This is a genomic window from Pseudomonas sp. LjRoot71 (genome assembly GCF_964253255.1).
Classification (GTDB): Bacteria; Pseudomonadota; Gammaproteobacteria; order Pseudomonadales; family Pseudomonadaceae; genus Aquipseudomonas.
Genome location: NZ_CAXURA020000001.1, coordinates 1,199,091 through 1,255,367 on the forward strand (window position 1 = coordinate 1,199,091; position 56,277 = coordinate 1,255,367).

57 protein-coding genes (2 of these 57 running past the window's edge) are annotated in these 56,277 nt (G+C 61.2%); 28 read left to right on the forward strand and 29 right to left on the reverse strand.

From position 1 onward, the window contains the following. Together ampC and ACSQ17_RS05660 are read left to right on the forward strand one after the other, a co-directional pair. Positions 1-357, forward strand: partial view of a class C beta-lactamase gene (gene ampC, locus ACSQ17_RS05655; RefSeq protein WP_436067932.1) — the 3' end only. Its footprint begins 804 nt before the window's first position; 357 of the gene's 1,161 nt are visible here — the last part of the coding sequence; its start codon lies off the left edge, out of view; its stop codon occupies positions 355-357. A gap of 13 nt (positions 358-370) precedes the next feature. After that, the gene (locus ACSQ17_RS05660) at positions 371-1,195 is read left to right on the forward strand and encodes a class I SAM-dependent methyltransferase (RefSeq protein WP_436067933.1); all 825 of its coding nucleotides are present in this window, start codon (positions 371-373) and stop codon (positions 1,193-1,195) included. A gap of 100 nt (positions 1,196-1,295) precedes the next feature. Here the strand turns inward: ACSQ17_RS05660 and ACSQ17_RS05665 are convergent, their stop codons facing one another. Further along, positions 1,296-2,429, reverse strand: coding sequence for an aminotransferase class V-fold PLP-dependent enzyme (locus ACSQ17_RS05665; protein WP_436067934.1), 1,134 nt, complete (start codon positions 2,427-2,429; stop codon positions 1,296-1,298). A 112-nt stretch (positions 2,430-2,541) separates the two neighbouring features. On the opposite strand from ACSQ17_RS05665, the gene ACSQ17_RS05670 reads away from it, so the two are divergent. The 4 genes from ACSQ17_RS05670 to ACSQ17_RS05685 all read left to right on the forward strand — a co-directional run bounded on the left by ACSQ17_RS05670 (position 2,542) and on the right by ACSQ17_RS05685 (position 5,786). After that, on the forward strand, positions 2,542-3,786 hold the full coding sequence (locus ACSQ17_RS05670) for a TIGR03862 family flavoprotein (protein ID WP_436067935.1): 1,245 nt from the start codon (positions 2,542-2,544) through the stop codon (positions 3,784-3,786). 87 nt (positions 3,787-3,873) lie between these two features. Beyond that, positions 3,874-4,875 (forward strand): response regulator, encoded by a 1,002-nt coding sequence (locus tag ACSQ17_RS05675; protein ID WP_436067936.1) that lies wholly within the window; start codon positions 3,874-3,876, stop codon positions 4,873-4,875. A 13-nt stretch (positions 4,876-4,888) separates the two neighbouring features. Beyond that, entirely contained in the window at positions 4,889-5,344 is a 456-nt protein-coding gene (locus tag ACSQ17_RS05680; protein ID WP_436067937.1) for a PAS domain-containing protein, read from the forward strand. Positions 5,345-5,423: 79 nt separating this feature from the next. Next, positions 5,424-5,786 (forward strand): VOC family protein, encoded by a 363-nt coding sequence (locus ACSQ17_RS05685; RefSeq protein WP_436067938.1) that lies wholly within the window; start codon positions 5,424-5,426, stop codon positions 5,784-5,786. Positions 5,787-5,860: 74 nt separating this feature from the next. Here the strand turns inward: ACSQ17_RS05685 and ACSQ17_RS05690 are convergent, their stop codons facing one another. The 4 genes from ACSQ17_RS05690 to ACSQ17_RS05705 form a co-directional block, all read right to left on the reverse strand. After that, positions 5,861-7,192 carry a DEAD/DEAH box helicase gene (locus tag ACSQ17_RS05690; RefSeq protein ID WP_436067939.1) on the reverse strand — a complete coding sequence of 444 codons (1,332 nt, stop codon included), beginning with the start codon at positions 7,190-7,192 and terminating at the stop codon, positions 5,861-5,863. Positions 7,193-7,395: 203 nt separating this feature from the next. After that, on the reverse strand, positions 7,396-8,490 hold the full coding sequence (zapE, locus tag ACSQ17_RS05695; protein ID WP_436067940.1) for a cell division protein ZapE: 1,095 nt from the start codon (positions 8,488-8,490) through the stop codon (positions 7,396-7,398). A gap of 115 nt (positions 8,491-8,605) precedes the next feature. Then, positions 8,606-9,952, reverse strand: a complete 1,347-nt coding sequence (locus ACSQ17_RS05700) for a tryptophan--tRNA ligase (protein WP_436067941.1) — start codon at positions 9,950-9,952, stop codon at positions 8,606-8,608. Positions 9,953-10,081: 129 nt separating this feature from the next. Continuing rightward, positions 10,082-10,711: an alpha/beta hydrolase gene (locus tag ACSQ17_RS05705; RefSeq protein WP_436067942.1), complete on the reverse strand. Its 630-nt coding sequence runs from the start codon at positions 10,709-10,711 to the stop codon at positions 10,082-10,084. A 147-nt stretch (positions 10,712-10,858) separates the two neighbouring features. Here ACSQ17_RS05705 and ACSQ17_RS05710 point away from each other — a divergent pair, with 147 nt between their 5' ends. Further along, entirely contained in the window at positions 10,859-11,296 is a 438-nt protein-coding gene (locus tag ACSQ17_RS05710) for a YhcB family protein (RefSeq protein WP_436067943.1), read from the forward strand. Between the two features lie 175 nt (positions 11,297-11,471). Here ACSQ17_RS05710 and cysN read toward each other — a convergent pair whose 3' ends face one another. The 3 genes from cysN to ACSQ17_RS05725 all read right to left on the reverse strand — a co-directional run bounded on the left by cysN (position 11,472) and on the right by ACSQ17_RS05725 (position 15,190). Then, positions 11,472-13,370: a sulfate adenylyltransferase subunit CysN gene (cysN, locus tag ACSQ17_RS05715; protein WP_436067944.1), complete on the reverse strand. Its 1,899-nt coding sequence runs from the start codon at positions 13,368-13,370 to the stop codon at positions 11,472-11,474. Between the two features lies 1 nt (position 13,371). Then, the gene (gene cysD, locus ACSQ17_RS05720) at positions 13,372-14,289 is read right to left on the reverse strand and encodes a sulfate adenylyltransferase subunit CysD (protein ID WP_436067945.1); all 918 of its coding nucleotides are present in this window, start codon (positions 14,287-14,289) and stop codon (positions 13,372-13,374) included. Positions 14,290-14,431: 142 nt separating this feature from the next. Further along, a complete protein-coding gene (locus ACSQ17_RS05725; protein WP_436067946.1) occupies positions 14,432-15,190 on the reverse strand; it encodes a Nif3-like dinuclear metal center hexameric protein in 759 nt (252 codons plus the stop codon). Positions 15,191-15,301: 111 nt separating this feature from the next. Between ACSQ17_RS05725 and algW the strand changes: the two genes are divergently transcribed. The 3 genes from algW (at position 15,302) to ACSQ17_RS05740 (ending at position 19,371) form a co-directional block, all read left to right on the forward strand. Continuing rightward, entirely contained in the window at positions 15,302-16,444 is a 1,143-nt protein-coding gene (gene algW, locus ACSQ17_RS05730) for a Do family serine endopeptidase AlgW (RefSeq protein WP_436067947.1), read from the forward strand. Positions 16,445-16,540: 96 nt separating this feature from the next. After that, on the forward strand, positions 16,541-18,625 hold the full coding sequence (locus ACSQ17_RS05735) for a TonB-dependent siderophore receptor (RefSeq protein ID WP_436067948.1): 2,085 nt from the start codon (positions 16,541-16,543) through the stop codon (positions 18,623-18,625). Between the two features lie 17 nt (positions 18,626-18,642). Next, on the forward strand, positions 18,643-19,371 hold the full coding sequence (locus ACSQ17_RS05740) for a DUF4198 domain-containing protein (RefSeq protein WP_436067949.1): 729 nt from the start codon (positions 18,643-18,645) through the stop codon (positions 19,369-19,371). Positions 19,372-19,436: 65 nt separating this feature from the next. Here ACSQ17_RS05740 and hisC read toward each other — a convergent pair whose 3' ends face one another. The 10 genes from hisC to ACSQ17_RS05790 form a co-directional block, all read right to left on the reverse strand. Then, on the reverse strand, positions 19,437-20,489 hold the full coding sequence (hisC, locus tag ACSQ17_RS05745) for a histidinol-phosphate transaminase (protein ID WP_436067950.1): 1,053 nt from the start codon (positions 20,487-20,489) through the stop codon (positions 19,437-19,439). Positions 20,490-20,567: 78 nt separating this feature from the next. Then, complete coding sequence (hisD, locus tag ACSQ17_RS05750; RefSeq protein WP_436067951.1) at positions 20,568-21,878, reverse strand: histidinol dehydrogenase; 1,311 nt, start codon at positions 21,876-21,878, stop codon at positions 20,568-20,570. A gap of 124 nt (positions 21,879-22,002) precedes the next feature. Next, positions 22,003-22,638 (reverse strand): ATP phosphoribosyltransferase, encoded by a 636-nt coding sequence (gene hisG / locus ACSQ17_RS05755; protein ID WP_422910244.1) that lies wholly within the window; start codon positions 22,636-22,638, stop codon positions 22,003-22,005. Between the two features lie 4 nt (positions 22,639-22,642). Then, positions 22,643-23,908: a UDP-N-acetylglucosamine 1-carboxyvinyltransferase gene (gene murA, locus ACSQ17_RS05760; RefSeq protein WP_436067952.1), complete on the reverse strand. Its 1,266-nt coding sequence runs from the start codon at positions 23,906-23,908 to the stop codon at positions 22,643-22,645. 12 nt (positions 23,909-23,920) lie between these two features. Continuing rightward, positions 23,921-24,160: a BolA family protein gene (locus ACSQ17_RS05765; protein WP_090255487.1), complete on the reverse strand. Its 240-nt coding sequence runs from the start codon at positions 24,158-24,160 to the stop codon at positions 23,921-23,923. A 121-nt stretch (positions 24,161-24,281) separates the two neighbouring features. Continuing rightward, on the reverse strand, positions 24,282-24,590 hold the full coding sequence (locus ACSQ17_RS05770; protein WP_436067953.1) for an STAS domain-containing protein: 309 nt from the start codon (positions 24,588-24,590) through the stop codon (positions 24,282-24,284). Next, positions 24,587-25,219, reverse strand: a complete 633-nt coding sequence (locus tag ACSQ17_RS05775) for an MlaC/ttg2D family ABC transporter substrate-binding protein (protein WP_436067954.1) — start codon at positions 25,217-25,219, stop codon at positions 24,587-24,589. Before ACSQ17_RS05775 ends, ACSQ17_RS05770 begins: the two co-directional genes overlap by 4 nt. A gap of 12 nt (positions 25,220-25,231) precedes the next feature. Beyond that, entirely contained in the window at positions 25,232-25,705 is a 474-nt protein-coding gene (mlaD, locus tag ACSQ17_RS05780) for an outer membrane lipid asymmetry maintenance protein MlaD (protein ID WP_436067955.1), read from the reverse strand. Beyond that, positions 25,705-26,502: a lipid asymmetry maintenance ABC transporter permease subunit MlaE gene (mlaE, locus tag ACSQ17_RS05785; RefSeq protein ID WP_436067956.1), complete on the reverse strand. Its 798-nt coding sequence runs from the start codon at positions 26,500-26,502 to the stop codon at positions 25,705-25,707. The genes mlaD and mlaE overlap by 1 nt, the downstream gene beginning before the upstream one ends. Further along, entirely contained in the window at positions 26,502-27,311 is an 810-nt protein-coding gene (locus tag ACSQ17_RS05790) for an ATP-binding cassette domain-containing protein (RefSeq protein ID WP_436067957.1), read from the reverse strand. Before ACSQ17_RS05790 ends, mlaE begins: the two co-directional genes overlap by 1 nt. Positions 27,312-27,557: 246 nt before the next feature. Here ACSQ17_RS05790 and ACSQ17_RS05795 point away from each other — a divergent pair, with 246 nt between their 5' ends. The 10 genes from ACSQ17_RS05795 to ACSQ17_RS05840 all read left to right on the forward strand — a co-directional run bounded on the left by ACSQ17_RS05795 (position 27,558) and on the right by ACSQ17_RS05840 (position 34,676). Further along, positions 27,558-28,532 carry a KpsF/GutQ family sugar-phosphate isomerase gene (locus tag ACSQ17_RS05795; RefSeq protein ID WP_436067958.1) on the forward strand — a complete coding sequence of 325 codons (975 nt, stop codon included), beginning with the start codon at positions 27,558-27,560 and terminating at the stop codon, positions 28,530-28,532. Then, a complete protein-coding gene (locus tag ACSQ17_RS05800; protein ID WP_436067959.1) occupies positions 28,532-29,053 on the forward strand; it encodes a KdsC family phosphatase in 522 nt (173 codons plus the stop codon). Before ACSQ17_RS05795 ends, ACSQ17_RS05800 begins: the two co-directional genes overlap by 1 nt. A gap of 7 nt (positions 29,054-29,060) precedes the next feature. Next, the gene (gene lptC / locus ACSQ17_RS05805) at positions 29,061-29,630 is read left to right on the forward strand and encodes an LPS export ABC transporter periplasmic protein LptC (protein WP_436067960.1); all 570 of its coding nucleotides are present in this window, start codon (positions 29,061-29,063) and stop codon (positions 29,628-29,630) included. Beyond that, on the forward strand, positions 29,617-30,159 hold the full coding sequence (gene lptA, locus ACSQ17_RS05810) for a lipopolysaccharide transport periplasmic protein LptA (RefSeq protein WP_436067961.1): 543 nt from the start codon (positions 29,617-29,619) through the stop codon (positions 30,157-30,159). Before lptC ends, lptA begins: the two co-directional genes overlap by 14 nt. A 2-nt stretch (positions 30,160-30,161) precedes the next feature. Then, complete coding sequence (gene lptB, locus ACSQ17_RS05815; RefSeq protein ID WP_436067962.1) at positions 30,162-30,887, forward strand: LPS export ABC transporter ATP-binding protein; 726 nt, start codon at positions 30,162-30,164, stop codon at positions 30,885-30,887. A 138-nt stretch (positions 30,888-31,025) separates the two neighbouring features. Further along, entirely contained in the window at positions 31,026-32,540 is a 1,515-nt protein-coding gene (locus ACSQ17_RS05820) for an RNA polymerase factor sigma-54 (RefSeq protein WP_436067963.1), read from the forward strand. A 193-nt stretch (positions 32,541-32,733) separates the two neighbouring features. After that, the gene (gene hpf, locus ACSQ17_RS05825; RefSeq protein ID WP_436067964.1) at positions 32,734-33,042 is read left to right on the forward strand and encodes a ribosome hibernation-promoting factor, HPF/YfiA family; all 309 of its coding nucleotides are present in this window, start codon (positions 32,734-32,736) and stop codon (positions 33,040-33,042) included. A gap of 15 nt (positions 33,043-33,057) precedes the next feature. Beyond that, positions 33,058-33,531, forward strand: a complete 474-nt coding sequence (gene ptsN / locus ACSQ17_RS05830; protein ID WP_233685883.1) for a PTS IIA-like nitrogen regulatory protein PtsN — start codon at positions 33,058-33,060, stop codon at positions 33,529-33,531. A 2-nt stretch (positions 33,532-33,533) separates the two neighbouring features. Beyond that, positions 33,534-34,391, forward strand: a complete 858-nt coding sequence (rapZ, locus tag ACSQ17_RS05835) for an RNase adapter RapZ (protein WP_436067965.1) — start codon at positions 33,534-33,536, stop codon at positions 34,389-34,391. A gap of 12 nt (positions 34,392-34,403) precedes the next feature. Beyond that, positions 34,404-34,676, forward strand: a complete 273-nt coding sequence (locus tag ACSQ17_RS05840) for an HPr family phosphocarrier protein (RefSeq protein ID WP_436067966.1) — start codon at positions 34,404-34,406, stop codon at positions 34,674-34,676. 63 nt (positions 34,677-34,739) lie between these two features. Here ACSQ17_RS05840 and pmbA read toward each other — a convergent pair whose 3' ends face one another. Further along, positions 34,740-36,086, reverse strand: a complete 1,347-nt coding sequence (gene pmbA, locus ACSQ17_RS05845) for a metalloprotease PmbA (RefSeq protein ID WP_436067967.1) — start codon at positions 36,084-36,086, stop codon at positions 34,740-34,742. A 104-nt stretch (positions 36,087-36,190) separates the two neighbouring features. Here pmbA and yjgA point away from each other — a divergent pair, with 104 nt between their 5' ends. Then, positions 36,191-36,709, forward strand: a complete 519-nt coding sequence (gene yjgA / locus ACSQ17_RS05850) for a ribosome biogenesis factor YjgA (RefSeq protein WP_436067968.1) — start codon at positions 36,191-36,193, stop codon at positions 36,707-36,709. A gap of 48 nt (positions 36,710-36,757) precedes the next feature. Here the strand turns inward: yjgA and tldD are convergent, their stop codons facing one another. The 8 genes from tldD to mreB form a co-directional block, all read right to left on the reverse strand. Beyond that, complete coding sequence (gene tldD, locus ACSQ17_RS05855; protein ID WP_436067969.1) at positions 36,758-38,215, reverse strand: metalloprotease TldD; 1,458 nt, start codon at positions 38,213-38,215, stop codon at positions 36,758-36,760. Positions 38,216-38,231: 16 nt separating this feature from the next. Then, a complete protein-coding gene (locus tag ACSQ17_RS05860) occupies positions 38,232-39,086 on the reverse strand; it encodes a carbon-nitrogen hydrolase family protein (protein ID WP_436067970.1) in 855 nt (284 codons plus the stop codon). Positions 39,087-39,171: 85 nt separating this feature from the next. Then, positions 39,172-43,005: a YhdP family protein gene (locus tag ACSQ17_RS05865; protein WP_436067971.1), complete on the reverse strand. Its 3,834-nt coding sequence runs from the start codon at positions 43,003-43,005 to the stop codon at positions 39,172-39,174. A gap of 22 nt (positions 43,006-43,027) precedes the next feature. Continuing rightward, a complete protein-coding gene (rng, locus tag ACSQ17_RS05870; protein WP_233685891.1) occupies positions 43,028-44,485 on the reverse strand; it encodes a ribonuclease G in 1,458 nt (485 codons plus the stop codon). A 58-nt stretch (positions 44,486-44,543) separates the two neighbouring features. Further along, positions 44,544-45,143, reverse strand: a complete 600-nt coding sequence (locus ACSQ17_RS05875) for a Maf family protein (protein WP_436067972.1) — start codon at positions 45,141-45,143, stop codon at positions 44,544-44,546. Positions 45,144-45,187: 44 nt separating this feature from the next. Then, positions 45,188-45,673, reverse strand: a complete 486-nt coding sequence (gene mreD, locus ACSQ17_RS05880; RefSeq protein WP_436067973.1) for a rod shape-determining protein MreD — start codon at positions 45,671-45,673, stop codon at positions 45,188-45,190. Next, the gene (gene mreC, locus ACSQ17_RS05885; protein ID WP_436070434.1) at positions 45,673-46,584 is read right to left on the reverse strand and encodes a rod shape-determining protein MreC; all 912 of its coding nucleotides are present in this window, start codon (positions 46,582-46,584) and stop codon (positions 45,673-45,675) included. The genes mreD and mreC overlap by 1 nt, the downstream gene beginning before the upstream one ends. A 136-nt stretch (positions 46,585-46,720) precedes the next feature. Beyond that, positions 46,721-47,758 (reverse strand): rod shape-determining protein MreB, encoded by a 1,038-nt coding sequence (gene mreB / locus ACSQ17_RS05890; RefSeq protein ID WP_090255536.1) that lies wholly within the window; start codon positions 47,756-47,758, stop codon positions 46,721-46,723. A gap of 239 nt (positions 47,759-47,997) precedes the next feature. Here mreB and gatC point away from each other — a divergent pair, with 239 nt between their 5' ends. The 6 genes from gatC (at position 47,998) to pcaC (ending at position 53,252) form a co-directional block, all read left to right on the forward strand. Further along, positions 47,998-48,285 (forward strand): Asp-tRNA(Asn)/Glu-tRNA(Gln) amidotransferase subunit GatC, encoded by a 288-nt coding sequence (gene gatC / locus ACSQ17_RS05895; RefSeq protein ID WP_436067974.1) that lies wholly within the window; start codon positions 47,998-48,000, stop codon positions 48,283-48,285. Positions 48,286-48,301: 16 nt separating this feature from the next. After that, positions 48,302-49,753, forward strand: coding sequence for an Asp-tRNA(Asn)/Glu-tRNA(Gln) amidotransferase subunit GatA (gene gatA, locus ACSQ17_RS05900; RefSeq protein ID WP_436067975.1), 1,452 nt, complete (start codon positions 48,302-48,304; stop codon positions 49,751-49,753). An 11-nt stretch (positions 49,754-49,764) separates the two neighbouring features. Further along, the gene (gene gatB, locus ACSQ17_RS05905; RefSeq protein WP_436067976.1) at positions 49,765-51,213 is read left to right on the forward strand and encodes an Asp-tRNA(Asn)/Glu-tRNA(Gln) amidotransferase subunit GatB; all 1,449 of its coding nucleotides are present in this window, start codon (positions 49,765-49,767) and stop codon (positions 51,211-51,213) included. Positions 51,214-51,286: 73 nt separating this feature from the next. After that, positions 51,287-51,661 carry a septal ring lytic transglycosylase RlpA family protein gene (locus tag ACSQ17_RS05910; protein WP_436067977.1) on the forward strand — a complete coding sequence of 125 codons (375 nt, stop codon included), beginning with the start codon at positions 51,287-51,289 and terminating at the stop codon, positions 51,659-51,661. A 100-nt stretch (positions 51,662-51,761) separates the two neighbouring features. Continuing rightward, positions 51,762-52,859: a calcium/sodium antiporter gene (locus tag ACSQ17_RS05915; RefSeq protein ID WP_436067978.1), complete on the forward strand. Its 1,098-nt coding sequence runs from the start codon at positions 51,762-51,764 to the stop codon at positions 52,857-52,859. A gap of 3 nt (positions 52,860-52,862) precedes the next feature. Next, positions 52,863-53,252 (forward strand): 4-carboxymuconolactone decarboxylase, encoded by a 390-nt coding sequence (gene pcaC / locus ACSQ17_RS05920; RefSeq protein WP_436067979.1) that lies wholly within the window; start codon positions 52,863-52,865, stop codon positions 53,250-53,252. Positions 53,253-53,370: 118 nt separating this feature from the next. Here pcaC and ACSQ17_RS05925 read toward each other — a convergent pair whose 3' ends face one another. Beyond that, entirely contained in the window at positions 53,371-54,312 is a 942-nt protein-coding gene (locus ACSQ17_RS05925) for an AEC family transporter (RefSeq protein ID WP_436067980.1), read from the reverse strand. A gap of 347 nt (positions 54,313-54,659) precedes the next feature. Between ACSQ17_RS05925 and ACSQ17_RS05930 the strand changes: the two genes are divergently transcribed. Continuing rightward, positions 54,660-55,967, forward strand: coding sequence for a CitMHS family transporter (locus tag ACSQ17_RS05930; RefSeq protein ID WP_436067981.1), 1,308 nt, complete (start codon positions 54,660-54,662; stop codon positions 55,965-55,967). A gap of 65 nt (positions 55,968-56,032) precedes the next feature. On the opposite strand, the gene ACSQ17_RS05935 is transcribed toward ACSQ17_RS05930, so the two are convergent. Further along, positions 56,033-56,277 carry the 3' end of a response regulator transcription factor gene (locus ACSQ17_RS05935; RefSeq protein ID WP_436067982.1) on the reverse strand. 316 nt of this gene lie beyond the right edge of the window, so the window shows 245 of its 561 coding nt (coding positions 317-561); its start codon lies off the right edge, out of view; it ends in the stop codon at positions 56,033-56,035.

The window sequence follows — 56,277 nt, forward strand, 5'->3', positions numbered from 1 at the left end:
CGTGCTATCACCATCACCCAAACCGGCTATTACCGCGTCGGCGAGATGACCCAGGGCCTCGGCTGGGAGCGCTACCCTTACCCGATCAACCTGGAACGCCTGCAAGCGGGCAATGCTCCGGCTATGGTTCTGGAGGCGCAACGGGTCACGCGCCTGCTGCCGCCCGAATACGATGCGCAGAACAGCCTATTCAATAAAACCGGCTCAACCGGTGGTTTTGGTGCCTACGCCGTGTTTGTCCCCAGTCAGAACCTCGGCCTGGTGATGCTGGCCAACAAGAACTACCCCAACGCAGCCCGAATCGAGGCGGCTTACGCCATAGCGAGCGCGCTGACTAAGCCCTCCCCCACCCACTGAATGGAATTCCGTCATGGATGACTCGTTTGCCCTGAACCAAGCCAACTGGAACGAGCGCGCCGCCTTGCATGCGGCGTCGCCCGATTACCAGGTTCAGCTGTTTATCGCCTCGCCCGCGCATTTATCCGAAGTCGTACGCTTTGATCTGCCGCGCCTCGGCGATATCGGCGGCCTGCGTGCGGTGCACCTGCAATGCCATATCGGCACCGATACCCTGTCGCTGGCCCGTCTGGGTGCGCAGATAAGCGGGTTGGACTTCTCATCCGCCTCACTGGAACAGGCTCGCAAGCTGGCAAATGCCTGTGGCGAACACATCACGTTTGTCGAAGCCTCGGTCTACGACGCAGCCAAGGTGCTCGGCGTTGAATCGTATGATCTGGTGTACACCGGCATTGGCGCGTTGAACTGGCTACCGCAGATCGATGAGTGGGCGCGCAATGTCGCAGCTCTGCTGAAACCCGGCGGCCGCCTGTTTCTGCGCGAAGCCCATCCAGTGCTGATGGCGCTCGACGAGGACTGCGAGGGCGCCCTGCAGATTGCCCACCCTTATTTCGAACACCGCCAACCCACCGTCTGGGATAGCGAGTACACCTATGTCGAAACCAACACCCGGTTGAACGCCAGCATCACCCACGAATGGAACCACGGCCTTGGCGAAATCATCACCGCGCTGCTGCACCACGGCATGCGCCTGACGGCTCTGGAGGAACACACCAGCATCCCCTGGGAAGCCCTGCCGGACCAGATGAGCCTGGGTGAAGATGGCGAATGGCGGCTAAACAACCAGCCGGAAAGACTGCCGCTGAGCTATACGCTGCAGGCGGTCAAGATCGGCTAAAACCGTAGGATGGCGTTGAGCGCAGCGATACCCATCGGCCGGTATCGCAACGCCTAGGGAGCGGTGGGTATCGCGATGCTCAACCCATCCTACGCACCAACTACCCCGCCAATACCTTTTCCAGCGCTTGCTCCAGGGTCGCCACGGTGCGTTCGATATTGCCCAGCTTGTCCAGGCCGAACAGGCCCAGACGGAAAGTCTGGAAGTCCGCCGGTTCATCGCACTGCAACGGCACACCGGCAGCGATCTGCAGGCCCTGGGCGGCGAATTTGCTGCCGTTCTTGATGCTCGCATCGGTGGTGTAGCACACCACCACGCCGGGGGCTTCGAAGCCTTCGGCGGCGACGCTTTTAAAGCCTTTGCTGGCCAGTAAGGCGCGTACGCGATCACCGAGTTCCTGCTGCTGCTCGCGCACCTTAGCGAAACCAATGGCTTCGGCCTCGTGCATGGCATCGCGAAAGCGCGCCAGGGCGTCGCTGGGCATGGTGGCGTGGTAGGCATGGCCGCCCTGCTCGTAGGCCTGCATGATCTGCAACCACTTCTTCAGGTCGCAGGCGAAGCTGGTGCTTTGCGTGGCTTCGACGCGGGCCTGGGCAGCTTCGCTGAGCATCACCAGGGCGCAGCACGGCGAGGCGCTCCAGCCTTTTTGCGGCGCGCTGATCAGCACATCGATGCCGCAGGCCTGCATGTCCACCCAGAGAGTGCCAGAGGCGATGCAGTCGAGCACAAACAGGCCGCCCACCGCATGCACGGCATCCGCCACGGCACGCAGGTAACCATTCGACAGAATCATCCCCGAGGAAGTTTCCACATGCGGGGCAAACACCACCTGTGGTTTTTCCAAGGCAATTACCGCCAGCACATCAGCCAGACGTGGCGGGGCATACGCCGCCTGATTGCCCTGGGAGACAGGCCGCGCCTTGAGCACAATCGATTCAGAGGGAATCTGACCCATCTCGAAAATCTGCGTCCAGCGGTAGCTGAACCAGCCATTACGCAGCACCAGGCATTTCTGCCCGGTGGCCAGCTGACGCGCCACCGCTTCCATGCCATAGGTGCCACTACCGGGCACGATGGCCACGGCGTGGGCGTTGTAGACCTGTTTCAGGGTGCTGGAGATATCCTTCATCACGCCCTGGAACGACTGCGACATATGGTTGAGAGAGCGGTCGGTGTAGACCACCGAATATTCGATCAGGCCGTCGGGGTCGATGCTGGGGTAGAGGTCAGACATAAGGGGCTCCAGTCAGAAATTCACCTCACGACCCTGCCCGAAGCCGGGGCAAATGACAAGGCGGACGCCGCCTCGGTTAGAATGCGCGGCCACACCCCACGCCGAAACCGCCATGAACAGTGCCCCGTCCAAGCCCGCTCCACGCGTTGCCATTATCGGCGGCGGCCCCGCCGGGCTGATGGCGGCCGAAGTGCTGGCCCAGGGCGGTGTGCAGGTCGATCTTTACGACGGCATGCCTTCGGTGGGGCGCAAGTTCCTCCTGGCTGGGGTCGGTGGGATGAATATCACCCATTCCGAAGCCAAGCCGGCGTTTGTCGCGCGTTATGGCGTGCGCCAGGCAGAAGTGACCGACTTGCTGCAAGATTTCGATGCCGACGCCCTGCGCGCCTGGATTCATGGCCTGGGTATCGAAACCTTTGTCGGCACCTCAGGCAGGGTCTTCCCCACCGATATGAAAGCCGCACCGCTGCTGCGCGCCTGGCTCAAGCGCCTGCGCGAGCTGGGTGTGCACATCCACACCCGCCATCGCTGGTTGGGCTGGAATAGCGAAGGTGCGCTGCGGATTACCTCGCCAGCCAGCGAACAGGCCGTGACTGCCGACGCCACCCTGCTGGCCCTGGGTGGCGCTAGCTGGGCGCGGTTAGGTTCGGATGGTGCCTGGGTCAGCCTGTTGCGAGACCGTGGCGTGACTGTCGCGCCCTTGCAGCCCAGCAACTGCGGCTTTGATGTCAGCGCCTGGAGCCCGTTTCTGCGGGAAAAATTCGCCGGCGCGCCACTGAAGAATGTCAGCCTCAGCCTGCCCGGAGTAACACCGCGCCAGGGCGAATGTGTGCTCACCGCCAGCGGCCTCGAAGGCAGCCTGGTCTACGCCCTGTCGGCCGCTATTCGCGAAGCGATCAACCAGCATGGCAGCGCCAGCGTGCACCTCGATCTGCTGCCGCAAACGCCGCTGGCCAAGCTGCAAACGGCCCTGAGCAAACCGCGCGGCTCGCAGTCCATGGCCAAACACCTGCATCGCCAAGCCGGGATCGACGGGGTCAAAGCCGCCTTGCTGCGCGAACTGGCCAGCGCTGCAACCTTCAATGATCCGACGCTGCTGGCCAGCGCAATCAAGGCCCTGCCAATCACTCTGGTGCGGCCACGGCCCCTGGATGAAGCCATCAGCACCGCCGGTGGTGTGCCATTCGAACAGCTGGACAGGCAACTGATGCTCAAGGCGCTGCCCGGCACCTTCTGCGCCGGGGAAATGCTCGACTGGGAAGCGCCGACTGGCGGCTATCTGCTCACCGCCTGCTTTGCCAGCGGCCGTCGTGCCGCCCAGGGCATACTCAACTGGCTGCAACGCTCCGTCGAATAAGAACGCCGCGGACAATCGCTAGCGGCTATGCTTGAAGAAAACCGCCCGAGAGCGGTGTTCTTCCACGCGCACAGGTACCCTCCCGCCGTGATTCCACTAGTGGTCTGTGACGACTCGAATATGGCGCGCAAGCAGTTGATCCGCGCCCTGCCGCCCGAATGGCCAGTAACCATCAGCCAGGCTACCAATGGTCAGGAAGCCCTGGCCGCCCTGCGCCAGGGCCTCGGCCAGGTGATGCTGCTGGACCTGACCATGCCGGTGCTCGATGGCTATGAAACCCTCGCCGCCATGCGCGCCGAAGGGCTGGCCTGCAAGGTGGTGGTGGTCTCCGGCGACGTTCAGGACGAAGCCGTGCGCCGGGTCAAGGAACTCGGCGCACTGGCCTTTATCAAGAAACCCGCCGATCCCGATACGCTGCGCAGCACCCTGCTCGAACTCGGCCTGTTCGACCCAAAGGCCACCCCTACCGCCCTCGCCCAGGCCGCCGTACTGGATGAGCTGAAGGTCAACTTCCGCGATGCCCTGCGCGAGGTGACCAACGTCGCCATGGGCCGTGCTGCCGCGCTATTGGCCAAGGTGCTGAACGTATTTGTCCAGCTGCCGGTGCCGCAGGTGAATATCTTCGAGGTCAGCGAACTGCATATGACCCTTACCGATGCCATGCGTGGTGAACGCCTGAGCGCGGTGTGCCAGGGCTTTATTGGTGACGGCATCGCCGGCGAGGCGTTGCTGCTGTTCCATGATTCGGAAGTCGCCGGTATGGCAAAACTGCTGGGGTGGCAGCCCAAGGACGACACACAGACCTCGGAAATGCTGCTGGACCTGGCCAGCATTCTGACCGGCGCCTGCCTGGCCGGGATTGCCGAGCAGATTGACGTACGTTTTTCTCAGGGCCACCCGCAGCTGCTCGGCCAGCATTCGTCCATCGAACGGCTGATCCACCTCAACCAGCGGCGCTGGCGCAAGACCCTGGCCATTGAGGTGAGCTACAGCCTGGAAGCCCACAGCATCCACTTCGACCTGTTGCTGCTGTTCACCGAAGACTCAATCAAGCGCCTGACCAACAAGCTCAACTACCTGATGAACTAGGCGGAACCTGCTCATGCCCGCACAGATAGATATCAAAGAGGTTCACTGGCTGCTCGATATCGTGCAGTGCATCGATGTCGGGGTGATCGTGCTCGACCGCCAATACCGGGTTGAGGTGTGGAACAGCTTTATGGAAAACCATTCCGGCCTGGGCCCGGACGAGGTGCACGGCAAAACCCTGTTCAGCCTGTTCAGTGAAATCGACGAGGCCTGGCTGCGGCGCAAGGTCGATACCGTCGTGGCACTGGGCACCCGCGCTTTCAGCCTGTGGGAGCAGCACCCCTACCTGATGCATTTCAAGAACTACCAGCCGATCACCGGCCAGGAAGACTTCATGTATCAGAACGTCACCCTGCTGCCACTGGGCGGCGCCGGCGATGCGGTGGAACATATCTGCGTGGTGATCTACGACATGACGGCCGCCGCCACCCACAAGAAGCAACTGGAAGCGGCGCAGCCCAGCCGTTAATCTCTGCTCGCCAGGCTCCGCCAGAGAGCCGGCACAACCGTAATAGCCTGTCCGACATCACTCGCGCAGGAACCATCCGATGTTGCACAGCATTGAACTGAAAACCTTCGTACCGGCCCGCGACTTCGCCCTGAGCCAGGCGTTCTATCAAGCCCTGGGCTTCAAGCCGGGCTGGGTCGGCGATGGCCTGGCCTATTTCAGCCACGGCGAGCGCTGTGCCTTTTTGCTGCAGGACTTCTACGTCAAGGAGCAGGCGGAGAACTTCGTCATGCACCTGCTGGTGGAAGACGTCGACGCCTGGTGGCAGAAGGTCGTGGATGAGCGGATTGGCGAGCGCTTTGGCGTACGCCTGGTGCCGCCGCAGGATCAGCCATGGGGCATGCGCGATTTCGTGGTTATCGACCCCAGCGGCGTGCTCTGGCGCATTGCGCAGAACATTTAGCCAGTTGCAACAGGTAGGGTGCGCCGTGCGCACCGCCACCAACGTGACACACGACCAGGTGCGCGCAGCGCACCCTACTTCTTGCCGCCCTTGGGCTTACCGCCAAAACTCGGCACCTTGCGCACCGCCTTGACTGCCGGAGCGGCTGGCTCGTCGGCCTCCATCCAGCGCCCCAGGCTGCCGCCTTTGCCGCCGCCAACCACTTTGGGCTTCTTCGGTTTCTTCGGCTTTTTCACCACCTGACCACCGGGCAGGGTCTGCGGTACGCGGTGGTCGGGGATAAAGTCCGGCTCGTCGATACGTTGCAGCACCTGCTGGGTCAGGGTTTCGATGGCCGAGAGCAGCTGCACTTCGTCAGCACAAACCAGTGATACCGCCTGGCCGGTGGTGCCAGCGCGGCCGGTACGACCAATGCGGTGTACATAATCTTCGGCAACGATGGGCAGATCGAAGTTGACCACCAGCGGCATATCGTCGATATCCAGGCCACGAGCCGCCACATCAGTGGCCACCAGCACCTTGACCTCGCCGTCCTTGAAACGCTGCAAGGCCCGCTGACGGGTGGCCTGGGGTTTGTCGCCGTGGATCGAATCGGCGCTGATGCCATGGCGCTGCAGCTCGGCTTCCAGCTCATCCACCCCCTTGCGGGTTTTCACAAACACCAGGGCCTGGTTCCAGCGCTTGCTTTGGTACAGATGCAGAAACAGCTCGCCCTTGCGCTTCTTGTCCACCGGAATCAGCCACTGCTTAACCGACTTGGCGGCGGCGTTGCGCGGGCTGACCTCAATGCTCAGCGGGTCGTTGAGCATCTGTCCGGCCATGGCGCGAATGGCGTCGGAGAACGTCGCGGAAAACAGCAGGGTCTGACGTTTTTTCGGCAGCGCAGCGAATACACTTTCCAGCTCGTTGGCAAAGCCCAGGTCGAGCATGCGGTCGGCTTCATCCAGCACCAGGGTCTGCACCTGATTGAATTTCACCGCGTTCTGCCGGTACAGGTCGAGCAAACGGCCCGGCGTGGCTACCAGCACGTCCACGCCTTTGCGCAGCTTCATCATCTGCGGGTTGATGCTGACCCCGCCATACACCGCATAACTGCGCAGCGGCAGGTGCTGACCGTAGGTGATAAAGCTCTGCAGCACCTGCTCGGCCAGCTCGCGGGTCGGCACCAGCACCAGCGCACGCACCGAATTACTGGCTACCTGCGGCCCTTCCATCATCAACCGTTGCAACACCGGCAAGGCAAAGCCAGCGGTCTTGCCGGTACCGGTCTGTGCGGCGGCCATCAAATCGCGCCCCTTGAGGACCGGCACAATGGCCTGAGCCTGCACGGCGGTGGGGGTTTTGTAGTCGAGGCTGTCGAGGGTGCGCAGCAGAGGCTCGATCAAACCAAGAGAGGCAAACGTCATAGGGCTAACCGCAGAAATAAGTCGATGGCACAGAGTTTATCCTGCTTGTACCTGAAACACGCCGGATCAAAACTTGCTGGCGATCTTGCGAGCTAGAGACATGCAAGGCAAAAACAGGCGAGGAAGCGGAGTGTACTGGTGTACATGAGCATTCCGAGCCTGTTTTTAACGCAGCAGGGCCGACGCGCAGCTGATCGTGGTTCTCAGGGCTTGTGCGGCCGTGCGAGAAACTCATGCGACTGCATCTCCAGCAGGCGACTCAGCGTGCGTTGGAATTCGAAGGTCAGGCGGCCACCGGTGTAGAGGTCTTTCAACTCCACCTCGGCGGAGATGATCAGCTTGACGTTACGGTCGTAGAACTCGTCCACCAGGTTGATAAAACGCCGGGCCATGTCGTCCTTGGCGGTGCTCATCTGCTCGACGTTGGCCAGCAGCACGGCGTGGAAGATCTTGCCCAGTTCGATGTAGTCGTTCTGGCTGCGCGGGCCATCACACAGCTCGCGAAAATCAAACCAGGCCACGTCGTCACCGACCTTGCGCGCCACAATGGCGCGGTTCTCGATCATCAGCGCCTCGTTTTCCTGCACCACGCAGTGCTCGGGCAGCAGGCTGACAAAGCTCTTCTGCAGGCTTTCCTCGGCGGCATCACCCAGTGGCCAGTGGAACAGCTCGGCCTGCTCGAGCGCGCGCAGGCGGTAATCGATGCCGCTGTCGACGTTGACGATCTCGGTGTGCTGCTTGAGCAGGGCGATGGCAGGCAGGAAGCGCGCGCGCTGCAGGCCGTCCTTGTACAGACCGTCCGGCACGATATTGGAGGTGGCAACCAGGCTCACACCGTTCTTGAACAGCTCTTCGAGCAATGTTGCCAGGATCATCGCGTCGGTAATGTCGCTGACAAAGAACTCGTCGAAGCAGATCACCCGCGCCTCGTCGGCGAAACGCTTGCCGATAATGGTCAGCGGATTTTTCTCGCCCTTGAGGGTGCGCATTTCTTCATGCACGCGCTTCATAAAGCGGTGGAAGTGCGTACGCATCTTCTTCTCGAACGGCAGCGCGTCAAAGAAGGTGTCGACCAGGTAGGTTTTACCGCGACCGACGCCGCCCCAGAAATACAGGCCCTTGACCGGCCCCTGGGGCTTTTTGCCAAACAGCTTGCCAAATACACCGGCGCTGCCCTTGTCGGCGGCGATCAGCTCGTCATACAGACGCTGCAGATGACGCACCGCCGTTTCCTGGGCAGCGTCATGGAAGAAATCAGGGCGTTTAAGGTCAGCCTGGTAGCGTTCTAGGGGCGTCATAAATTCGTTAGCCGGGCAAGTAAAACGGGGGCGTCACTTTAGCGACGCCCCCGTTGATTGGCAATCGGCCAGCACGGCTGGCCAGCGGAAATCCGATTAATGCACCGCCCGGCCTTTACTCTGCCGGTGCCAGCGCCTCACGCAGGCGCTGAATCGCCGCCTGGCAGGCATTGCTGTCGGCGAAGGCAGGGCTTTGCGCCACGCACTCATCGTCCAACCAGACGCCAAAACCGCCGTCCTGCTCGCGCACATCCAGTGTTTCACCGGACTGCAGACGCTTGTTGACCATACCCGCGGCCTTGCCATCAGCAAAGGACTTGGACAGCAACAACTGCTCGCCAGCGGCATCCAGCAGGCGGAAACGGAAGCTGTCGTCGTCATCGCGAAAGCTGACAAAGCGTGCGCTCTTGCCGGCTTTCTTCTTCTCGCCAGCCGTGCTGATAGCCTCGCTGCGGAACGAGCGCAGGCCCACGGCCTCACGCAGCTCACCGAGAAACGGCGTAGTGATCTTGCGCGCCTTGGCCGCACCAGCCAGCAGAATATCTTCCAGATCAGCCGGTTTGCTGATCAGCGCGTGATAACGCTCGCGGGCTTCGCCCAACTCGGCTTCCAGCAGGTTGCACAACGCGTGCTTGGCTTCGCCCCAGGCCATGCCGCCTTCCAGCGCAGCGCGGAAATCCGCCTGCTGGGTCGGTGCGGCAAAGGCCTGGTAGAGGGTGAACAGGTGCGAGCTGTCCGGGTCTTTCGGCTCGCCCGGCAGTTTGGAATCGGTCACCACACGTGCAACGGCATCCTTGAGCTGCTTGGCACTGCCGAACAACGGGATGGTGTTGTCGTAGCTCTTACTCATCTTGCGCCCATCGAGGCCCGGCAAGGTCGCTACATCTTCCTCAATCACCGCTTCAGGCAGGGTGAACAGTTCCTTGCCCTTGCCGAACAGGTGGTTGAAGCGCTGGCCGATATCGCGGGCCATTTCCACGTGCTGGATCTGGTCGCGGCCGACCGGCACCTTGTGCGCGTTGAACATCAGGATGTCCGCCGCCATCAGCACCGGGTAACTGAACAGGCCCATGGTGATGCCCGCATCAGGGTCTTCGCCTTGCTCAACGTTCTTGTCCACCGAGGCCTTGTAGGCGTGGGCGCGGTTGAGCAGACCCTTGCCGGCGACACAGGTGAGCAGCCAGCACAGCTCGGGAATTTCGGGGATATCCGACTGGCGGTAGAAGGTTGCTTTGTCGGTATCCAGACCTAGCGCGAGCCAGGTGGCGGCGATTTCCAGACGGGAACGCTGGATACGCGCTGGCTCATCGCACTTGATCAGCGCGTGGTAATCAGCCAGGAAGTAAAACGAATCCGCATCGGCGGCGCGGCTGGCGACAATGGCCGGGCGAATCGCGCCGGCATAGTTGCCCAGGTGCGGAGTGCCGGTGGTGGTGATGCCGGTAAGGATACGAGTGGTCATGTTCAGATTCGCTTTGTTTGAACCATCTTGATGATCTCGCGAGCCCGAGCCATCAAATGTCGGATTGATCGGGTAGGGTGCGCCATGCGCACCAGCGTTCATGGTGCGCATGGCGCACCCTACGCAGACTCAAAGACGCGGCAGAAGGAGTTCCTTTAGATCAGTAAGCTTGCCGTGAAAAAAGTGGCCGCATTCTGCCACTTTCAGCAGCTCATGGGCACGCCCGAGTGCCGCCGACCACTGGTACACCACCTGCGGGTCGATCACTTCGTCATCTTCGGGCTGAATCAGGATCAGCGGACAATGGCTGGCCGGTGGCGTTTCTTCGGTCAAGCGATGCACCGCCGGGGCCACCATAAATAGCTTATCGAGCGTCACGCCTTGGGCTTCCAGGCGCGCGCCCAAGGCGGCAGCCACAAAACCACCGAAGGAAAAACCCAACAGGGTCAGCGGTAACTCGGGGTGCTGCGCACGCAACCAGTTGGCCACGGCCTCGGCGTCATCCACCTCACCGCTGCCCATATCGTGGCTACCCGCGCTGGCACCCACGCCCCGGTAATTGAAACGCAACGTAGCCAGGCCACAGTCACGGGCCGTGCGTTGCAGGGTGGAAACCACCTTATTGAGCATGGTGCCGCCCTGCACCGGGTTTGGGTGACAGATCAGCGCCACGCCACGGGCGTCGGGGGTATCCAGCCACAGGGCTTCAAGTTGGCCGCAGGGGCCGGCAATCATCAGAGGGGTTTCGCGGGTGAGCAACAGGGAACTCCGTGACCTCGCAGTGGGTCGACTCGTCTAGCTGACAGCCTGCGCCATACACACCACCGCAAACCTTTCGGCATTGCGGTATACAGCACAGGTTCGAGCCGTTAACGTAAAGCAAAGCCGTTTAGAGAGGAAGGACTCGTGGAACAGACGCTCACCGCCTGGTTGCTACCCGCCATTACCCTGGTAGCTGGCATTGCCATTGGCTTCCTGATTGCTCGCCTGGCACCCAATGCAGCCCCCAGCCGCACCCAGCGCCAACTGGACGAAATGCAGGAGCGCTTCGACGCTTACCAAAGTGAAGTGGTCAGCCACTTCAACACCACCGCCAGCATGGTGAAGAAACTCACCCAGAGCTATCAGGATGTGCAGGAGCACCTGTCCGACGGCGCCAACCGCCTGGCCCTCGACGAGCTGACTCGCCAACGTCTATTGGCCACCCTGCACGCCGAAGATGCCAGCGAAAAACGCGAACGCCTGACGCCACCGAAGAACAACGAAATGCCCAAGGATTACGCGCCGAAAAGCGCCGATGTGCCGGGTATGCTCGATGAAAGCTACGGGTTGAAGAACAAGTAATAATTGCACGCTCCCAAAAGCCTCGGCCTAAACAGCCGAGGCTTTTTTATTGGAACCGGGATTGTAGAAGCGGCGGGGACGCCTAGTTCTTGCCCGCGAAACAGCCATCGCGGGCAAGGACCTGCTACCAATAAAAAGCCCCGCACTAGGCGGGGCTTTTTATTGAGCGGTGGCGTTAGATCGCGCCGCGCTCGCGCAGCAATGCCAACACCTGCTTGACGCCCTCTTCCACCGACACCGACTGAGTATCGATCACCAGATCGGCATTCAGCGGGATGTCGTACGGGAAAGACTCACCTGGAATGTTGTCACCACCGGCGGCGTACAGACCCTGCGGGTCACGCTCGGCGCAGACCTGCGGAGACGCCTGCACATACACGGTGATCAGGCGCTCGGCACCGATCAGCGCCTTGGCCTGTTCGCGGCCTTCAGCATCCGGCGCGACGAAGGCAGCCAGGGTCAGCAGACCGGCTTCGTTGAACTGACGCGCCACGTGAGCAGCACGCCGCCAGTTTTCGGTGCGCCCGGCGCGATCCTGCGGCAGCCCCTTGTTCAGGTCATGGCGCAGGTTCTGGCCATCGAGCACATAGACCGCGCGACCAGAGTCGAACAGCTTGCGCTCCACGGCGTAGGCCAGGGTGCTTTTGCCAGCGCCGGACAAGCCACTGAACAGCACAGTAGCCGGCTGCTGGCCGAAGCGCACGGCACGCTCTTCGGTGGACACATGGGCCAGTTCGCCGTGGTGGCTGCCACCACCAGCACCAACCAGATCGGCGATGATCATGCCGGCACCCACGGTGCCATTGGTCAGACGGTCGATGACAATAAACGAGCCGGTAGTGCGGTTGTGCGCATAGCCGTCCAGCGCAATCGGCGCATCCAGGGCGATACGCACCTGGCCGATTTCATTGAGCTGCAGGCTGCTCGCCGCACCGTGCTCCAGGGTGTTCACATCGACCCGGTGGGTGATGCTGGCAATCGAGCCCGGCACATAGCTGGTGGCGCGTTTGATGTCGTATTTCTTACCCGGCAGCATTGGCTCTTCAGCCATCCACACCAGCATGGCGTCGAAGCTGTCGACCACCTGCGGACGGTTGTCGGCATGCACCAGCATGTCGCCACGGGAGACGTCGATTTCGTCTTCCAGGGTGATGGTGATCGCCTGACCCGGACCGGCCTGCTCCAGCTCACCTTCGAACGTGACGATGGATTTGACCTTGCTGCCCTTGCCCGACGGCAGCGCAATGATTTCGTCGCCCTTGCGCACGATGCCGCTGGCCAGGGTACCGGCGAAACCCCGGAAGTTCAGGTTCGGGCGGTTGACGTACTGCACCGGGAAACGCAGGTCGTTGAAGTTGCGGTCGCCGGCGACTTCCACGGTTTCGAGAATTTCCATCAGCGACTGGCCGGTGTACCAAGGCGATTGCTCGCTCTTGTTCACCACGTTGTCGCCTTTCAGCGCCGACATCGGCACGAAATGCAGGGAAGTTGGCTTCAGCGAGATGCCTTCGGCGAACTTCAGATAGTCAGCCTTGATCTGCTCGAATACGCCTTGATCGAAGCCCTTGAGGTCCATCTTGTTGATGGCAACGACGATGTGCTTGATGCCCAACAGGCTGGCGATAAAGCTGTGGCGCTTGGTCTGGGTCTGCACACCGTAGCGCGCGTCGATCAGGATGATCGCCAGGTCGCAGGTGGAGGCGCCAGTGGCCATGTTGCGCGTGTACTGCTCATGACCGGGGGTGTCGGCGATGATGAACTTGCGCTTGGAGGTCGAGAAATAGCGGTAGGCCACGTCGATGGTGATGCCCTGCTCACGCTCGGCCTGCAGGCCGTCGACCAGCAGTGCCAGGTCGATGTCATCGCCAGTGGTGCCGACTTTCTTCGAGTCCTTGCTGATGGCTTCCAGATGGTCTTCGTAGATCATCTTCGAGTCGTGCAGCAGGCGGCCGATCAGGGTGCTCTTGCCGTCGTCGACGTTGCCGCAGGTAAGGAAGCGCAGCAGCTCTTTACGCTCGTGCTGGGCCAGGTAAGCGAGGATGTCTTCGCTGATCAGATCGGATTGGTGCGACATATTAAAAGTACCCCTGACGTTTTTTCTCTTCCATGGAACCGGCAGCATCGTGATCGATGACGCGGCCCTGGCGCTCGGAAGTACGGGTCAGGAGCATTTCCTGGATGATGTCAGTGAGGCTGGTGGCCGTGGACTCCACCGCGCCGGTCAGCGGGTAGCAGCCGAGGGTACGGAAACGCACCATTTTTTTGGTGATACGGGCTTTCTCTTCGTCCGAGAGGTGCTCGAGGATGCGATCGTCGTCGATCATGATCAGCGTGCCGTTTTTCTCGATGACTTCACGCTCGGCAGCGAAATACAGCGGCACGATCGGGATCTGTTCCAGATAGATGTACTGCCAGATGTCCAGCTCGGTCCAGTTGGACAGCGGGAACACACGGATCGACTCGCCCTTCTTGACCTTGCCGTTGTACACGTTCCACAGCTCGGGACGCTGGTTCTTCGGATCCCAGCGGTGCTTGCTGTCGCGGAACGAATAGACACGCTCCTTGGCGCGGGACTTCTCTTCGTCGCGGCGTGCACCGCCGAAGGCGGCATCGAAGCCGTACTTGTCCAGCGCTTGCTTGAGGCCCTCGGTCTTCATCACGTCGGTGTGCTTGGCACTGCCGTAGGTGAAGGGGTTCATGTCCTGCGCCACGCCATCGGGGTTGATGTGGGTGATCAGGTCCAGACCGTACTCGTTGACCATCTTTTCGCGGAAGGCGTACATCTCCTGAAACTTCCAGCGCGTATCGACGTGCATCACCGGGAACGGCAGCTTGCCCGGAAAGAACGCCTTGCGTGCCAGGTGCAGCATCACGGCGGAGTCTTTACCGATGGAATAGAGCATTACCGGGTTGTCGAATTCGGCGGCCACTTCACGAATGATGTGGATACTTTCCGCCTCCAGCTGTTTCAGGTGGGTCAGTTTATCGAGCATGGCTACTCACGGATTACGATGTGTTTGGGCCGGCGGGCCGTGGACGAGGGCGCACTCTAGCACAGCACCCTCTTCTATTCAGGAGGCCACTTAGATCGAAACGATCTAGCGTTATACCAGCAGGAAAGGCCGCAATTACGGCCTAGATCGGGTTAGGGCAATCGATAAACAGATGCTCAATGGCAAAGCGCCGCGCCAGGTAATCACCCAGCGCCTGCACGCCATAACGCTCGGTGGCGTGATGGCCGGCGGCGATAAAGCTGATGCCATTTTCGCGGGCACTGTGGAAGGTCTGCTCGGACGCTTCGCCGGTCAGGTACAGGTCGACGCCCGTGGCAATCGCCTGATCGATATAACCCTGACCGCCGCCAGTGCACCAACCGATTCGGCGAATCATCGCCTCGCCTTCGACCAGCAGCGGCTCACGACCGAGCACCTGATGCACATGGCGGGCGAAATCACGCGGGCTCATGGCCTCAGCCAGTGAGCCAATCAGGCCAACGGTGCGTGGGTTTTCCGGCTCCAGCGGGCCTTCCACGGTAATGCCCAGCTGCGCGGCCAGTTGCACGTTGTTGCCCACCTCGGCGTGCACATCCAGTGGCAGGTGATAAGCCAGCAGGCTGATGTCGTTGGCCAGCAGGGTTTGCAGGCGGCGACGCTTCATCCCGGTGATGCAGGGGTTTTCGCCCTTCCAGAAATAACCGTGGTGCACCAGCAGCACATCGGCGTCGGCTTCTACAGCGGCCTCGATCAACGCCTGGCTGGCGGTCACACCACTGACAATACGCCGCACCTGCGGCCGCCCCTCGACCTGCAGGCCATTGGGGCAGTAATCACTGATTCGCGCCGCGTTGAGGTAGCGGTCGGCTTCTTCCACCAGGGTCGCCAGAGCAATGGCCATCGTGTTTCCTTATCAACAGGTGTGCAGGCGCTGCTTTATTCGCAGCCACCTCTCTATAATGGCGCACCTTAAGGGGCGCACCTGCCCCCGGCAACCCTCAGGATTGGATCGATGTTCAAGGCCCTGCGTTTCCTCGGCTGGCCCCTGCTGGTCGGTGTGCTGTCGGCACTGCTGATCATGCAATATTTCCCCCAGTGGGTCGGTTTGCCGGGGCAGGACGTGAACGTGCGCCAGGCACCGTTCTACAGCCGCATGCAGGAAGGCCCGGTGTCCTACGCCGACGCGGTGAACCTGGCCTCGCCGGCCGTCGCCAACCTGTACACCACCAAGTTCGTCAACAAACCTGCGCATCCACTGTTTGAGGACCCGCAGTTCCGCAAGTTCTTCGGTGACAACCTGCCCAAGCAGCGGCGCATGGAGTCGAGCCTTGGCTCCGCAGTGATCATGAGCCCGGAAGGCTACCTGCTGACCAACAACCATGTGGTCGCGGGTGCTGATCAGATCGTCGTAGCCCTGAAGGATGGCCGCGAAACCCTGGCCCGGCTGATCGGCAGTGACCCGGAGACCGACCTGGCGGTGCTGAAGATCGACCTGCAGGACTTGCCGTTTATCACCCTGGGGCGCTCTGACAATATCCGCATCGGTGACGTGACCCTGGCCATCGGCAACCCCTTTGGCGTCGGCCAGACGGTGACCATGGGCATCATCAGCGCCACCGGGCGCAACCAGCTGGGCCTCAACACCTACGAGGACTTCATCCAGACCGACGCGGCGATCAACCCCGGCAACTCCGGCGGCGCGCTGGTGGATGCCTACGGCAACCTGGTGGGCATCAATACCGCGATCTTCTCCAAATCGGGCGGTTCGCAAGGCATCGGCTTTGCCATCCCGGTGAAACTGGCGATGGAAGTGATGCGGGCAATCATCGAACACGGCCAGGTGATTCGCGGCTGGCTGGGCATCGAAGTACAACCGCTGACTCCGGAGCTGGCGGAATCCTTCGGCCTGGACGGACGCCCCGGCATCGTCGTGGCCGGCATCTACCGTAATGGCCCCGCGCAGAAAGCCGGCCTGCAACCGGGCGACCTGATCCTCAGTATCGACGGTGAACCTGCCGGTGATGGCCGCCGATCGATGAACCAGGTGGCCCGTGCCAAGCCGGGTGAGAAAATCCGCATCGACATCCTGCGCAACGGCAAGCCGCTGCAACTGACAGCAGAAATCGGCGTCAGGCCGCCCGTCAACGGCAGCTAACCCTCCTCCTTTTTCACTTTGCGCAACGCAAGCGATAACTCTTCTCAATTTTAATGTTATGTTATTACATTAAATACAGCAGAAGGATACCTTGCCTTGCGCGCCGCCCACGCCTTACTCGCCAGCCTGCTGGTTCCCAGCGCTGTTGCCGCAGCAGCAGAAACCCCGGTCGAGCTCTCTGCCACCACCGTCACCGCACGCCAGGAACGGGCGGATAGCCCGGTTCAGGGCTATCGCGCCACCCGCTCGGCCAGCGCGACGCGTACCGATACGCCGATTGAGCAGATCGCCCAGAGCATCAACGTGGTGCCCGCGCAGGTGCTCGATGACCTGGGCACCCCACGCATCGACCGCGCCCTGGACTTTGCCGGCGGCGTATCCCGGCAAAACAACTTCGGCGGCCTGACATTCCTCAATTACAGCGTGCGCGGTTTCACCACCGGCGAGCTGTACAAGAACGGCTTCGCCATCAACCGTGGCAGCTACAGTTCGCCGGACGCCTCCGGCATTGAGCGCATCGAAGTACTCAAAGGCCCGGCTGCCAGCCTGTATGGCCGTGGCGACCCGGGCGGCATGATCAATATCGTCAGCAAGAAGCCCCAGACCGAGGCCTTCAGCCAGCTCAAGGTCAGCGCCGGCAGCTGGGATCGCTACCGCAGCAGCCTGGACGTCAACACCCCGCTGAATGACGAGGCCACCCTGCTGTCACGGGTCAACCTGGCGGTCGAGGACAACCAGAGCTTTCGCGACCATGTGGGCAGTGAACGGCAGATCGTTAGCCCGTCGCTGAGCTGGCAGCTGGATGCCGACACCCTACTGCTGATCGAGAGCGAATTCACCCGCACCGAATCGGTGTTCGACCGTGGCATCCCAGCGGTCAACAATCACATGGGCGCAGTGAAAAACTCCAGGTTTATGGGCGAGCCGAACGACGACAGCATCCGCAACGACAACCAGATGCTGCAGGTCAGCCTTGAGCATTACCTCAATGACAGCTGGAAGCTGCGCCTGGCCAATCACTACGCCCAGGGTCGCTTACAAGGCAACAGCTCTGAGCCGTCGCGCCTGGTCGGCGACACCCTGACGCGCTTCTACCGCCAGCGCAGCTTCGAATGGAACGACAGCATCACCCAGGCCGAGTTGCACGGCAGCTTCGACCTCGGTAGCTGGCAGCACCAGACCCTAGCCGGTCTGGAGTACGAGAACTACCGCAACAGCCAGAAGTACCCGCAAAGCGCGACCACCCTGGGCTATGGCCAGAACATCTACCAACCGCAGTACGGCCAGGCCAAGCCGACCATCATCAATCCCAACGATTTCTTTGAGCACACTGAGAGCTATGCCCTCAACCTGCAGGACCAGATCAGCTTCAGCGAACGCCTGAGTGGCTTGCTTGGCGCACGCCTCGAACGCTATGAGCAAACCGCGCTGAACCGCAGCACGCGGGTCAGCAACGAGCAGAACAAAGATGTCGCCACCGCCCGCACGGGCCTGCTCTATCAACTGACCCCGCAGGTCGGGGTGTTCGCCAACGCCTCCACCTCGTTCAAGCCCAACAGCATCAGCAGCCAGGGCACGGTGTTCAAGCCGGAGAAGGGCCTGGGCTATGAAACCGGACTGAAGCTAGACCTGCTCGACAGCCGCCTGGGGGCGACTATCGCGTTGTTTCATATCGACAAGGAAAACGTGCTGACCGCCGACCCGGCCAATCCCGGCGATAGCATCGCGGCCGGCAAGGCGCGCAGCCAGGGCCTGGATATGCAGTTCAGCGGCCAGCTCAGCGATGCCGTGCGCATCATCGGCGCCTACGCCTTTATCGATGCGGAAATCACCGAAGACAACAGCCTGCCGGTGGGTAGCAAGCTGCTCGGCGTCGCCCGCCACAGCGGCAGCCTGATGACGGTTTACCAGTTCCAGAACGGCCGCCTGCGCGGCTCGGACATCGGCGCTGCGTTCAACTATGTGGGGGATCGTTCGGGGCAAGCCGGCAGCGACTTCGAGTTACCGGCCTACAGCACCGTTGACCTGCTCGCGCGCTACCAGGCCAACGATGACCTGAGCATCGGCCTGAACCTCAACAACCTGTTCGACCGCGCGTACTACGAGCGCGCCTTCAACAGCGTCTGGGTCATGCCCGGTGACCCACGCAACCTCAGCCTTAGCCTGACCCTTAACCTCTAACCCACAAGGATCCCACCATGCACATAGCCAAACCCATTCTACTCACTGCGCTGCTCGCCACCCTGCTCGCCGGGCACGCCCAGGCCCACGGCCTGTGGACCGAACAACGCCGTGGTCATATCGAAACCATCTACGGCCATGGCGCGGAAGACAACGCCTTCAAGGCCGAGAAAATCAGCGGTGCCTGGGCTTACGACCGTGCCGGTAAAATGATCCCGGTCACCGTTCAGCGTCTGGAGGATCACGCCCGCCTGCAACCGCTGAAAACCCCAGCAGTACTTGGTGTGGCGCTGGACAACGGCGCCTGGTCGAAGACCCCGGACGGCCAATGGATCAACCAGGGCCGCAGTAAAGTGCCGAATTCGACCGAATCGCTACACACTTACAAGTACAGCCTGGCGATTTATCAGGAAGGCGCCAAGCTGCCAAAACTGGAGCAGTTGAAGATGGTCATCCTGCCGGAAGTCGACCCGCTCAAGGTTGGCCCAGGTAAGCCGCTGCCGGTGCGGGTACTGGTGGATGGCAAACCGGCTACCGGGGTTGAACTGGTCGGTGACTACCGTGGCGCGCCGCACCAAGTCAGCGCCACCACCGATGCCGACGGCCGCGCCCAGGTGCTGGTACGTAACGAAGGGCTGAATATCATCAGCGCGTCCATCGACCTGCCAGTCAAAGGTGACAAGGACATCGAGACGCGCGGCCTGTTTACCTCGCTGACCTTCCTCGGCGCAGCGCACCACGAGTAAGCCTCAGCCCAAGCCGCAGACAAGAAAAAGCCGGAGCACTGCTCCGGCTTTTTTACGGCTGCCAGTTACAGACCTTGCAGAGCATCCAGCAGCGCCTGGTTCTGCTCCGGCGTGCCAATGGTGATACGCAGGAACTGCGCAATGCGCTGCTGCTTGAAGTGACGCACGATCACGCCCTGCTCACGCAAACCGGCCGCCAGAGTCGCCGCGTCCTTGTCCGGATGGCGGGCAAACACGAAGTTCGCCTGTGATGGCAGCACCTCAAAGCCCAGCTGCTCCAACCCGGCCACCACCGCCTCACGGCTATCGATTACGCGCTGGCAGGTCTGCTCGAAGTACGCCTGATCCTCAAACGCCACCGCCGCGCCGGCAATCGCCATACGGTCCAACGGGTAGGAGTTAAAGCTGTTCTTGATCCGCTCCAGCGCTTCGATAAGGTCCGGGTGCCCCACCGCAATGCCGACCCGCAATCCAGCCAACGAGCGCGACTTAGACAAGGTTTGGCTGACCAGCAGGTTCGGGTACTTGTCCACCAGACTGATCGCCGTCTCACCGCCGAAGTCGATATAGGCTTCATCCACCAGCACCACGGTATCCGGGTTGGCCTTGAGCAAACGCTCGATCGCCTCCAGCGCCAGCCCACAGCCAGTCGGCGCATTGGGGTTGGGGAAGATAATGCCGCCGTTGGGCCGCACGTAATCCTCAACGCGAATCTGGAACTGCTCATCCAGCGGCACCTGCACAAAATCGATGCCATACAGGCCGCAGTACACCGGGTAGAAGCTGTAGCTGATATCCGGGAACAACAGCGGCTGGCCATGCTGAAACAGGCCGTGGAAGGCATGCGCCAACACCTCATCGGAACCGTTGCCGACAAATACCTGAGCGGTCTGCACGCCGTAATAATCAGCCACCGCTTGTTTCAGGCGGTCGCTGTTCGGGTCTGGGTACAGACGCAGGTTGTTATTAACCTCGGCCTGCATGGCGGCAATCGCCTTGGGCGACGGGCCATAGGGGTTTTCGTTGGTGTTGAGCTTGACCAGTTTGGCCAGTTTCGGCTGCTCACCCGGCACATAAGGCACCAGGTCTTTGACGAAGGGGCTCCAGAATTTGCTCATCTGCCCTTCTCTCCTCGAATTGGTAGGGTGCGCCGTGCGCACCAAATGCTCAAAAGGTGCGCACGGCGCACCCTACACTCAGGGTTTGATGCGGTACTCGGCGCTACGGGCGTGGGCGGTCAGCGACTCACCACGGGCCAGCACACTGGCGACCTTGCCCAGCTCGGACGCGCCCTCGGCCGAACAATGAATGATCGACGAGCGCTTCTGGAAGTCGTACACCCCCAGCGGCGAGGAGTAGCGTGCGGTACCGGAGGTCGGTAGCACGTGATTAGGACCGGCGCAGTAGTCACCCAGGGCTTCAGCGGTGTAACGGCCCATAAAGATCGCACCGGCGTGGCGGATCAGCGGTAGGTACTCTTCCGGGTTTTCCACCGACAACTCCAGATGCTCCGGTGCGATGCGGTTGGCCACTTCAATGGCCTGAGCCATATCGGCGACCTGGATCAGCGCGCCGCGCCCTTCCAGTGAGGTGCGCGCAATGCTTTCACGCTCCAAGGTCGGCAGCAGTTTGGCGATGCTTTCGGCGACACGGTCGAGGAAGGCGGCATCCGGGCTGACCAGAATCGACTGCGCGTCTTCGTCGTGCTCGGCCTGGGAGAACAGGTCCATGGCGATCCAGTCGGGATCGGTCTGGCCGTCACACACCACGAGAATTTCGGAAGGGCCGGCGATCATGTCGATACCAACCTTGCCGAACACGTGGCGTTTGGCGGTGGCCACATAGATATTGCCGGGCCCCACGATTTTATCGACCGGCGGTACGCTTTCGGTGCCATAGGCCAGCGCAGCCACGGCCTGAGCACCACCGATAGTGAATACGCGGTCAACGCCAGCGATGCAGGCCGCCGCCAGGACGATCTCATTGATTTCGCCACGCGGGGTCGGCACCACCATCACCACTTCTGGCACACCGGCAACCTTGGCCGGAATCGCGTTCATCAGCACCGAGGATGGGTACGACGCCTTGCCACCCGGCACATAGAGGCCGGCGCGGTCCAGCGGAGTGACCTTCTGGCCCAGCACCGTGCCGTCGGCTTCGGTGTAGGTCCAGGAATCCTGGCGCTGACGCTCGTGGTACAGGCGCACGCGCTCGGCAGCCTTTTCCAGGGCGCTGCGCTGTTCGGCAGTAATGCGGGTTAGGGCCAGTTCCAGGCGCTCGCGCGGCAGGATCAGGTCGGCCATGGAGGCGACATCCAGACCGTCGAACTGTTTGGTGAACTCGACCAATGCCGCATCGCCGCGCTCACGCACGGCCTTGATGATGTCCAGCACGCGATGATTGACCGCATCGTCCGAGACACTTTCCCAGCTCAGCAGATGATCCAGATGCTGGGCAAAGTCCTGGTCAGCGGCATTGAGTCGGCGAATAGCGATAGGAGCGGTCATAGCGGGCCTCTTAAATTGGCAAATGCTCGGGCGTCGCTAGGCTACCAAGCCCACCGTATGGACGCCCGAGAAAAGTGGCTATGACACGGATAGGCAAACGCGACGTAATGCCGCGCTGAGGGTATTAGCGGGGGTGTCGTGCCTCGACGGCATCACGCAGGGTGTCGATCAACGCCTGAATGCGCGCGTGCTGCATCTTCATCGACGCCTTGTTGACCACCAGGCGCGAGCTGATCGTGGCGATCAGCTCCTGGGCTTCCAGGCCGTTGGCACGCAGGGTGTTGCCGGTGTCGACCACGTCAATGATCTTGTCGGCCAGCCCCACCAGCGGCGCCAGTTCCATCGAGCCATACAGCTTGATGATGTCGACCTGACGGCCCTGTTCGGCGTAATAACGCTTGGCCACGTTGACGAACTTGGTCGCCACGCGCAGCCGGCCTTTCGGCTCAGGCGCACCGACTGCACCGGCAGTCATCAGTTTGCAGCGGGCAATTCGCAGGTCCAGCGGCTCATACAAACCCTGGCCGCCGTACTCCATCAGCACATCCTTGCCAGCCACGCCCAGATCGGCTGCGCCGTGTTCGACATAGGTCGGCACATCTGTGGCGCGCACGATCAGCAGGCGCACATCATCCAGAGTGGTGGGGATAATCAGCTTGCGGCTTTTATCCGGATTCTCGGTCGGCTCGATACCCGCCGCCGCCAGCAGCGGCAGGGTGTCATCGAGAATCCGGCCTTTGGAAAGGGCAATGGTCAGCATGGTCTTAGCCCGGCACGCGGCGAATTTTGGCACCCAGAAGCTGCAGCTTCTCTTCGATGCACTCGTAACCACGGTCGATGTGGTAAATGCGGTCGATCAGGGTGTCACCTTCAGCGACCAGCGCCGAAATCACCAGGCTGGCGGATGCACGCAGGTCGGTGGCCATCACAGGCGCGCCCTTGAGCTTGTCGACCCCGGTGACGATGGCGGTGTTGCCCTCGACCTGAATCTGCGCGCCCATACGAATCATTTCATGTACGTGCATAAAACGGTTTTCGAACACGGTTTCGATCACCGTGCCGGTGCCTTCGGCAATTGCGTTGAGGGCAATAAACTGTGCCTGCATGTCCGTCGGGAACGCCGGGTACGGAGCGGTGCGCAGGTTGACGGCTTTCGGCCGCTTGCCATGCATGTTCAGCTCGATCCAGTCGTTACCGCTGGTGATTTCTGCACCGGCTTCCTGCAATTTGGACAGCACCGCTTCCAGGGTGGTCGGATCGGTGTCCTTGACCTTGACCCGGCCACCGGTCGCCGCTGCCGCCACCAGGTAGGTGCCGGTTTCGATGCGGTCAGGCATCACGCTGAAACGTGCACCGTGCAGGCGCTCAACGCCATCGATGATGATGGTGTCGGTGCCAGCGCCGCTGATTTTCGCGCCCATGGCAATCAGGCAGTTGGCCAGATCGACCACTTCCGGCTCGCGCGCGGCGTTTTCCAGCACGCTGCGGCCCTTGGCCAGGCTCGCTGCCATCATGATGTTTTCGGTACCGGTCACGCTGACGGTGTCGAAGAAGAAGTGCGCGCCGCGCAGACCGCCCTCCGGGGCCTTGGCCTTGATATAGCCAGCTTCGACATCAATGATCGCGCCCATGGCTTCCAGGCCACGGATGTGCAGATCGACCGGACGCGAGCCAATGGCACAACCACCCGGCAGGGCCACTTCGGCATAACCGAAGCGCGCGACCATCGGGCCGAGCACCAGGATCGAGGCGCGCATGGTTTTTACCAGCTCGTAGGGCGCGACCAGGGTCTTGATCGCCCGCGCGTCGACTTCCACGCTGAGCTTTTCATCAATGATCGGCTCGATCCCCATACGACCGAACAGTTCGATCATGGTGGTGATGTCGTGCAGGTGCGGCAGGTTGCAGATGGTGACAGGCGCGTCACCGAGCAGGGTCGCGGCGAGAATCGGCAGGGCAGAGTTCTTCGCTCCGGAAATGCGGATTTCGCCATCGAGGCGCACACCGCCGGTAATAATCAGTTTGTCCATGATTCTCTCGGTTTAGGAGCGCGCGGCCCAATCGGCACGGCTGAAGAATTTCATACTCACGGCGTGGATGCTGCCATCGGCGATCCAGGCATTGAGGTGAGCGTAGATCTGTTGCTGGCGTTTGACCGGGCTGAGGGCCGCCAGCTCGTCACTGATCAGGTTCAGCTGAAAGTTGCAGCCTTCGCCTTCGACTTCCACTTGAGTATCCGGCAATTTAGCCTCAAGGAGACTCTTTACTTCTAAGGCTTGCATGCTCAACCTCGATCAATGCATGAATTAACGACTGCCGAGCCGACGCTCGCTGGCCGAGCATCATACAAAAAAGCCCCCCGCCTGCGAACCCCGCATTATTCCCAGCCGACCGAAGCCCTGCTCAGGCTTGCAGTGGGAGAATTTCCAGCAGGCCGCAGACGCTGGCGATTTCGCGCATGTCGTTGGGCAGGTTGCGCACGCTGAGCGTCTTGCGGTTGGCACTGGCGTCACGCATAAAAGCCAGCAGCAGTGACACACCGACACTGCTGGATTTTTCCACACCCCTGCAATCGATCACACAAGCCGCCGCAGGGCTGGCCTTGAGCAGCTTCCCGCCCTGCTCACGCAAAGCCGGGGCACTGCGGTAATCCAGCACGCCCACCAGTTGCAGAACCCCGGGCGTAGCCTCGGTGATATTCGCCTGACTCACGAGGCATTGGCCCCTTGGCGCGCCTTGGCAACGGTTTCGGCCCAGTTGTCGATGACCTTATCCAGGTCATTGCGATTGTCCTGCATGGCCTGGGCAAACTGGTCGCGGAACAACTTGCCTACGTTGATGCCATTGATGATTACGTTGCGCATCTTCCAGGTGCCGTCCTGGCTGACCATGGTATAGGACAGCGGATAGACCGTGCCTTTACCGTCCTTGATTTCCATATTGACCGAGGTGCGCTCAGGGTCCTGCTGGCCGCTGACCGGCAGCACGCGGATGTCCTGATTGTTGTATTCGAGCAGGGCATTGCCATAGAACTGCATCAGGCTGCGCTTGAAGTTTTCCTGAAAGCGCTGCATCTGCTCAGGCGTGGCCTGGCGCGAATAGCGCACGGTCATCACCCCGCGAGAAATACCATCCACGTCCACAACCGGGCCGAGAATGCTGTCCAGTGCGTTGTAAAACGCACCCGGATCGGTACGGTAGTGCTCCTTGTTGGCCTTGAGGTCGGCCAGCAGGGTACTGGTGGTCTGCTGCACCACCTCATGGGCCGCTGGTGCCGCCTGTAGCGAGCAGGACAGCACTGCCAAACCAACCAGCAAGCTGTTACGCAGTGTCTTGAGCATCTTCAATACCTCTTACTGATTGGCCTGGTCTTTATTGACCGAATTGAGCAGAAATTTGCCAATCAGGTCTTCCAGTACCAGCGATGACTGCGTGTCGTGGATGGTGCTGCCTTCACGCAGCACCTCCTCTTCACCACCCACACTAATTCCGATGTATTTCTCACCCAGCAGGCCAGCAGTGAGAATCGAGGCGGTGGAATCTGCCGGCAGATTGTCCACAGCATCATCCAGCTGCATGGTGACGCGCCCCATATAACTGTTGCGGTCCAAATCAATGGCTGTGACCTTGCCAATCGTGACACCCGCCATGGTCACCTTCGACCTGACAGTAAGACCGGCAATGTTGTCAAAGTGCGCATAGACCTTATAGGTATTATCACTGCTGCCCACGGTCAGACCACTGACGCGCAAGGCCAGCAGCAGCAAGGCCAACAACCCGGCCAACAGGAACAAGCCGACACCCACTTCCAGCGTGCGGTTCTGCATCAGAAATCTCCAAACATCAAAGCGGTCAGAATGAAGTCCAGCCCCAATACGGCGAGCGAGGCGTACACCACCGTCTTGGTAGTGGCACGACTAATCCCTTCCGAAGTCGGCTCACAGTCATAGCCCTGGAACACGGCGATCCAGGTCACGACAAACGCAAAGACCATGCTCTTGATCACGCCATTGAGCACATCTTCACGAAACGAAACACTGCTCTGCATATTGGCCCAGAACGAGCCTTCATAAACCCCAAGCCAGTCTACAGCGACCATGGCTCCACCCCAGATACCAACCACGCTGAAAATCATCGCCAGCAGCGGCATCGAGATAAAACCGGCCCATAGGCGCGGAGCGACGATGTATTTGAGTGGATCAACGCCAATCATCGCCAGGCTGGACAACTGCTCGGTGGATTTCATGTTGCCGATCTCGGCGGTCAGCGCCGAGCCGGCGCGACCAGCAAACAGCAAGGCAGTTACCACCGGCCCCAATTCACGCAGCAGGGTCAGGGCGACCATCTGCCCTACCGCCTGCTCTGAACCGTACTTGGCCAGAATGCTGAAGCCCTGCAGCGACAACACCATGCCGATAAAGATGCCGGACACGACAATGATCGCCAGGGACATCACCCCAACCGAATACAGCTGTTTGATCAGCAGTTGAAAGCTGTTGCCTGTCGCGCCACGCCCAAACAGGGCACGCAGCAGGAAAATCACCGAGCGGCCCAGCGTGGCGACCACATCTATACCGGCGCGACCGAACAGGCGCACCCGTTCGAGCACAGACGTCTTGCGCATCAGCGCCCCCCCAACAGGTCGTCGCGGTAATTGGCCGCAGGAAAATGAAACGGCACAGGTCCATCTGGCGTGCCCTGCATAAACTGGCGCACTCGCGGGTTATCCGAAGCCATCAACTCGGCCGGCGTACCCTGGCCCAATACCTGGGTATCACCCACTACATAGATGTAGTCGGCAATGCTGGCGGTTTCTGCCAAGTCATGGGACACCACGATGCTGGTAATGCCCAGAGCATCGTTCAGCAGACGGATCAGGCGCACCAACACGCCCATGGCGATCGGGTCCTGGCCAACAAACGGCTCGTCATACATCAGAATTTGTGGGTCCAAAGCAATCGCCCGCGCCAGCGCCACACGGCGTTTCATACCGCCCGACAGTTCGTCCGGCATCAACTCCAGCGCACCACGCAGCCCCACCGCCTGCAGCTTCATCAGCACGATATCGCGAATCATCTCTTCCGGCAGCTTGGTGTGTACCCGTAACGGAAAGGCGACGTTCTCGAACACATCCAGATCAGTGAACAGCGCGCCGCTCTGAAACAGCACCCCCATCTGCTTGCGCATATCGAACAGTTCGCTGCGCGACAGCTTCGGCAAATTCAGGCCATTGACCCAGACATCACCCTGACTCGGCTTGAGTTCAGCAGCGATCAGGCGCAGCAGCGTGGTTTTGCCACAGCCAGACGGCCCCATGATCCCGGTGACTTTGCCACGGGGAATATGAATATCGACGTTTTTGAAAATATCCCGCTCGCCGCGTTTAAAGCTGACGTTCTTCAGCTCAACTGCATACGGGTTCTCGGCGCTCATCTGGACTCCTTGCTCAACGCTTGCCTGACTGACGTACCGCCCCGAACAAAGGGCACTACTGGTCGTCGAACGTACCGAAAATGGCCGCGAACTATACCATCGCGCCCGGTCTCGCCCAAGATTGAACTTGTTGCGGGAGATAAGCGCCTCACACTTCAACAATTCGTCTCGCCATGGGAAACACTGGGCAGGCGCAGCATTACCGTTATAATCGACAACTTTTAACCCGCACACCGCCGAGATTCGATGAGCCAGCCAACCGACCTGATCCAGTCCGCGCAGCGCACCATCCGCCTGGAGCTAGAGGCGATACAGGACCTGCTGCAACGTATCAACGGTGACTTCGTGCACGCCTGCCAGCTGATTCTTGGCAGCAAAGGCCGCGTAGTCGTGGTGGGCATGGGCAAATCTGGCCATGTCGGCAACAAAATTGCCGCCACCCTGGCCAGCACCGGCACCACAGCCTTCTTTGTCCACCCCGCCGAGGCCAGCCACGGCGACATGGGCATGATCACCCGCGACGACGTGGTTCTGGCCCTATCCAACTCTGGTTCCACGGCAGAAATCGTTACCCTGCTACCGCTGATCAAACGCCTCGGCATCACCCTGATCAGCATGACCGGCAACCCCGAATCGCCGCTGGCCAAGGCTGCCGAAGTCAACCTGGACGCCCGCGTAGCCCAAGAAGCCTGCCCGCTGAACCTGGCACCGACCTCGTCCACCACCGTATCCCTGGTATTGGGTGACGCCCTGGCCATCGCCCTACTGGAAGCACGCGGCTTTACTGCAGAGGACTTCGCCTTCTCGCACCCAGGTGGCGCCCTCGGTCGCCGCCTGCTACTCAAAGTGGAAAATGTCATGCACGCAGGCGACAGCCTGCCGCGCGTCAGCCGAGGCACCACGCTACGCGACGCGCTGCTGGAAATGACCCAGAAAGGTCTGGGCATGACCGTAGTTACCGAAGACGACGGCCGCCTGGCCGGGATATTCACCGACGGCGACCTGCGCCGCGCACTTGATAAAGGCATCGATGTGCGTGATGCGCTTATCGACGACGTCATGACCCTGCACGGCAAAACCGCCCGCGCCGAAATGCTCGCAGCCGAAGCCCTGAAAATCATGGAAGACAACAAAATCAGCGCATTGGTGGTGGTAGACGACAGCGACCGCCCCGTGGGTGCCTTCAACCTTGGCGACCTACTGCGCGCAGGAGTGATGTGATGAACGATCTGCAACAACGCGCTCGCGCAATCAAACTGGCCGTATTCGATGTCGACGGTGTACTGACTGACGGCAAGCTGTACTTTCTGGTGGATGGCAGCGAGTTCAAGACCTTCAACACCCTCGACGGCCACGGCATCAAGATGCTGATCAACTCCGGCGTACGCACCGCCATCATCAGCGGCCGCAAGACTCCGGTGGTCGAGCGCCGCGCACAGAACCTGGGCATCCAGCACCTGTACCAGGGCCGCGAAGACAAGCTTGTTGTACTGAATGAGCTGCTTGGCGAACTTGGCCTGAGCTATGAACAAGTCGCCTACCTGGGCGACGACCTGCCGGACCTACCCGTTATGCGCCGTGTCGGCCTGGGCATGGCCGTTGCCAGCGCCGATGGTTTTGTCCGCCAGCACGCCCATGGCGTGACTCAGGCACGTGGCGGCGAGGGTGCTGCCCGCGAGTTCTGCGAACTGATCATGTGCGCCCAAGGCACTCTTGAAGCCGCTCAAGCCGCTTACCTATAGGCCAACCATGCCCCGCAAATTACTCAACCCCCTGCTGTTCGCCTGCGCCGCCTTGCTGGTAGCGGCCCTCGGCTACTGGAACCTCAATCCGGAAGGCTTCAACCAGCAGCCGCAAACAGCGGCCGCCGACAATGCCATCGACTTCTATGCCAACAACACCTATACCGTGCAATACCAGGCTGACGGCAAACTGCACTACGAGATGGCCGCCGACAAGGTCGAACACATCAAGGCCAGCGACATCACACTGATGAGCGCACCGAACATGAACCTGTTCCGCGGCACCGAGCTGCCCTGGAAGATTCGCAGCGAACGCGGCGAAGTGTCGCCAGGTGGCAGCGAAGTCGAATTGATCGACAAGGTGCGCGTCGAGCGCACCGACGCCAAAGGCCGCCCGACCATTCTTACCACCAGCCGCCTGACCGTATTCCCCGAGAAGGAATATGCGCAGACCCAGCAAGCCGTTAGAATCGACGCGGCCAATGGGGTGACCACGGCACAAGGAATGAAAGCGTACATGAATGACGGCAGGATGCTCCTGCTGTCCAACGTAAGAGGTCAGCATGAGGCTCGTTAATACCCTCCCCCTACTACTCAGCCTCAGTGCCGCACTTGGAAGTGTCAGCGCCTGGGCTCTGCCATCCGATCGCGAGCAGCCGATCCGCATCCAGGCCGACAGCGCCGAGCTCGATGACAAACAGGGCGTTGCGGTCTATCGCGGCGATGTCGTGATCACCCAGGGCACCATGAAGGTTACCGGCGACACCGTGACCGTCACCCAGAACGCCCAGGGTGAGGTTGAAGTCTTCACTTCGGTAGGCAAGCCCGCCTACTACGAGCAACTGCCATCTACCGACAAGCAGATCGTCAAGGCCTACGGCCTGACCATCCAGTATTTCATGAGCAATGATCGCGTAGTGCTGATCGACCAGGCCAAGGTGATTCAGGAAGGTAATACCTTCGAAGGCGAGAAGATCGTCTATGACACCCAGCGTCAGATCGTCAACGCCGGCCGTGCAACAGGCAGCAATGTCACTGCACCACGACCGCGCATCGACATGGTGATCCAGCCCAAGAACAAACCAGCCGACAAGCAGGCGCAGTAATAATGGCCACATTGAAAGCCCAACACCTGGCCAAAAGCTACAAAGGCCGCCAGGTCGTGCGCGACGTCAGCCTGAACATCGACAGCGGCCAGATCGTCGGCCTGCTCGGCCCTAACGGTGCCGGCAAAACCACCTGTTTCTACATGATCGTCGGCCTGGTGCAAGCCGACCAAGGCCGCGTACTGATCGACGACCTGGACGTCAGCCACCAACCGATGCACGGCCGTGCCCGTGCCGGTATCGGCTACCTGCCACAGGAAGCCTCGATCTTTCGCAAACTCAGCGTGGCCGACAACATCATGGCCATCCTGGAGACCCGCAAGGACCTCAACGCCAGCGCTCGTCAGCAGGAGCTTGAAGGGCTGCTGCAGGAATTTCACATCACTCACATCCGCGACAACCTCGGCATGAGCTTGTCCGGCGGTGAACGTCGCCGCGTGGAAATCGCTCGCGCCTTGGCCACCAATCCCAAGTTCATCCTGCTCGACGAACCCTTTGCAGGTGTCGACCCGATTTCCGTGGGCGACATCAAGCAGATCATCCATCACCTCAAGGCCAAGGGCATCGGTGTACTGATCACCGACCACAACGTACGCGAGACGCTGGACATCTGCGAAACCGCCTATATCGTCAGTGATGGTCAACTGATTGCCGAAGGTGATGCCGAAACCATTCTGGCCAACCAGACGGTGAAAGAAGTGTATCTGGGCCATGAGTTCAGGCTGTAACCACAGCTTTTCTCAGGCCGACTGCAGCCAAGGCTAGGCAAAACCCTTAAAGTCAGGCATATAATTTGCTTCCTAGTGGCGCTTTTTAGAGGCGTCCTGTAGTGGATTGCGCACAGACGCCGGTAAATAAGGTCTGCAATGAAACCATCGCTAGTCCTGAAGATGGGCCAGCAGCTGACGATGACGCCGCAGCTGCAACAGGCCATCCGCCTACTCCAACTGTCGACCCTGGATCTGCAACAAGAGATTCAGGAGGCCCTGGAGTCCAACCCGATGCTCGAACGCCAGGAAGATGGCGATGACTTCGACAACTCGGACCCCATGGCCGATGGCGCAGAAAGCGCCAGCTCCAGTGAACAGCAGGAAACGCCCTACCAGGAGAGCAACTTTCAGGAAACCACGCAGACCGTGGACAACCTGGAAGAAGGCGACTGGGGCGAACGTATCCCCAACGAGCTGCCGGTTGATACCGCCTGGGAAGACATCTACCAGACCAGCGCCAGCAGCCTGCCCAGCAGTGCCAGCGAGGACGACGAGTGGGATTTCACCACCCGCACCTCCAGCGGTGAAAGCCTGCAGAGCCACCTGCTCTGGCAACTCAATCTGGCAGTGATGTCCGACAAAGACCGCCTGATCGGTGTCACCCTGATCGACTGCATCAACGACCAAGGCTATCTCGAAGAAACCCTGGAAGAAGTGGTCGACGCCTTCGACCCGGAACTGGATATCGAACTCGACGAAGTCGAAGCCGTACTGCACCGCATCCAGCAGTTCGAACCGGCCGGTATTGCTGCACGCAACCTGGGCGAATGCCTGCTTCTGCAACTGCGTCAGCTGCCCGCCAAAACCCCCTGGCTGAACGAAGCCCAGCGCCTGGCCAGTGACTACCTCGACCTGCTCGGCAGCCGCGACTACAGCCAACTGATGCGCCGCATGAAGCTCAAGGAAGACGAGCTGCGCCAGGTCATCGAACTGATCCAAAGTCTCAACCCGCGCCCAGGTTCGCAGATCGAGTCCAGCGAACCGGAATACGTGGTGCCCGACGTGATCGTGCGCAAGCACAACGAGCGCTGGCTGGTGGAGCTGAACCAGGAAGCCATGCCGCGCCTGCGGGTCAACGCGCAATATGCCGGTTTCGTCAAACGTGCCGACTCCAGCGCCGACAACACGTTTATGCGCAACCAGCTGCAGGAAGCGCGCTGGTTCATCAAGAGCCTGCAAAGCCGCAACGAAACCCTGATGAAGGTCGCCACGCAGATTGTCGAGCACCAGCGCGGCTTCCTCGACTACGGTGACGAGGCGATGAAACCCCTGGTGCTGCACGATATTGCCGAAGCCGTGGGCATGCATGAGTCGACCATTTCGCGGGTGACCACGCAGAAATTCATGCACACGCCACGCGGTATTTACGAGCTGAAATATTTCTTTTCCAGCCACGTCAGCACCTCCGAAGGCGGCGAATGCTCGTCCACTGCGATCCGCGCCATCATCAAAAAACTGGTCGCCGCGGAAAATGCGAAAAAGCCGTTGAGTGACAGCAAGATCGCTGGTTTACTGGAGGCACAGGGCATTCAAGTAGCCCGCCGCACGGTCGCCAAGTACCGTGAATCCCTCGGAATAGCGCCTTCCAGCGAGCGCAAACGATTGATCTAGGGCGGTACGAAAAAGGAAGACAGATCGCACTGACCGAACACTCCAGGCCACGCCTTTTCGCAAAAGCAGCCATACTGCAACTAAGCAATCAGCGCCCGTGCCAGGCTCGTTCTGTCAGAGTCTTCCACGCCACAGTGTTCCGGCGGCAGGCCTCTTGCCTGCCTCTTACACACGGCAACAAGGAGAAAGCGGTATGCAAGTCAACATCAGTGGACATCAGCTGGATGTGACCGACGCCCTGCGCGACTACATCGTCGAAAAACTCGCACGATTGGAGCGCCACTTCGACAAGATTACCAACGTGCAAGTCATCATGGAGGTCGAGAAACTCAAGCAGAAAATCGAAGCGACCCTGCACATAGCAGGCGGCGAAGTGGTCGCCAATGCCGAGCACGACGACATGTACGCCGCCATCGATTTACTGACTGACAAACTCGATCGACAACTCATCAAACACAAGGAAAAACAGCTCGAACGTCAACAGGGCGCAATGGCCCGCTGACCTCGTCTATCTCCTATGATCCAACTTGAAACCATCCTGACCCCCGGCCGTTCCCTGGTGAACGTGCCGGGAGGCAGCAAAAAACGTGTTCTCGAACAGATTGCCAACCTGGTGGCGCGCGAGCTGCCTGACCTGGACGGCCAAGACATCTTCGAAAGCCTGATTGCCCGCGAGAAGCTCGGCTCGACCGGTTTCGGCAATGGCATTGCCATTCCGCACTGCCGCCTGGCCGGTTGCAGCGCACCGATCAGCGCCCTGCTGCGCCTGGATGCAGCAGTCGATTTCGACGCCATTGACGGCGCACCAGTGGACCTGCTGTTTGTCCTGCTGGTCCCTGAAGCCGCCACTGACGCCCACCTTGAACTGCTCCGCCAGATCGCCAGCATGCTTGACCGCAGTGATGTGCGCACTCGCCTGCGTCAGGCCGAGAGCAGCGAGGCGCTGTATCAGGTGGTGGTGGACGTACAAAGCCAACTCAATCGAGCCTGAGCATGCGCCTGATCATCGTTAGCGGTCGCTCCGGCTCCGGGAAGAGCACCGCCCTCGATGTACTTGAGGACAACGGTTTTTACTGCATCGACAACCTGCCGGCCGGGCTCTTGCCTGAGCTGGCCGAACGCGCCTTGCTGCACACCGAACTGTTGCACCCGCTGGTCGCCGTCTCCATTGATGCACGCAACCTGCCCAGTCAGCTCAAGCGCTTTCCCGAACTGCTCGATGAAGTGCGCGCCCGCCACATTCAGTGTGACGTGCTTTATCTGGATGCCGATGAAGAAACCCTGCTCAAGCGTTTCTCGGAAACCCGTCGGCGTCACCCACTGACCAACGAAACACGCTCACTGGCAGAAGCCATTGCCGATGAAAGCCTGCTGCTCGGCCCGATCATCGACCTGGCCGACCTGAAGATCGACACCACCCACCTCAACCTGTACCAGCTGCGCGACAGCCTCAAGCTGCGCCTGCTCAACCAGCCTGAGCCGGGCACCGCGTTCCTGATCGAGTCCTTTGGTTTCAAGCGTGGCATGCCGGTAGATGCTGATCTGGTCTTCGATGTGCGTTGCCTGCCCAACCCCTACTGGAAGCCAGACCTGCGCGATTACTCTGGCCTCGATCAGCCCGTGGTCGATTACCTATCGGCCCAGACCGATGTCGAGGACATGTACCAGGATATTCTCGCCTACCTGAGCAAGTGGCTACCGCGCTTTGCCGCCAGCAACCGCGCCTATGTCACGGTGGCAATTGGCTGCACGGGCGGGCATCACCGCTCGGTGTACCTGGCCAACCGCCTGGGTGAAACCCTCAAACCCATCCTGAAAAACGTTCAGACCCGCCACCGCGACCTCAGTTAAGGAATTGCCGCGATGCCCGCCTGCGAAATCACCATTATCAACAAGCTTGGCCTGCATGCCCGTGCCGCTGCGAAGTTTGTCGGCGTAGCCGGGCGTTTCCCTTGCCAGGTCAAGATCGGCCGTAGCCCGGAGAGCATGGTCGATGGCAAGAGCATCATGGCCGTGATGATGCTCGCGGCTGGTAAAGGCACCACTGTGCACCTGCAGACCGAAGGCCCGGAAGACGGCGAGGCCCTCAACGCGCTGTGTGCGTTGATCAACAACTACTTCGACGAAGGCGAATAGTCGCCCAATAAATACCAAGGGGCCGAGCACCTGGATGCTCGGCCCCTTTTTTATGCCCGCCGATCAGCTACCCGCGACGGTCATGCGCTCGATCAGCACCGAGCCCGTGCGGATATTGCTACGCAGCTCCAGGTCATTCCCCACCGCGACAATCTGCTTGAACATGTCGCGCATATTGCCGGCGATGGTGACTTCCTGTACCGGGAACTGGATCTCGCCATTCTCCACCCAGTAACCACCTGCGCCTCGCGAATAGTCGCCGGTGACCATATTCAACCCCTGCCCCATTAGCTCGGTGACTAGCAGGCCACGCCCCATGCGCTTGAGCAAGGCTTTCTGGTCTTCATCGCCATGACTGACGAACAGGTTATGCACCCCACCGGCGTTGGCCGTACTCGGCATGCCCAGCTTGCGCCCGGAATAGGTACCCAATACATAGGACAGCAGCTCACCCCGCTCGACAAAGGACTTGGCGTAAGTCGCCAGACCATCGCCATCGAAAGCCGCACTGCCTAGCGCACGCGGGATATGTGGACGCTCATCGAGTTTCATCCAGCTGGGAAACAGCTGCTGACCCAGCGTGCCATCAAGAAACGATGACTTGCGGTACAGATTGCCGCCGGAAATCGCCCCCAAAAAGCTGCCGAACAAACCGGTCGCCAGCTCTGCGGCAAACAGCACCGGTACTTCGCAGGTAGGCACCGGCCGTGCGCCCAGACGGCTGACGGCCCGCTCGGCGGCACGGCGACCAATGCTGCCGGCATCCGCTAGCAACTCGCCCTGACGATTGACGTCGTACCAGTAATCACGCTGCATCTGCCCGCCGTCTTCGGCGATCATCACGCAACTCAGGCTGTGCCGCGTGCTGGCATAACCGCTAACAAAGCCATGGCTGTTGCCATACACACGGCAGCCCTGATGGGTGTTGAGGGTGGTGCCGTCGGCATTCTTGATCCGACTATCTGCCGCAAACGCAGCGGCCTCACAACTGAGCGCCTGCTCAATAGCCTGCTCAGGGGTGATAGCCCAGGCGTGATAGAGATCCAGCTGAGGCAGCTCGCGGGCCATCAAACCGGCATCGGCCAGGCCGGCGCACTCATCCTCGGAGGCATGCTTGGCAATCGCCAGTGCGGCCGCAACCGTTTCGCGAATGGCCGCTTCACCACTGGCTGAGGTACTGGCCGAGCCTTTGCGCTGCCCGACATACAGGGTGATACCGAAGCCCTGATCACGGTTGAACTCGACCGTTTCCACTTCGCCCTGGCGCACCGTAGTGGACAAACCCTGCTCCACTGACACCGCCACTTCACAGGCGCTAGCGCCCTGTTTTCTGGCTTCAGCAATAATCTGCTCCACCTGCGCCTGCAACTGCGGCACCGCCTGAGGCCCGACGCTCTCTACTGCACTCATAAACACTCCTGAACGATAAGCCGTACAGCGCCGCCACACAGGCCATCCGCTTACAGCTGGAAACTTGCTGCTATCATGTCGGCGTTTTCCACTGGACCGCCACCATGTCTGAATACCTTGACGACTTCTCCGGCGAGAAGAGCAAAAGCCAGATCAAACGCGAGCTGCATGCGCTGCAAGATCTGGGGCAACGCCTGACCACCCTGAAACTCGACCTGCTGAACAAGCTGCCGCTGACCGACGAGCTGCGCCGCGCGCTTGCCGAAGCGCCCAAGCACACCGCCAACGCGGCGAAAAAGCGCCACGTGCAGTTTATCGGCCGCCTGATGCGCGATCAGGACATTGAAGCCATCCTCACCCTGCTCGACCAGCTCGATGCCTCGACCCGCCAGTACAACGAGCGTTTTCACAACCTGGAGCGCTGGCGCGACCGTTTGATCAACGGTAACGACGAAACCCTGGAAGCCTTTGTTGGCGAGTATGCCGACGCCGACCGCCAACACCTGCGCCAGCTGATCCGCCAGGCCCAGCACGAACTGGCGCAGAACAAAGCACCCGCCGCGTCACGCAAAATCTTCAAGTACATCCGCGAACTGGACGAAACCCAGCGCGGTCTGCGCTAGTTCCGGCCAGGCTGGAGCCCAACGGCTCCAGCCTGTTCAGCACCCACCTCAGCTGCCTGTCCCGCCCACCGTAATCGCATCGATTTTCAGGGTCGGTTGGCCCACGCCCACCGGCACCGATTGACCATCCTTGCCGCAGGTACCGACACCGCTATCCAGCGCCAGGTCGTTACCGACCATCGACACCTTGCTCATCGCTTCCGGACCATTACCGATCAGGGTCGCGCCTTTGACTGGCGCGGTGATCTTGCCGTCCTCGATCAGGTAGGCCTCACTGGTGGAGAACACGAACTTGCCACTGGTGATATCCACCTGACCGCCACCGAGGTTGGCGCAGTAGATGCCCTTTTTCACCGAACGGATGATTTCTTCCGGGTCACTCTCGCCGGCCAGCATGTAGGTATTGGTCATGCGCGGCATCGGCAGGTGCGCATAGGATTCACGCCGGCCATTGCCGGTGGCCGCAACGCCCATCAGGCGGGCATTCAGCTTGTCCTGCATGTAACCCTTGAGCACGCCGTTTTCGATCAAGGTGGTGCACTGGGTCTGGGTGCCTTCATCATCCATGCTCAGCGAACCACGACGCTCGGCCAGCGTACCGTCATCAACAATGGTGCACAGGCTCGATGCCACTCGTTCGCCCACTCGGCCACTGTAGGCAGAACTGCCCTTGCGGTTGAAATCGCCTTCCAGGCCATGGCCAACCGCCTCGTGCAGCAGTACGCCTGACCAACCTGCGCCCATCACCACCGGCATGCTACCCGCCGGTGCGGGAATCGCCTCCAGATTGACCAGCGCCTGACGCAGGGCCTCACGGGCATAGCCCATGGCACGTTCTTCGTTACTGCTGGTTTGCGCCAGGAAATAGCGGTAGTCGGTGCGCCCGCCACCGCCATGGCCACCACGCTCACGGCGGCCGTTCTGTTCGACGATCACACTGACGTTGAAGCGCACCAGGGGACGAATGTCCGCGCCCAGGCTGCCATCATTGGCGGCAACCAGAATGCGGTCCCAAACGCCGGCCAGGCTGACGGTAACCTGCTTGATCCGCGGATCGAGCGCACGGGTGGCGACATCGATGCGCTTGAGCAACTCGACCTTCTCTGCCCGACTGAGCACATCCAGCGGGTTGTCCTGAGCATACAACGGGGTTACCAACGGGCTGCTGAACGCCTGCACACGGCCACTCTGGCCGGCCCGGGCAATTGAGCGGGCGGCCCGCGCCGCCTGGCTCAGAGCATCGGCAGTAATCGCATTGCTGTAGGCAAACCCGGTTTTCTCACCGGACTGGGCGCGCACACCGACACCTTGATCAAGGTTGAAACTGCCTTCCTTGACGATGCCATCCTCCAGCGCCCAGGTTTCCGAAACCTGACTCTGGAAATACAGGTCCGCCGCATCGATACCGGGCCCGGCCAACTCGGCCAGTACGCCCGGCAAATGCTCGATGCTCAGGCCACCCGGGCCCAGCAGATGCTCACTGACGGACATCAACATAGTGTTCATGGCTGCTTTATCTCGTTCATGACTGTTGCATACCTGGCTGCCGTAACTCGGCCGCCGCAAAAAATCGTTTATGACTGACCACCGGCATACGCTGACGGATCGCCGCCTGCTCCTCGGCATCACGCTCGGCCACCAGCACACCTGGGCCATGCGGCAGTTCGGCCAACACGCGCCCCCAGGCATCGACCAGCGCCGAATGACCAAAGGTCTCGCGCCCGCCCGGGTGCGTACCACCCTGCCCAGCGGCCAGTACATAACATTGGGTTTCGATGGCGCGGGCGCGGGTCAGCACCTGCCAATGCGCTGCACCCGTCACTGCGGTGAAAGCAGCCGGCACGCTGATCAACTCGGCCCCCGCCGCACGTAACGCGCTATACAACTCGGGGAAGCGCAGGTCATAACAGACCGTCAGGCCCAGACGCCCAACCGGCGTATCGGCCACCACCACCTGGCTGCCGAAGGCGTAATCGTCAGACTCGCGATAACGACCATGACTGTCGCTGACATCCACATCGAACAGGTGCAACTTGTCATAGCGCGCCACGCGCTGCCCCTGCGCATCGACCAGCAGAGAACAGGCATGCGGTTTAGCGTCTGGCTGGTCATCGGGCGGCAAAGGCAAGGTACCCGCCACAATCCATAAGCCCAGGTCCCGCGCCGCCTGCCGCAGCCACGGCAGAATCGGCCCCGTACCCAGCGCTTCGGCATGCCCGAGGCTGGCCAGATCACGCCGGCCCATGGCCGCAAAATTCTCCGGCAGCACCGCCAGGCGCGCCCCTTGCGCTGCTGCCTGCTCAAGCAGTTGCCGGGCCTGTGCCAGGTTGGCTAGAACATCGGCCTGGCTGACCATTTGAATTACCGCGAAGCTCATGGCTGTCGTATCTCAAAACAGGGCTATGCCATCAGCTTACAAGCCCTACCGGCAGACTGCACGGCTGGGCGTCTGTCAGCAGGGCTTACTGAGGTTTTTCAAAGGGTTTGTCGAAGCTGATATCGGGGTTCTGCCAGGGACCGGTCACGTCGTATTGCACGCTGGCAAAACGCGCCACGCGATCCCCCAGCAGCTTGTCAGCGACAAACAGCGCACCGCCGATGGCCGGCGCGCCGACGATCAGCGCGGCCAACGGCAGGTTGTTGGTAACCGGCAAGGTGACCAGCAACTTGGCATCGATACGGTCATTGGCCATGTCCAGCGTGCCGTTGAGCTCCAGGTTGCTCGACGGGCCTTCAAGGGTAATCGGCTCGCGGGTGACAAACACACCGTTCTTGGCCTCAAGCACCCCCTTGACCCGGTCGTAGCTCAGGCCTTTGCCGAGCAGATCGGAGAAGTCCAGGCGCAAGCGCCGTCCAATCGAGTTGAAGTTGAGCAGGCCGAACACGCGCAGCGCCGAAGCCGGGCCTTCAACTTCGGAGAACTGACCTTTGCGCAGGGATGCATCAAGGTAGCCGCTGAAGCGTTTCATACCAAACCAGGCCGGCGAGCCTGGCCAGTCGCCATCCACATCCAGATGAAAATCTCGGCTGCTGGCAGTGGGCGCATAGCCCCAGGCAATCAGCACATCGGCCAGGTCAGCACCACCCAGACGCCCTTTATAGGCGGTGCGCACACCATTGGCCGTGTGTTGCCAGGTAGCCCGCCCAGCGATGTTCAAGCCCTTGAGGTTGAGGTCCAGCTCGTTGAAATGCACGCCCGTGCTGACCGGCCGCGCCTTGAATGACCAACCGCCCAGTGGCTCGATACCCTGGAAGACCTGGGCCACTCGCACATCCAGCGCCGGGAAAGCTGCCGGGTCGAAACCGGCCAGCGGATCCGGTTTCTCCACCTCGGGGGCATCGACAATCTTCGGCTCAGCCGCTGGCAAGCGCAAATAATCCAGCTGCACCGCGATGGGTTGGGCGGCCTCATCCGGCAAACCAATCGTGCCTTTCAGACGCTGACTGTCGAGGCTGACAGCCCAGGTGGCAGCATCACGCTGCACCCCGACCTCAAGGGCCTCCAGGCTGATGCCAAAGCCATTGAAACGGCCAATACGCAGCTGGGCATCCTTGAACAATTGCTGGGCGTCCTGCTTCGGCACCTGCGCATAGGGTTGCAAGGCTTGCTGCCAGGCCGACCAGTCCAGCTCGGCCACCCGACCACGCACGCGCAGGCCAGGGCTGGTGGGCAAACTGGCCGGGCCATCGGCCAGGCGCAGCTCACCACGCCCCTGGTTGAACTGCCCCGGACTCGCAGCAAACGACAGGCTGAGCAGCTCGGCATACTCCAGCCAATAGCGCTGCTCACGCCCGCCCAGGCTCATGCGCCACTGCGTCGCGCGCTCCTCGGCAGCACTCTTGCCGAAAGGAGCCGGCAGCGCCACCGTTGCACCTTTAAGGCTGGAACTGACGCGTAGCTGACTGTCGGCACCGTCCAGGATCAGATTCAGGCGATACGGCAGGTTGCCACTGACCGGCAGCGGCTGAGTCACGCCCAGCCAGCTACTCAGCTCCTTGACGGCGATCTGCCCATTGGCCTCGATGCGGCTGCGCGCTTTGCCCCGCGCGCCCTCGGCCAGGGCCTTGGCACGTACTGCGTGCCCCAGCACCTGGGCGCGAATATCCGGCGCGCTGAGGCCACTGGCAGTGTTGTAACGGAAGGCGCCCTGCAACTGGGTGAACTGCAACGGTGGAGTGGGCAGGCTGAGCTGCGCATCGGCCGTGGCAAAATCCACCACCACCGCAGGCGCCAAGCCTTTGCGCAGCGGCAGATCAAGCTTCAGCTTGCCCGCCAGCGCGCCATCGCCACTCCAGCCGGCAAAGGTCGGCGCCGTGCCAATGGGCGCCTGTTGCAGAATCTGCAAAGCATCGACCACGCTGCTGTCCAGTTCGGCATCGAGCAGCAGGCGCAGTGGCTGGCCCGGCAATGCGGTGGCAATCACCGCCTGGGCATTGCGCACTTGGCTGTCGAGAATCCGCCCCTGGGCCAGTTCGACACGCACGCCGCTGTCTTCGATCAGCACGCGCCCACGCCCTTCACGCAACGACGGCCAGCCCGGCTGAAACGCCAGCTCGGCATCGTGCACGGCAAAGAACAGGCTGATGCTGCGCGCGGCCGCTTCTGCCCCCTTGTTCAACGAGCCCTGGTACTGGAAATAGCCCTCATCGACCGCGCCGGAACGGATCGCCGCTTTCAGCCAGGCATCCAGTTCATGGCTCATGCCCGGCGAGCGGCTGGGCAGGTACTTCTCGGTAAAGCGTGCATCGCCATTGCGCAGGCCAACACGCAGGTCCATGTAATCCTCTTCGGCAGGATCGCGGCGCAGGCGAATCAGAAAATCCCCGGCCGCCGGCCCTTCTTCACCCACCACCTGCAAATACGGACTGCGCAGGGTGAAAGCCTGCTCGTCCAGCTGCCAGGTCAGACGGGCCTTGGCCGTCTTGTAGTGCCAAGGCTGGGGAAACAGGGTGTCCAGGTGCAGGGAAAAATCCTCACTGTCGACACGCAACTCGCCCTGCCCCAGGTCACCACTGATACTGCCACTGACATTTTCCGCCGCGGGCGAGCCGTGGTAAGCAGCAAAGCCGATGCGCTCCAGGTTGGCAGCAAACTGCAGGCGCTTGCTGTCAGTCAGACGCGGCCGGTAGTCGAGCTGGATATTGTGCAGCGTGCCATGTGGTTTGAGTTGCGCCAGCAACGCCAGGGCGTTCTCCGGTAGAGGGGCGAGGGCCGCGATCAATGGCTGCAGAGGTGCCAGATCAAGGCGGTCGGCACTGAGCAGCCATTGTTCCTGCAGCTCTGCGCTCTCCGCTTGCTGGGTCAAAGCCAGGCGCACTTCACCCCAGCGTTTTTCGTCTCGGCTGAAAGCCAAATCATCGAGCAACAGCTTGAAGCCCTGCTCGGTGCGGCTGAAATAGCCATTCAGCGCCAAATTGTGCAGTGCAACCGATTCACGCTCGGCATAACCGGCCTTGATCTGCGGGGCATGCAGACGGCTGACCACCCGCTGCACGCCACCCTTGGCCCAGGCCAGCCAGACTTCGCCGCCCAGCTGCAACTGCTCAAGCCGCCACTGCGCCAGCAGACTGGCCGGTATCCAAGCCGCCCAATCGCTCTGTGGCAGGCTCAGGTAGACATCGACCTGAGCATCCTGCCAACGCTCGGCACGCAACCGGGTGCGCACCTGCAACGCCAGCGGCTGTCCATCCGGCAATAGCAGCCGACCATCCAGGCGTTGGCGCAGCGGACCGTTGAGCAGGCTCAGGTTGACATACGTCAGCGTGCGCGCCGGCTGTGCATAGGCTTGCAGAGTGACCTGACTGTTGAGCAGCGACAGCCGCTTGACCACCTGTAACTGACGCAGCGTCTGGGCCAGATCCAGCGGTGCCGCCGGGTTACGTTGCGGCAAGCCCTTGAGTGACCACTGGCCCTGGGCATCCTGCGCCACCACCAACTGCAGACCGTCCACTTCAAGCCGCGCCACGCGCAACTGACGCGCCAGCAGGCTGCCGAGCACATCCGGCACTACCCGCACCTGATCCAGCTGCAGAGCACCTGCGCCCTCACCGACAGCCACGTCATGGGCGGTCAGTACGGGCGAAAAACCCTGCCACAGCCCTTCCAGCGCGCCGATCTGCACAGGCATCGCCAGCGCTTCACGGGCCTTGTCTTCAGCATCAAGCCGGTACTCGGCCACCAGTGGCACCAGCTCGCGGCCCAGGCTGACATAAAACGCTGCCAGCACCAGCGCCAGGGCACACAGCCCCAATGCAGTTCGCACCAGCCAGGCTAATCCGCGCGCCAGCTGCTCCATTCAGTTCAGGCCCGCAGGCATATCAGAGCAACACCACATCGTATTGCTCCTGGGAATACATGGTTTCCACCTGGAACTTGATGGTGCGCCCGATAAAGGCTTCGAGATCGGCGACGTTACCCGACTCTTCATCGAGCAAGCGATCAACCACTTTCTGATTGGCCAGCACACGATAGCCTTCCGGCTGATAAGCGCGCGCCTCGCGCAGAATCTCGCGGAAGATCTCGTAGCAGGTGGTTTCTGCTGTTTTCAGCTTGCCACGGCCCTGGCAGGCGCTGCACGGTTCGCACAGCACTTGCTCAAGGCTTTCGCGGGTGCGCTTGCGGGTCATCTGCACCAGGCCCAGCTCGGTGATGCCGATGATGTTGGTCTTGGCGTGATCGCGCTCCAGCTGCTTCTCCAGGGTACGCAGCACCTGGCGCTGATGCTCTTCATCTTCCATGTCGATGAAGTCGATGATGATGATCCCGCCGATATTGCGCAGGCGCAGCTGCCGGGCGATGGCTGTGGCGGCCTCCAGGTTGGTCTTGAAGATGGTTTCTTCGAGCGTGCGGTGACCGACGAACGCGCCGGTGTTCACATCGATGGTGCTCATCGCCTCGGCCGGATCGATGATCAGGTAGCCGCCGGACTTGAGCGGCACCTTGCGCTCCAGCGCCTTCTGGATTTCATCCTCGACGCCATACAGGTCAAAAATCGGCCGCTCACCGGGGTAATGCTCCAGGCGGTCGGCAATTTCCGGCATCAGCTCATCGACGAACTGGGTGATCTTGCCGAAGGTCTCGCGCGAGTCGACACGGATTTTCTCGATCTTCGGGTTGACCAGGTCACGCAGCGTGCGCAGCGCCAGGCTGAGGTCTTCATAGATCACCAGCGGCGTGGGGCCGACCTTCATCTGCGTGGCAATCTGCTCCCACAGCCGGCGCAGGTAACGGATATCGGCGAGGATTTCATCAGCGCCCGCGCCGTCAGCCGCCGTGCGCAGGATAAAACCGCCAGATTCCTCAATGCCTTCAGCGGCCACGCAATCGGCAACCACCTGTTTGAGGCGCTCACGCTCAGCTTCGTCTTCGATCTTCAGGGAAATCCCGACATGCGCCGTACGTGGCATATACACCAGGTAGCGCGAGGGGATCGACAGCTGCGTGGTCAGGCGTGCGCCCTTGCTGCCAATCGGGTCCTTGGTGACCTGCACCACCAGGCTCTGGCCTTCGTGCACCAGCGCGCTGATGCTTTCCACGGCCGGGCCTTCACGGCTGGAAATTTCCGCCGCATGGATAAATGCTGCGCGCTCCAGGCCGATGTCGACGAACGCTGCCTGCATGCCAGGCAGTACGCGCACCACCTTACCCTTGTAGATGTTGCCGACAATCCCGCGCTTTTGTGTACGTTCGACATGCACTTCCTGCAGCACGCCGTTTTCCACCACCGCCACGCGCGATTCCATCGGCGTGATATTGATCAGAATTTCTTCGCTCATGCATCCCACTCTGCGCGATGACGCGACCGCCCGAACCCTTGGTTGAAGCGGTAGCCTCTTAACTGTTGACCGGCACTGTCTGCCAGCACGGAATAGCAAATTCTGCGAGTAACGCTGCGGTCTCACACAGGGGTAACCCTACCACTGCCGAGTAGCTGCCTTGCAGCTGACTGACAAACACCGCCGCCAGACCCTGGATTCCATAACTGCCGGCTTTGTCCTGCGGCTCGCCGCTGGCCCAGTAGGCCTCGATTTCCGCCTGAGTCAACGGGCGGAAGGTCACCTGGCTTGTGACCACCTGCGAGGCCTGCCGTTCGCGGCTGACCAAGGCCACCGCCGTGAGTACCTGGTGGCTGCGTCCGGACAGAGCCTGCAAGGTCGCCAGGGCGTCGGCACGGTCGCGTGGCTTGACGAGAATGCGTCCATCGAGCACCACCGCTGTATCGGCTCCCAGCACCACCGCACCGTCTGCATCGGCCAGTGCAGCCAGCCCGGCGTGCCCCTTGGCACGCGCCAGACGCTCTACATAGGCGAGTGGCGACTCGCCTGGCAATGCATTTTCATCAATCGGTGCGATTTGCGTGAGGAAGGGCACACCAATCTGCGTCAGCAACTCACGCCGACGCGGCGACCCGGAGGCAAGATAGAGGGTGGCCATGCAGACTTCTCCCTGTCAGATGGTGCAAGGCCGAGGCGACCTGCTCAGTTAACGCCGATGCGCTGATGCAGCCCACGCAAGATTGCGCAGACCCAGGGCCAGAGCAAGGCACTGACCAGCGCTGGCAGCACGAAGGCCAGGGTCGGCGGGCGGCTACCGGTCAGGGCGTTGAGCCACAGCTGCACCAGCTGAGCCAGGCCGAAAACCACCAGCAACACGGTGCTCTGCTGCCACATCGGGAACATGCGCAGACGCTGGTGCAGGGTCAGCACCAGGAAGGTGATCAGGGTCAGGATCAGGGCATTCTGCCCCAGCAGGGTGCCATTCAGCACATCCGCCAGCAGCCCCAGGGCCCAAGCAGTGGTCATGCCCACCCGGTGTGGCAGCGCCAACACCCAGTAGGTCAGAAACAGGGCCAGCCACAGCGGGCGACCCAGTTCCATAAACTTCGGCATGCTGGCCACGCTAAGCAACAGCGCCAGAGCCAGGGTCAGCCAGACAAACCAGGTATTGCTCGCACGTGCGGCCATTATTGCGCTGCCTCCGGCGGAGTGGCGGGGGTCGCAGGCGCTTCGGCAGCCTGAGTCGCGGGTTGTGCCTGCTGCAGAATTTCTCGGTCCAGGGCTTCCTGAGCCTGCGCCGACTCGGTGGCGCGCTGTTCCGGGGTGCGCGGATCAGTAAACACCAACAGCATGTAACGGCTGCGGTTGAGCATGGCGGTTGGCACCGCACGCACGATGGCAAAGGGTTGCCCCGAGTCGTGGATCACTTCACTGACCATGGCCACCGGATAACCGGCCGGGAAACGCTGACCAAGACCGGAGCTGACCAGCAGATCACCTTCTTTTATGTCAGCGGTGTCCGCCACATGGCGCAGCTCCAGCCGTTCCGGGTTACCGGTACCGCTGGCAATGGCACGCAGGCCATTGCGATTGACCTGCACCGGAATGCTGTGGGTAGTGTCCGTCAGCAGCAACACGCGCGAGGTATACGGCATGACCTCGACCACCTGCCCCATCAGGCCGCGCGCATCCAGCACCGGCTGGCCCATCACCACACCGTCCTTTTCGCCTTTGTCGATCAGAATGCGGTGAGTAAAGGGGTTGGGGTCAATGCCGATCAACTCGGTGGCCAGCACGTCGTCGTCGACCAGCGCAGCCGAGTTGAGCAGCTCACGCAGACGCACGTTCTGCTCGGTAAGGGCGGCAAGCTTTTGCAGGCGGCGCTGCATCATCAACTGTTCAGCTTTGAGCTTTTCGTTCTCGGCGGTCAGTTCGCTGCGGCTGCTCAATTCCTGCGTAGCGCTTTCCCACAGGCGTACCGGCAAGCGCCCAGCCCAGTAAACCGGCTCGACGATCAAGCCAAGCTGCGCGCGCAGCGGCTGCAACAGGGTGAAGCGCGCATCGACCACCATCAGCGCAGCCGACAGCACGGTGAACACCAACAGGCGCACACCCAGCGAAGGTCCTTTGGCAAATAGCGGTTTGATCAGCAGCTCCTCACGGCGTCAGGCAGCAAACAAAAAGCTGCAAGCGGGCAGAACCCGGTTGCAGCTTAGGACGTGGAACGGTGGTGCCTTACTCCGAGGACAGCAGGTCCATGGTGTGGCGATCCATCATTTCCAGTGCCTTGCCGCCACCGCGAGCCACGCAGGTCAGCGGGTCTTCGGCAACGATCACCGGCAGGCCGGTTTCCTGCGACAGCAGCTTATCCAGATCGCGCAGCAACGCGCCACCGCCGGTCAGCACCAGGCCGCGCTCGGCGATATCGGACGCCAGTTCTGGTGGCGATTGCTCCAGTGCGCTCTTCACCGCCTGGACGATGGTCGCCAGGGATTCCTGCAGCGCTTCGAGCACTTCATTGGAGTTCAGGGTAAAGCTGCGCGGTACGCCTTCAGCCAGGTTACGACCACGTACGTCGACTTCACGCAGTTCGCCACCGGCGTAGGCGGTGCCGATTTCCTGCTTGATCCGCTCAGCGGTGGATTCACCGATCAGCGAACCGTAATTGCGGCGCACGTAAGTGATGATCGCTTCGTCGAAGCGGTCGCCGCCAACACGTACGGATTCGGCGTAGACCACGCCGTTCAGCGAGATCAGGGCGATTTCAGTGGTACCACCACCGATATCGACGACCATCGAACCGCGAGCTTCTTCAACCGGCAGGCCGGCACCGATGGCAGCAGCCATTGGCTCTTCGATCAGGAACACTTCACGGGCACCGGCACCGAGGGCCGATTCACGGATGGCGCGACGCTCGACCTGGGTCGACTTGCACGGTACGCAGATCAGCACGCGCGGCGACGGCTGCAGGAAGCTGTTTTCGTGAACTTTGTTGATGAAGTACTGCAGCATCTTTTCGCACACGCTGAAGTCGGCGATCACGCCGTCTTTCATTGGGCGGATAGCGGCAATATTGCCGGGGGTACGGCCGAGCATGCGTTTGGCTTCGGTACCGACCGCCACCACGCTTTTCTGGTTACCGTGGGTGCGGATAGCCACGACCGACGGCTCGTTCAGGACGATGCCGCGCTCGCGGACGTAAATCAGGGTATTGGCAGTGCCCAGGTCAATCGACAGATCGCTGGAAAACATGCCACGCAGTTTTTTGAACATGGGATAGGGACCCTAGGCAACGCGTGGGTAAAAAAGTGCGGCAAACTCTAACAACGGCAGGGATTTTGAGCAAGGCACCAATATGTTAGATTGCCGGTTTTTCCGGGCTTTACGGCCCATCATCGCGGCCTTTGACCGCCACCTGTCACGGTCTGTTCCCTGCATTTACATGCATGACGACCCGTTCACATTTCTAAAAGCAGCCCGCAACGGCGCTGCTTTATATAGGGAGAAACTTGATGGCGCTTGACCGCTCCGACGTGGAGAAAATCGCTCATCTGGCTCGACTGGGCCTGAATGAAGCCGATATTCCGGGGACCACTGCGACCCTCAATAATATTCTCGGCCTGATTGATCAGATGCAGGCCGTCAACACCGACGGCATCGAGCCGCTGGCTCACCCACTGGAAGCCACTCAGCGCCTGCGCGCCGACCAGGTCACCGAACGCAACCAGCGCGAGGCCTACCAGGCCATCGCCCCGGCCGTGGAAAACGGCCTGTACCTGGTTCCGAAAGTCATCGAGTAAGGGAAAAAGCCTAGCCATGCATCAATTTACCCTGGCCGAGATCGCCCGCGGACTCGCCGACAAGCAGTTTTCCGCTGAAGAACTGACCCGCAGCCTATTGGCGCGCATCACTCAGCTCGACCCGCAGCTCAACAGTTTCATCAGCGTCACCGAAGACCTGGCCCTGAGTCAGGCCAAAGCCGCCGACGCCCGCCGCGCCGCTGGCGAAAACGGCGCCCTGCTTGGCGCACCAATCGGCCACAAGGACCTGTTCTGTACCGAAAACGTACTGACCAGCTGCGGCTCGAAAATCCTCAACGGCTTCAAGGCCCCGTATAACGCCACGGTGGTCGAGAAGCTCGCCAGCGCCGGCGCGGTGACCCTGGGCAAGCTGAACATGGACGAGTTCGCCATGGGTTCGGCCAACGAATCCAGCCACTACGGCGCGGTGAAAAATCCCTGGGACCTGACTCGCGTGCCCGGCGGCTCTTCCGGTGGTTCGGCGGCCGCTGTGGCTGCACGTCTGCTGCCGGCCGCCACTGGCACCGATACCGGCGGCTCGATTCGCCAACCTGCCGCGCTGACCAACCTCACCGGGATCAAGCCGACCTACGGCCGCGTCTCGCGCTGGGGCATGATCGCCTACGCCTCCAGCCTCGATCAGGGCGGCCCATTGGCCCGCACAGCAGAAGACTGCGCACTGATGCTGCAAGCCATGGCCGGTTTCGATACCAAGGACTCCACCAGCGTCGATCAACCGGTTGACGACTACCTCGCCGCCCTGAGCCAGCCGTTGAGCGGTCTGCGTATCGGCCTGCCGAAGGAATACTTCGGCGCCGGCCTCGACGCGCGTATCGGTGAGAAAGTGATGGCTGTAGTGGAAGCGCTGAAAAAGCTCGGCGCGACCGTCAAGGACATCAGCCTGCCGAATATGCAGCACGCGATTCCCGCCTACTACGTGATCGCCCCCGCCGAAGCCAGCAGCAACCTGTCGCGCTTTGACGGCGTGCGCTTCGGCTACCGCTGCGAGAACCCGAAAGACCTGCAGGACCTGTACAAGCGCTCACGCGGCGAAGGCTTTGGTGCAGAAGTGAAGCGTCGCATCATGGTTGGCACCTACGCACTGTCCGCCGGTTACTACGATGCCTATTACCTGAAGGCGCAGAAAATTCGTCGTTTGATCAAGAACGACTTCGTCGCCGCCTTTAATGACGTCGACGTGATCATCGGCCCAACCACGCCGAACCTGGCCTGGAAGCTGGGCGAGAAGAACAGCGATCCGGTCGCTGCCTATCTGGAAGACATCTACACCATCACCGCCAACCTGGCCGGCATCCCCGGCCTGTCGATGCCTGCTGGCTTTGTCGATGGCCTGCCGGTCGGTGTGCAACTGCTCGCCCCTTACTTCCAGGAAGGCCGCTTGCTCAACGTCGCCCACCAGTACCAACAGGTTACTGACTGGCACACACAAGCCCCGGCTGGATTCTGAGGACGACTGACATGCAATGGGAAACCGTAATCGGGCTGGAAATTCACGCCCAGCTCAGCACCCAATCGAAGATTTTTTCCGCCAGCGCCATCGCCTTCGGCGCCGAGCCCAACACCCAGGCCAGCCTGGTTGACCTCGGCATGCCCGGCACCCTGCCGGTGCTCAACGCTGAAGCGGTGCGCATGGCCTGCAAGTTCGGCCTGGCGATTGATGCCGAGATCGCGGCGCAGAACGTCTTCGCGCGCAAGAACTACTTCTACCCCGACCTGCCCAAGGGCTACCAGACCAGCCAGATGGATCACCCCATCGTCGGCAAGGGCTTCCTCGACATCACCCTGGAAGACGGTACGCAGAAACGCATCGGCATCACCCGCGCGCACCTGGAAGAAGACGCCGGCAAGAGCCTGCACGAAGACTTCCACGGCATGAGCGGCATCGACCTCAACCGCGCAGGCACGCCGCTGCTGGAAATCGTTTCCGAGCCGGATATCCGTTCGGCCAAGGAAGCGGTGGCCTACGTTAAGGCGATCCACGCGCTGGTACGTTACCTGGGGATTTGTGACGGCAATATGGCCGAAGGCTCGCTGCGCTGCGACTGCAACGTCTCGGTCCGCCCGAAAGGCCAGGCCGAGTTCGGCACGCGCGCCGAGATCAAGAACGTCAACTCGTTCCGCTTTATCGAAAAAGCCATCAACCACGAAGTGCAACGGCAGATCGAGCTGATCGAAGATGGCGGCAAGGTGGTGCAGGAAACCCGCCTGTACGATCCGAACAAGGATCAGACCCGCTCCATGCGCAGCAAGGAAGAAGCCAACGACTACCGTTACTTCCCCTGCCCCGACCTGCTACCGGTGGTGATCGAGCAGAGCTTCCTCGACGACGTGCGCGCCAGCCTGCCGGAACTGCCGGTGCAGAAGCGCGAGCGCTTCGAGGCGCAGTTCGGCCTGTCCGCCTACGACGCCACCGTGCTGGCCGCCAGCCGCGAACTGGCCGATTACTTCGAGGCGGTCAACAGCGTGTGTGGCGATGCCAAGCTGGCCGCCAACTGGGTGATGGGCGAGCTGTCCAGCCTGCTCAACAAGGACAACCTGGACATCGACCAGTCGCCGGTATCCGCCGAACAACTGGGCGGCATGATCCTGCGCATCAAGGACAACACCATCAGCGGCAAGATCGCCAAGATGGTCTTCGAGGCCCTGGCCGCCGGTGAAGGTGAGTCCGCTGATGCCATCATCGAAGCCAAAGGCCTTAAGCAGGTCACCGACTCCGGCGCCATCGAAGCGATGCTGGATGAAGTGCTGGCCGCCAACGCGGAACAGGTCGAACAGTACCGAGCCAGCGACGAAGCCAAACGCGGCAAGATGTTTGGTTTCTTCGTCGGTCAGGCGATGAAGGCCTCCAAGGGTAAGGCCAACCCCGGCCAGGTGAACGAACTGCTGAAGAAAAAGCTCGAAGGCTGAGCTTTTCCGTAACACACAACGCCGGGTCAGCCCGGCGTTGTTTTGTCCGCCGTCAAACTGCCTGGGAGCCACCATGCGCCTGTTACTGATCGCCATCACCAGCTTGCTGCTCAGCGCCTGCGCCAGCCATCAAGGCCAGGTTGACCCACAGGGTTACCGCGCCGAAGGCCAGGCCTCCTATTACGGTGCGCGCCACCATGGCAATAAAACCGCCAGCGGCGAGCGCTTCGACCAGAATGCGCTGACCGCCGCGCACCGCAGCCTGCCCTTCGGCAGCCGGGTACAGGTGACTAACCTACGCAACGACAAGCGCGTGGTGGTGCGTATCAATGATCGCGGCCCCTTCACCAAGAAACGCATCATCGACCTATCGCAGAAAGCCGCTGAACAGCTGGACATGCTGCGCGACGGCGTCGTGCCCGTGCGGGTAGAGCAACTGGCCGACTGAACACAGCTGTTTACAAAGAACCGCGCCAGTGCCTGCACCTGCCTCTGGCGGCCCGCATACCGATGACTAAACTAGCGCCACTTTTCTGGAGCTTCCCGCAATGACCCTGATGACCTTTGTTTATCTGATCGCAGGCCTGGTGCTGCTGGTTGCCGGTGCCGAGGTACTGGTACGCGGCGCGGCCAAGCTGGCGGCACAATTCGGCATTCCTCCGCTGATCATCGGCCTGACCGTGGTGGCCTTCGGCACCAGCGCGCCGGAAACCGCCGTCAGCGTACAAGCCGCACTGGATGGCAGTGGTGATCTGGCGATTGGCAACGTGGTCGGCAGCAATATCGCCAACGTGTTGTTTATCCTCGGCCTGACCGCACTGATCGCCCCACTGATCGTATCGCGCCAGCTGATCCGCCTGGATGTGCCGATCATGATCGGCGCCAGCCTGGTGGTTTACGCCCTAGCCTGGGACGGCAGTCTCAGCCGCCTCGATGGCGCCCTGCTGTTTGCCGGCATCCTCGCCTACACCGCTTTCCTGATTATCAGCTCGCGCCGCGACAAGAGCGCCAATGAGGATGACGAGTTTGCCAAGGAGTTCGGCCTCAATGAGCCGACCAAACCCTACGCCTGGGCGATCAACCTAGGTCTGATCATTGCCGGCCTGGTGCTGCTGGTCAGTGGCTCCAACTTCCTGGTTGAGAGCGCTGTCACCATGGCCCGTGCGCTGGGCATCTCCGAGCTGGTGATCGGCCTGACCGTGGTCGCTGTCGGCACTTCATTGCCGGAGCTGGCCACCTCGGTGCTGGCTGCCATCAAGGGCGAGCGCGATATCGCCGTGGGCAATATCGTTGGCAGCAACATCTTCAACCTGCTCTGCGTGCTGGGCCTGGCTTCACTGGTGTCGCCGCAGGCCATCAGCGTCGCCGCCAACGCACTAGCCTTCGACTTCCCGGTGATGATTGCAGTAGCCGTGGCCTGTTTGCCGATCTTCTTCGCCGGCTATCGTGTCAACCGCTGGGAAGGTCTGCTGTTCCTGGCTTATTACGTGGCCTACACGGTCTATCTGGTGCTGTCGTCGACGGGCAAGCCGTTCGCTGAAGTCTTCGGTGACGCCATGCTCGGCTACGCCCTGCCACTGACCGCCGTGACCCTGGTGATCATTGCCGGCCGCGCCTGGCACAAACAGCGTGGTCAGGAGATTTAACCGATGAGCGACACACATGACCAAGGTTTGAAAGTGCGCCGCGAGGTGATGGGCGACGCCTTCGTCGACCGCGCCCTGGGCAACGCCACCGACTTTACCCAGCCATTGCAGGATTTCGTCAATGAACACGCCTGGGGCGGCGTATGGACCCGCGACGGCCTTGATCGCAAGACCCGTAGCCTGATCACCCTCTCGGCGCTGACCGCGCTGAAATGCCCGCAAGAGCTGAAAGGCCATGTGCGCGGTGCGCTGAACAACGGCTGCACGGTCGAAGAAATCCGCGAAACCCTGTTGCACTGTGCGGTGTATGCCGGCGTGCCGGCCGCTATCGACGCCTTTCGCGCCGCGCAGGAAGTGATCGACGATTACCAAAACCCAGCACCGGGCAATTAAAGCGATAGAGGGGGTGTAGGGTGCGCCGTGCACACCTAGCGATATTTACACCCGCCTCGCGGTGCGCACAGCGCACCCTACCGAAGCATGCATGGCGTTTTTCTTAACGGATCAGCATCTAGATCCAGCCGCCCCATTGCAGCACGAACAGGCCAATATTGGTGGTAATCGCCGCCGCCAGGGTGGTGATAACAATGATCGCCGCCGCCAACTGATGGTTACCGCCCGCTGCCTTGGCCATGACGAAGCTGGCCGCTGCGGTCGGGCTGGCAAAGAACAGGAACAGAATGCCCAGTTCGGCCTGGCGGAAACCGCAGAAAAATGCGCCAAGGGTGCCCAGCAGTGGCAGCCAGACCATCTTCATCAGGCTGGCACCCAAGGCCAGCTTGCCGCTTTCACGCAGTGCCGCCAGCGACAGCGTGGCGCCAATGCAGATCAGCGCCAGCGGCAGGGTCAGTTGCGCCAGGTATTCACCCGAGGTGGTCAGCCAGACCGGCAGACGCACCTGCCAGTAAGCGAACGGGATTGCCGTCAGCACCCCGAGAATCAGCGGATTACGCAGAATGCTCTTGCTGATGCTCCACACGCTGGCCTTGGCATTCGGGCTGTAGATCGCCAGAACAATCGCCGACAGGCTGTTGTAACTGAGGATCACCACGCCACCGAGTATGCCGCCGAGCGACAGGCCGTAATCGCCGTACAGGCTGGTGGCCAGCGCCAGGCCGATAATCCCGTTATTGCCGCGAAACGCCCCCTGCACATACACGCCACGGTCTACCCGCGGCACCCGCCACAGCGCCCAACCCCACACCAGTAAAAAGCCCAGCACGGTCGCCAACACAAAATAGCCGAGCAGCGCCGGCTGCAAGGCCGTACTCAGGTCAGCATGCAAGATGGCGAGAAACAGCATGGCCGGCATACTGACGTTGAACACCAGGGCAGTAGCAGTGCTGACAAAAGCAGCGTCGATCTGCCCCAGGCGCTTGAGCAGCATGCCAAGAAACAGCATGGCGAACACCGGCGCCGTAATGCCGAGAATTTGCGAAAAGATTGCCAACATGCCAGAGCGCCGCACAACGGAAGGCTGCGAATCATAACAGGCCAGACTTTCAGCCCGCTTTCAGGCGGATACGTTCAATCGGCAAAAGCCGACCGGTAGCAGGCCCGCGAAAGCTGGCTGAAAGCTTGCGTTCATAGAATCGCCCCACGGCTGACTTGACTCGGCCACCCCGGCTGCCAGCACGCCTGCGCACCTGACAAAAACAACAACGGTGATTGCCATGTTTACTTTGCCGCTCTGCACGCGCACCAGCGCGTACCCGCCCCGTCTCCGCCCGACTCGATTGCAACTGCTGCCTCGTTAAGGCCGCGTCCTGCTTTCAGCACCCACTCACCCGGAGACTCGTCATGCTGACTTTCCTTGGCTTTGCCATGGTCATCACCTTTATGTACCTGATCATGAGCAAGCGCCTGTCCGCGCTGATCGCGCTGATCATCATCCCCATCGCCTTCGCCCTGATCGGCGGCTTTGCCACTGACATCGGCCCGATGATGCTCGAAGGCATCAGCAAGCTCGCGCCGACCGGGGTGATGCTGATGTTCGCCATCCTCTATTTCGCCATCATGATCGACTCGGGGCTGTTCGACCCGCCAGTACGCCTGATCCTCAAGCTGGTCAAGGGCGACCCGCTGAAAGTGGCTGTCGGCACCGTGGCCCTGGCGCTGATCGTCTCACTCGACGGCGACGGCTCGACCACCTACATGATCTGCGTCGGTGCCATGCTGCCGCTGTACAGCCGCCTGAAGATGAGCCCGACCATCATGGCCGGTCTGATCATCATGGCCGGCGGCATCATGAACATGACGCCCTGGGGCGGGCCGACCGCGCGCGCCGCCAGCGCCCTGCATGTCGACCCCTCAGATGTGTTTGTGCCGATGATTCCGACCATGGTACTCGGGGCCATCGTGCTGTTTGCCGTCGCCTATTTCTATGGCCTGCGTGAGCGCAAGCGCCTGGGCATTCTGCAACTGCCGGACGCTCAGGCCGGCCAGGAGCAGATCAGCGTTTCGCAGTACCCCGAAGCTCGCCGCCCCAAGCTGACCCTGATCAACGCCGCCCTCACCGTGGTACTGATGACCACGCTGATCGCCGGACTGTTGCCGATGCCGGTGCTGTTTATGATCGCCTTCAGCATCGCCATGATCATCAACTACCCCTGTCTGCAGCAGCAGAAAGAGCGCATCGCCACCCACGCTGGCAACGTGCTGGCAGTGGTCGGACTGATTTTCGCAGCGGGAATTTTCACCGGCATTCTGTCCGGCACAGGCATGGTCGACGCCATGTCCAAGAGCCTGCTGGCGGTCATCCCGGATGCCCTCGGCCCGCATCTGGCGGTGATCACCGCGCTGGTGAGCATGCCGTTCACCTTCTTTATGTCCAACGATGCGTTCTACTACGGCATCCTGCCGGTACTCAACGAAGCCGCCGCCAACTACGGCATCAGTCCGGTGGAAATGGCTCGCGCCTCAATTGTCGGCCAGCCGGTGCACCTGCTCAGCCCGCTGGTGCCTTCCACCTATTTGCTGATCGGCCTGGCCAAGATCGAATTCGGCGACCTGCAGCGCTTCACCCTGAAATGGGCCGTGCTTATCTGCCTGGCAATCATGCTGGCAGCATTGCTGTTGGGCGTTTTCCCGCTCTTCGCCAGCCTCTAACGGCTGAGAGAGGGGAGAAAAGAAGGCCGCGGCAGCACTGCGAACAGTGCTGCCGCATCAACGGTTCAACGACGTACCGGGCGCTTCTGCAACTTGCGCTGCAAGGTGCGCCGGTGCATACCCAGGGCGCGGGCAGTGGCGGAGATATTGCCTTCATGCTCGCTGAGCACGCGCTGGATGTGCTCCCACTGCAAGCGGTCCACCGACATCGGGTTATCCGGCACCAGGGTTTCCAGGTCGGCATGCTGGGTTAGCAACGCGGCCAATACATCATCGGCGTCGGCGGGTTTGCACAGGTAGTTACAGGCAC

Excerpts from the sequence above, each read along its gene's own strand:
- hisG (WP_422910244.1), bottom strand. The coding sequence starts at position 22,638 with ATGCTGACCATTGCCCTTTCCAAAGGCCGGATTCTCGATGACACCCTG.
- ACSQ17_RS05685 (WP_436067938.1), top strand. The coding sequence starts at position 5,424 with ATGTTGCACAGCATTGAACTGAAAACCTTCGTACCGGCCCGCGACTTC.
- ACSQ17_RS05670 (WP_436067935.1), top strand. The coding sequence starts at position 2,542 with ATGAACAGTGCCCCGTCCAAGCCCGCTCCACGCGTTGCCATTATCGGC.
- ACSQ17_RS05790 (WP_436067957.1), bottom strand. The coding sequence starts at position 27,311 with ATGAGCGCCGAGAACCCGTATGCAGTTGAGCTGAAGAACGTCAGCTTT.
- gatC (WP_436067974.1), top strand. The coding sequence starts at position 47,998 with ATGGCGCTTGACCGCTCCGACGTGGAGAAAATCGCTCATCTGGCTCGA.
- pmbA (WP_436067967.1), bottom strand. The coding sequence starts at position 36,086 with ATGAGTGCAGTAGAGAGCGTCGGGCCTCAGGCGGTGCCGCAGTTGCAG.
- ACSQ17_RS05795 (WP_436067958.1), top strand. The coding sequence starts at position 27,558 with ATGAGCCAGCCAACCGACCTGATCCAGTCCGCGCAGCGCACCATCCGC.
- cysN (WP_436067944.1), bottom strand. The coding sequence starts at position 13,370 with ATGTCGCACCAATCCGATCTGATCAGCGAAGACATCCTCGCTTACCTG.
- ACSQ17_RS05865 (WP_436067971.1), bottom strand. The coding sequence starts at position 43,005 with ATGGAGCAGCTGGCGCGCGGATTAGCCTGGCTGGTGCGAACTGCATTG.
- ACSQ17_RS05725 (WP_436067946.1), bottom strand. The coding sequence starts at position 15,190 with ATGGCCATTGCTCTGGCGACCCTGGTGGAAGAAGCCGACCGCTACCTC.
- mlaE (WP_436067956.1), bottom strand. The coding sequence starts at position 26,502 with ATGCGCAAGACGTCTGTGCTCGAACGGGTGCGCCTGTTCGGTCGCGCC.
- mreD (WP_436067973.1), bottom strand. The coding sequence starts at position 45,673 with ATGGCCGCACGTGCGAGCAATACCTGGTTTGTCTGGCTGACCCTGGCT.
- ACSQ17_RS05860 (WP_436067970.1), bottom strand. The coding sequence starts at position 39,086 with ATGAGCTTCGCGGTAATTCAAATGGTCAGCCAGGCCGATGTTCTAGCC.
- murA (WP_436067952.1), bottom strand. The coding sequence starts at position 23,908 with ATGGACAAACTGATTATTACCGGCGGTGTGCGCCTCGATGGCGAAATC.
- ACSQ17_RS05930 (WP_436067981.1), top strand. The coding sequence starts at position 54,660 with ATGCTGACTTTCCTTGGCTTTGCCATGGTCATCACCTTTATGTACCTG.
- ACSQ17_RS05660 (WP_436067933.1), top strand. The coding sequence starts at position 371 with ATGGATGACTCGTTTGCCCTGAACCAAGCCAACTGGAACGAGCGCGCC.
- ACSQ17_RS05765 (WP_090255487.1), bottom strand. The coding sequence starts at position 24,160 with ATGCAAGCCTTAGAAGTAAAGAGTCTCCTTGAGGCTAAATTGCCGGAT.
- yjgA (WP_436067968.1), top strand. The coding sequence starts at position 36,191 with ATGTCTGAATACCTTGACGACTTCTCCGGCGAGAAGAGCAAAAGCCAG.
- ACSQ17_RS05875 (WP_436067972.1), bottom strand. The coding sequence starts at position 45,143 with ATGGCCACCCTCTATCTTGCCTCCGGGTCGCCGCGTCGGCGTGAGTTG.
- gatA (WP_436067975.1), top strand. The coding sequence starts at position 48,302 with ATGCATCAATTTACCCTGGCCGAGATCGCCCGCGGACTCGCCGACAAG.
- hisC (WP_436067950.1), bottom strand. The coding sequence starts at position 20,489 with ATGAGCAAATTCTGGAGCCCCTTCGTCAAAGACCTGGTGCCTTATGTG.
- algW (WP_436067947.1), top strand. The coding sequence starts at position 15,302 with ATGTTCAAGGCCCTGCGTTTCCTCGGCTGGCCCCTGCTGGTCGGTGTG.
- lptC (WP_436067960.1), top strand. The coding sequence starts at position 29,061 with ATGCCCCGCAAATTACTCAACCCCCTGCTGTTCGCCTGCGCCGCCTTG.
- ACSQ17_RS05925 (WP_436067980.1), bottom strand. The coding sequence starts at position 54,312 with ATGTTGGCAATCTTTTCGCAAATTCTCGGCATTACGGCGCCGGTGTTC.
- ACSQ17_RS05740 (WP_436067949.1), top strand. The coding sequence starts at position 18,643 with ATGCACATAGCCAAACCCATTCTACTCACTGCGCTGCTCGCCACCCTG.
- ACSQ17_RS05680 (WP_436067937.1), top strand. The coding sequence starts at position 4,889 with ATGCCCGCACAGATAGATATCAAAGAGGTTCACTGGCTGCTCGATATC.
- ACSQ17_RS05775 (WP_436067954.1), bottom strand. The coding sequence starts at position 25,219 with ATGCTCAAGACACTGCGTAACAGCTTGCTGGTTGGTTTGGCAGTGCTG.
- hisD (WP_436067951.1), bottom strand. The coding sequence starts at position 21,878 with ATGACCGCTCCTATCGCTATTCGCCGACTCAATGCCGCTGACCAGGAC.
- hpf (WP_436067964.1), top strand. The coding sequence starts at position 32,734 with ATGCAAGTCAACATCAGTGGACATCAGCTGGATGTGACCGACGCCCTG.
- zapE (WP_436067940.1), bottom strand. The coding sequence starts at position 8,490 with ATGACGCCCCTAGAACGCTACCAGGCTGACCTTAAACGCCCTGATTTC.
- ACSQ17_RS05690 (WP_436067939.1), bottom strand. The coding sequence starts at position 7,192 with ATGACGTTTGCCTCTCTTGGTTTGATCGAGCCTCTGCTGCGCACCCTC.
- ACSQ17_RS05915 (WP_436067978.1), top strand. The coding sequence starts at position 51,762 with ATGACCCTGATGACCTTTGTTTATCTGATCGCAGGCCTGGTGCTGCTG.
- rng (WP_233685891.1), bottom strand. The coding sequence starts at position 44,485 with ATGAGCGAAGAAATTCTGATCAATATCACGCCGATGGAATCGCGCGTG.
- ptsN (WP_233685883.1), top strand. The coding sequence starts at position 33,058 with ATGATCCAACTTGAAACCATCCTGACCCCCGGCCGTTCCCTGGTGAAC.
- mreB (WP_090255536.1), bottom strand. The coding sequence starts at position 47,758 with ATGTTCAAAAAACTGCGTGGCATGTTTTCCAGCGATCTGTCGATTGAC.
- ACSQ17_RS05910 (WP_436067977.1), top strand. The coding sequence starts at position 51,287 with ATGCGCCTGTTACTGATCGCCATCACCAGCTTGCTGCTCAGCGCCTGC.
- ACSQ17_RS05820 (WP_436067963.1), top strand. The coding sequence starts at position 31,026 with ATGAAACCATCGCTAGTCCTGAAGATGGGCCAGCAGCTGACGATGACG.
- pcaC (WP_436067979.1), top strand. The coding sequence starts at position 52,863 with ATGAGCGACACACATGACCAAGGTTTGAAAGTGCGCCGCGAGGTGATG.
- ACSQ17_RS05700 (WP_436067941.1), bottom strand. The coding sequence starts at position 9,952 with ATGACCACTCGTATCCTTACCGGCATCACCACCACCGGCACTCCGCAC.
- tldD (WP_436067969.1), bottom strand. The coding sequence starts at position 38,215 with ATGAACACTATGTTGATGTCCGTCAGTGAGCATCTGCTGGGCCCGGGT.
- gatB (WP_436067976.1), top strand. The coding sequence starts at position 49,765 with ATGCAATGGGAAACCGTAATCGGGCTGGAAATTCACGCCCAGCTCAGC.
- mlaD (WP_436067955.1), bottom strand. The coding sequence starts at position 25,705 with ATGCAGAACCGCACGCTGGAAGTGGGTGTCGGCTTGTTCCTGTTGGCC.
- lptB (WP_436067962.1), top strand. The coding sequence starts at position 30,162 with ATGGCCACATTGAAAGCCCAACACCTGGCCAAAAGCTACAAAGGCCGC.
- ACSQ17_RS05840 (WP_436067966.1), top strand. The coding sequence starts at position 34,404 with ATGCCCGCCTGCGAAATCACCATTATCAACAAGCTTGGCCTGCATGCC.
- ACSQ17_RS05665 (WP_436067934.1), bottom strand. The coding sequence starts at position 2,429 with ATGTCTGACCTCTACCCCAGCATCGACCCCGACGGCCTGATCGAATAT.
- ACSQ17_RS05800 (WP_436067959.1), top strand. The coding sequence starts at position 28,532 with ATGAACGATCTGCAACAACGCGCTCGCGCAATCAAACTGGCCGTATTC.
- cysD (WP_436067945.1), bottom strand. The coding sequence starts at position 14,289 with ATGCTCGATAAACTGACCCACCTGAAACAGCTGGAGGCGGAAAGTATC.
- lptA (WP_436067961.1), top strand. The coding sequence starts at position 29,617 with ATGAGGCTCGTTAATACCCTCCCCCTACTACTCAGCCTCAGTGCCGCA.
- rapZ (WP_436067965.1), top strand. The coding sequence starts at position 33,534 with ATGCGCCTGATCATCGTTAGCGGTCGCTCCGGCTCCGGGAAGAGCACC.